At 73.4% G+C, this 54,099-nt stretch carries 58 protein-coding genes; 22 read left to right on the forward strand and 36 right to left on the reverse strand.

What is annotated here, in order from left to right; all coding sequences use genetic code 11:
- Window positions 1-117: 117 nt before the first annotated feature.
- A complete protein-coding gene (locus ACZ6ZR_RS07245; RefSeq protein WP_465640270.1) occupies window positions 118-567 on the reverse strand; it encodes a MarR family winged helix-turn-helix transcriptional regulator in 450 nt (149 codons plus the stop codon).
- Between the two features lie 129 nt (window positions 568-696).
- Here ACZ6ZR_RS07245 and ACZ6ZR_RS07250 point away from each other — a divergent pair, with 129 nt between their 5' ends.
- The 5 genes from ACZ6ZR_RS07250 (at window position 697) to ACZ6ZR_RS07270 (ending at window position 5,493) form a co-directional block, all read left to right on the forward strand.
- Window positions 697-2,160 (forward strand): MFS transporter, encoded by a 1,464-nt coding sequence (locus ACZ6ZR_RS07250; protein WP_465640272.1) that lies wholly within the window; start codon window positions 697-699, stop codon window positions 2,158-2,160.
- Between the two features lie 72 nt (window positions 2,161-2,232).
- A complete protein-coding gene (locus tag ACZ6ZR_RS07255; RefSeq protein WP_465640274.1) occupies window positions 2,233-3,135 on the forward strand; it encodes an NAD(P)-dependent oxidoreductase in 903 nt (300 codons plus the stop codon).
- Window positions 3,136-3,238: 103 nt separating this feature from the next.
- Entirely contained in the window at window positions 3,239-3,652 is a 414-nt protein-coding gene (locus ACZ6ZR_RS07260) for a VOC family protein (protein WP_465640276.1), read from the forward strand.
- A 372-nt stretch (window positions 3,653-4,024) separates the two neighbouring features.
- Complete coding sequence (locus ACZ6ZR_RS07265) at window positions 4,025-4,189, forward strand: hypothetical protein (protein WP_465640278.1); 165 nt, start codon at window positions 4,025-4,027, stop codon at window positions 4,187-4,189.
- Between the two features lie 293 nt (window positions 4,190-4,482).
- Window positions 4,483-5,493 (forward strand): isopenicillin N synthase family dioxygenase, encoded by a 1,011-nt coding sequence (locus tag ACZ6ZR_RS07270; protein WP_465640280.1) that lies wholly within the window; start codon window positions 4,483-4,485, stop codon window positions 5,491-5,493.
- On the opposite strand, the gene ACZ6ZR_RS07275 is transcribed toward ACZ6ZR_RS07270, so the two are convergent.
- The gene (locus ACZ6ZR_RS07275; protein WP_465640281.1) at window positions 5,494-6,477 is read right to left on the reverse strand and encodes a septum formation family protein; all 984 of its coding nucleotides are present in this window, start codon (window positions 6,475-6,477) and stop codon (window positions 5,494-5,496) included. It abuts the gene before it with no gap.
- A gap of 226 nt (window positions 6,478-6,703) precedes the next feature.
- Between ACZ6ZR_RS07275 and ACZ6ZR_RS07280 the strand changes: the two genes are divergently transcribed.
- Window positions 6,704-7,423, forward strand: coding sequence for a MerR family transcriptional regulator (locus ACZ6ZR_RS07280; protein ID WP_465640282.1), 720 nt, complete (start codon window positions 6,704-6,706; stop codon window positions 7,421-7,423).
- 15 nt (window positions 7,424-7,438) lie between these two features.
- Here ACZ6ZR_RS07280 and ACZ6ZR_RS07285 read toward each other — a convergent pair whose 3' ends face one another.
- On the reverse strand, window positions 7,439-8,098 hold the full coding sequence (locus ACZ6ZR_RS07285) for a hypothetical protein (RefSeq protein WP_465640284.1): 660 nt from the start codon (window positions 8,096-8,098) through the stop codon (window positions 7,439-7,441).
- A gap of 87 nt (window positions 8,099-8,185) precedes the next feature.
- Window positions 8,186-8,539, reverse strand: a complete 354-nt coding sequence (locus ACZ6ZR_RS07290) for a zinc-binding dehydrogenase (protein ID WP_465640285.1) — start codon at window positions 8,537-8,539, stop codon at window positions 8,186-8,188.
- Window positions 8,540-8,777: 238 nt separating this feature from the next.
- Between ACZ6ZR_RS07290 and ACZ6ZR_RS07295 the strand changes: the two genes are divergently transcribed.
- Window positions 8,778-9,074, forward strand: coding sequence for a winged helix-turn-helix transcriptional regulator (locus ACZ6ZR_RS07295; protein WP_465640287.1), 297 nt, complete (start codon window positions 8,778-8,780; stop codon window positions 9,072-9,074).
- Between the two features lie 85 nt (window positions 9,075-9,159).
- Window positions 9,160-10,215: an AraC family transcriptional regulator ligand-binding domain-containing protein gene (locus ACZ6ZR_RS07300; protein WP_465640289.1), complete on the forward strand. Its 1,056-nt coding sequence runs from the start codon at window positions 9,160-9,162 to the stop codon at window positions 10,213-10,215.
- 43 nt (window positions 10,216-10,258) lie between these two features.
- On the opposite strand, the gene ACZ6ZR_RS07305 is transcribed toward ACZ6ZR_RS07300, so the two are convergent.
- From ACZ6ZR_RS07305 to ACZ6ZR_RS07320, 4 genes are read right to left on the reverse strand one after another with little or no spacing between them, the layout of a single operon-like run.
- A complete protein-coding gene (locus tag ACZ6ZR_RS07305; RefSeq protein WP_465640290.1) occupies window positions 10,259-12,427 on the reverse strand; it encodes a 3-hydroxyacyl-CoA dehydrogenase NAD-binding domain-containing protein in 2,169 nt (722 codons plus the stop codon).
- Between the two features lie 37 nt (window positions 12,428-12,464).
- The gene (locus ACZ6ZR_RS07310) at window positions 12,465-13,679 is read right to left on the reverse strand and encodes an acetyl-CoA C-acetyltransferase (protein WP_465640292.1); all 1,215 of its coding nucleotides are present in this window, start codon (window positions 13,677-13,679) and stop codon (window positions 12,465-12,467) included.
- 14 nt (window positions 13,680-13,693) lie between these two features.
- Window positions 13,694-14,836, reverse strand: coding sequence for an acyl-CoA dehydrogenase family protein (locus ACZ6ZR_RS07315; RefSeq protein ID WP_465640294.1), 1,143 nt, complete (start codon window positions 14,834-14,836; stop codon window positions 13,694-13,696).
- A gap of 11 nt (window positions 14,837-14,847) precedes the next feature.
- Window positions 14,848-15,978: a CaiB/BaiF CoA transferase family protein gene (locus ACZ6ZR_RS07320; RefSeq protein WP_465640296.1), complete on the reverse strand. Its 1,131-nt coding sequence runs from the start codon at window positions 15,976-15,978 to the stop codon at window positions 14,848-14,850.
- A gap of 188 nt (window positions 15,979-16,166) precedes the next feature.
- On the opposite strand from ACZ6ZR_RS07320, the gene ACZ6ZR_RS07325 reads away from it, so the two are divergent.
- Window positions 16,167-16,430 carry a DUF1876 domain-containing protein gene (locus tag ACZ6ZR_RS07325; RefSeq protein WP_465640298.1) on the forward strand — a complete coding sequence of 88 codons (264 nt, stop codon included), beginning with the start codon at window positions 16,167-16,169 and terminating at the stop codon, window positions 16,428-16,430.
- Between the two features lie 83 nt (window positions 16,431-16,513).
- Here ACZ6ZR_RS07325 and ACZ6ZR_RS07330 read toward each other — a convergent pair whose 3' ends face one another.
- Both ACZ6ZR_RS07330 and ACZ6ZR_RS07335 read right to left on the reverse strand, forming a co-directional pair.
- Window positions 16,514-17,512 (reverse strand): hypothetical protein, encoded by a 999-nt coding sequence (locus ACZ6ZR_RS07330; protein ID WP_465640300.1) that lies wholly within the window; start codon window positions 17,510-17,512, stop codon window positions 16,514-16,516.
- On the reverse strand, window positions 17,509-17,862 hold the full coding sequence (locus tag ACZ6ZR_RS07335; RefSeq protein WP_465640302.1) for a PadR family transcriptional regulator: 354 nt from the start codon (window positions 17,860-17,862) through the stop codon (window positions 17,509-17,511). Before ACZ6ZR_RS07335 ends, ACZ6ZR_RS07330 begins: the two co-directional genes overlap by 4 nt.
- 200 nt (window positions 17,863-18,062) lie before the next feature.
- Between ACZ6ZR_RS07335 and ACZ6ZR_RS07340 the strand changes: the two genes are divergently transcribed.
- The 4 genes from ACZ6ZR_RS07340 to ACZ6ZR_RS07355 all read left to right on the forward strand — a co-directional run bounded on the left by ACZ6ZR_RS07340 (window position 18,063) and on the right by ACZ6ZR_RS07355 (window position 22,408).
- On the forward strand, window positions 18,063-19,439 hold the full coding sequence (locus tag ACZ6ZR_RS07340) for an FAD-dependent oxidoreductase (RefSeq protein ID WP_465640304.1): 1,377 nt from the start codon (window positions 18,063-18,065) through the stop codon (window positions 19,437-19,439).
- A 97-nt stretch (window positions 19,440-19,536) separates the two neighbouring features.
- Complete coding sequence (locus ACZ6ZR_RS07345; RefSeq protein ID WP_465640306.1) at window positions 19,537-20,523, forward strand: hypothetical protein; 987 nt, start codon at window positions 19,537-19,539, stop codon at window positions 20,521-20,523.
- Window positions 20,520-21,728, forward strand: coding sequence for a sensor histidine kinase (locus tag ACZ6ZR_RS07350; protein ID WP_465640307.1), 1,209 nt, complete (start codon window positions 20,520-20,522; stop codon window positions 21,726-21,728). Before ACZ6ZR_RS07345 ends, ACZ6ZR_RS07350 begins: the two co-directional genes overlap by 4 nt.
- Before the next feature lie 20 nt (window positions 21,729-21,748).
- Complete coding sequence (locus tag ACZ6ZR_RS07355) at window positions 21,749-22,408, forward strand: response regulator transcription factor (RefSeq protein ID WP_465640309.1); 660 nt, start codon at window positions 21,749-21,751, stop codon at window positions 22,406-22,408.
- Window positions 22,409-22,415: 7 nt separating this feature from the next.
- Here the strand turns inward: ACZ6ZR_RS07355 and ACZ6ZR_RS07360 are convergent, their stop codons facing one another.
- Window positions 22,416-22,781, reverse strand: a complete 366-nt coding sequence (locus tag ACZ6ZR_RS07360; RefSeq protein ID WP_465640311.1) for a hypothetical protein — start codon at window positions 22,779-22,781, stop codon at window positions 22,416-22,418.
- Window positions 22,782-22,883: 102 nt separating this feature from the next.
- On the opposite strand from ACZ6ZR_RS07360, the gene ACZ6ZR_RS07365 reads away from it, so the two are divergent.
- Window positions 22,884-23,531 carry a Pr6Pr family membrane protein gene (locus ACZ6ZR_RS07365; RefSeq protein ID WP_465640313.1) on the forward strand — a complete coding sequence of 216 codons (648 nt, stop codon included), beginning with the start codon at window positions 22,884-22,886 and terminating at the stop codon, window positions 23,529-23,531.
- A gap of 7 nt (window positions 23,532-23,538) precedes the next feature.
- Here ACZ6ZR_RS07365 and aroA read toward each other — a convergent pair whose 3' ends face one another.
- From aroA to ACZ6ZR_RS07385, 4 genes are all read right to left on the reverse strand, one after another.
- Window positions 23,539-24,783 carry a 3-phosphoshikimate 1-carboxyvinyltransferase gene (gene aroA, locus ACZ6ZR_RS07370; RefSeq protein WP_465640315.1) on the reverse strand — a complete coding sequence of 415 codons (1,245 nt, stop codon included), beginning with the start codon at window positions 24,781-24,783 and terminating at the stop codon, window positions 23,539-23,541.
- A gap of 235 nt (window positions 24,784-25,018) precedes the next feature.
- Window positions 25,019-26,383 carry an MFS transporter gene (locus ACZ6ZR_RS07375; protein WP_465640316.1) on the reverse strand — a complete coding sequence of 455 codons (1,365 nt, stop codon included), beginning with the start codon at window positions 26,381-26,383 and terminating at the stop codon, window positions 25,019-25,021.
- Window positions 26,380-27,522, reverse strand: a complete 1,143-nt coding sequence (locus ACZ6ZR_RS07380) for a PLP-dependent cysteine synthase family protein (protein ID WP_465640318.1) — start codon at window positions 27,520-27,522, stop codon at window positions 26,380-26,382. The genes ACZ6ZR_RS07375 and ACZ6ZR_RS07380 overlap by 4 nt, the downstream gene beginning before the upstream one ends.
- Before the next feature lie 84 nt (window positions 27,523-27,606).
- Window positions 27,607-27,993, reverse strand: coding sequence for a hypothetical protein (locus ACZ6ZR_RS07385; RefSeq protein WP_465640320.1), 387 nt, complete (start codon window positions 27,991-27,993; stop codon window positions 27,607-27,609).
- A 183-nt stretch (window positions 27,994-28,176) separates the two neighbouring features.
- Between ACZ6ZR_RS07385 and ACZ6ZR_RS07390 the strand changes: the two genes are divergently transcribed.
- Window positions 28,177-28,965, forward strand: coding sequence for a heparin lyase I family protein (locus ACZ6ZR_RS07390; protein WP_465640321.1), 789 nt, complete (start codon window positions 28,177-28,179; stop codon window positions 28,963-28,965).
- On the opposite strand, the gene ACZ6ZR_RS07395 is transcribed toward ACZ6ZR_RS07390, so the two are convergent.
- From ACZ6ZR_RS07395 to ACZ6ZR_RS07410, 4 genes are all read right to left on the reverse strand, one after another.
- On the reverse strand, window positions 28,950-30,641 hold the full coding sequence (locus tag ACZ6ZR_RS07395; protein WP_465640323.1) for a SulP family inorganic anion transporter: 1,692 nt from the start codon (window positions 30,639-30,641) through the stop codon (window positions 28,950-28,952). The genes ACZ6ZR_RS07390 and ACZ6ZR_RS07395 overlap by 16 nt on opposite strands.
- Window positions 30,638-31,309 carry a GAP family protein gene (locus tag ACZ6ZR_RS07400; RefSeq protein ID WP_465640325.1) on the reverse strand — a complete coding sequence of 224 codons (672 nt, stop codon included), beginning with the start codon at window positions 31,307-31,309 and terminating at the stop codon, window positions 30,638-30,640. The genes ACZ6ZR_RS07395 and ACZ6ZR_RS07400 overlap by 4 nt, the downstream gene beginning before the upstream one ends.
- Before the next feature lie 42 nt (window positions 31,310-31,351).
- Window positions 31,352-32,743 carry a DUF1254 domain-containing protein gene (locus ACZ6ZR_RS07405; protein WP_465640327.1) on the reverse strand — a complete coding sequence of 464 codons (1,392 nt, stop codon included), beginning with the start codon at window positions 32,741-32,743 and terminating at the stop codon, window positions 31,352-31,354.
- A gap of 138 nt (window positions 32,744-32,881) precedes the next feature.
- Complete coding sequence (locus ACZ6ZR_RS07410; protein WP_465640329.1) at window positions 32,882-33,799, reverse strand: 1-phosphofructokinase family hexose kinase; 918 nt, start codon at window positions 33,797-33,799, stop codon at window positions 32,882-32,884.
- Between the two features lie 134 nt (window positions 33,800-33,933).
- On the opposite strand from ACZ6ZR_RS07410, the gene ACZ6ZR_RS07415 reads away from it, so the two are divergent.
- Window positions 33,934-34,071, forward strand: coding sequence for a hypothetical protein (locus ACZ6ZR_RS07415; protein ID WP_465640331.1), 138 nt, complete (start codon window positions 33,934-33,936; stop codon window positions 34,069-34,071).
- Here ACZ6ZR_RS07415 and ACZ6ZR_RS07420 read toward each other — a convergent pair.
- Both ACZ6ZR_RS07420 and ACZ6ZR_RS07425 read right to left on the reverse strand, forming a co-directional pair.
- Complete coding sequence (locus tag ACZ6ZR_RS07420) at window positions 34,068-34,940, reverse strand: carbon-nitrogen hydrolase family protein (protein ID WP_465640333.1); 873 nt, start codon at window positions 34,938-34,940, stop codon at window positions 34,068-34,070. The genes ACZ6ZR_RS07415 and ACZ6ZR_RS07420 overlap by 4 nt on opposite strands.
- Before the next feature lie 2 nt (window positions 34,941-34,942).
- Window positions 34,943-36,436: an APC family permease gene (locus ACZ6ZR_RS07425; RefSeq protein ID WP_465640334.1), complete on the reverse strand. Its 1,494-nt coding sequence runs from the start codon at window positions 36,434-36,436 to the stop codon at window positions 34,943-34,945.
- Window positions 36,437-36,559: 123 nt separating this feature from the next.
- Here ACZ6ZR_RS07425 and ACZ6ZR_RS07430 point away from each other — a divergent pair, with 123 nt between their 5' ends.
- Window positions 36,560-37,162: a TetR/AcrR family transcriptional regulator gene (locus tag ACZ6ZR_RS07430; protein ID WP_465640337.1), complete on the forward strand. Its 603-nt coding sequence runs from the start codon at window positions 36,560-36,562 to the stop codon at window positions 37,160-37,162.
- A gap of 18 nt (window positions 37,163-37,180) precedes the next feature.
- Here the strand turns inward: ACZ6ZR_RS07430 and ACZ6ZR_RS07435 are convergent, their stop codons facing one another.
- The 9 genes from ACZ6ZR_RS07435 to ACZ6ZR_RS07475 form a co-directional block, all read right to left on the reverse strand.
- Window positions 37,181-37,459 carry a mycoredoxin gene (locus ACZ6ZR_RS07435; RefSeq protein ID WP_465640339.1) on the reverse strand — a complete coding sequence of 93 codons (279 nt, stop codon included), beginning with the start codon at window positions 37,457-37,459 and terminating at the stop codon, window positions 37,181-37,183.
- Between the two features lie 26 nt (window positions 37,460-37,485).
- Window positions 37,486-38,556, reverse strand: coding sequence for a glycerate kinase (locus ACZ6ZR_RS07440; protein WP_465640341.1), 1,071 nt, complete (start codon window positions 38,554-38,556; stop codon window positions 37,486-37,488).
- The gene (locus ACZ6ZR_RS07445) at window positions 38,553-39,377 is read right to left on the reverse strand and encodes a sugar phosphate isomerase/epimerase family protein (RefSeq protein WP_465640343.1); all 825 of its coding nucleotides are present in this window, start codon (window positions 39,375-39,377) and stop codon (window positions 38,553-38,555) included. Before ACZ6ZR_RS07445 ends, ACZ6ZR_RS07440 begins: the two co-directional genes overlap by 4 nt.
- Complete coding sequence (locus ACZ6ZR_RS07450; RefSeq protein WP_465640447.1) at window positions 39,377-40,471, reverse strand: dihydrodipicolinate synthase family protein; 1,095 nt, start codon at window positions 40,469-40,471, stop codon at window positions 39,377-39,379. Before ACZ6ZR_RS07450 ends, ACZ6ZR_RS07445 begins: the two co-directional genes overlap by 1 nt.
- 35 nt (window positions 40,472-40,506) lie before the next feature.
- Window positions 40,507-41,658 carry a Gfo/Idh/MocA family protein gene (locus ACZ6ZR_RS07455; protein ID WP_465640344.1) on the reverse strand — a complete coding sequence of 384 codons (1,152 nt, stop codon included), beginning with the start codon at window positions 41,656-41,658 and terminating at the stop codon, window positions 40,507-40,509.
- 112 nt (window positions 41,659-41,770) lie between these two features.
- On the reverse strand, window positions 41,771-42,751 hold the full coding sequence (locus tag ACZ6ZR_RS07460; protein WP_465640448.1) for a hydroxyacid dehydrogenase: 981 nt from the start codon (window positions 42,749-42,751) through the stop codon (window positions 41,771-41,773).
- Window positions 42,752-42,822: 71 nt separating this feature from the next.
- Window positions 42,823-43,683, reverse strand: a complete 861-nt coding sequence (locus tag ACZ6ZR_RS07465) for a carbohydrate ABC transporter permease (protein WP_465640345.1) — start codon at window positions 43,681-43,683, stop codon at window positions 42,823-42,825.
- Window positions 43,680-44,588, reverse strand: a complete 909-nt coding sequence (locus ACZ6ZR_RS07470; RefSeq protein ID WP_465640347.1) for a carbohydrate ABC transporter permease — start codon at window positions 44,586-44,588, stop codon at window positions 43,680-43,682. Before ACZ6ZR_RS07470 ends, ACZ6ZR_RS07465 begins: the two co-directional genes overlap by 4 nt.
- Window positions 44,585-45,928 carry an ABC transporter substrate-binding protein gene (locus tag ACZ6ZR_RS07475; protein WP_465640349.1) on the reverse strand — a complete coding sequence of 448 codons (1,344 nt, stop codon included), beginning with the start codon at window positions 45,926-45,928 and terminating at the stop codon, window positions 44,585-44,587. Before ACZ6ZR_RS07475 ends, ACZ6ZR_RS07470 begins: the two co-directional genes overlap by 4 nt.
- Before the next feature lie 234 nt (window positions 45,929-46,162).
- Between ACZ6ZR_RS07475 and ACZ6ZR_RS07480 the strand changes: the two genes are divergently transcribed.
- The 3 genes from ACZ6ZR_RS07480 (at window position 46,163) to ACZ6ZR_RS07490 (ending at window position 49,103) form a co-directional block, all read left to right on the forward strand.
- Window positions 46,163-48,007 (forward strand): DUF2264 domain-containing protein, encoded by a 1,845-nt coding sequence (locus ACZ6ZR_RS07480; protein ID WP_465640351.1) that lies wholly within the window; start codon window positions 46,163-46,165, stop codon window positions 48,005-48,007.
- A complete protein-coding gene (locus tag ACZ6ZR_RS07485; RefSeq protein WP_465640353.1) occupies window positions 48,004-48,744 on the forward strand; it encodes a sugar phosphate isomerase/epimerase family protein in 741 nt (246 codons plus the stop codon). The genes ACZ6ZR_RS07480 and ACZ6ZR_RS07485 overlap by 4 nt, the downstream gene beginning before the upstream one ends.
- Window positions 48,745-48,893: 149 nt before the next feature.
- On the forward strand, window positions 48,894-49,103 hold the full coding sequence (locus ACZ6ZR_RS07490) for a hypothetical protein (protein WP_465640355.1): 210 nt from the start codon (window positions 48,894-48,896) through the stop codon (window positions 49,101-49,103).
- 34 nt (window positions 49,104-49,137) lie between these two features.
- Here the strand turns inward: ACZ6ZR_RS07490 and ACZ6ZR_RS07495 are convergent, their stop codons facing one another.
- The 4 genes from ACZ6ZR_RS07495 to ACZ6ZR_RS07510 form a co-directional block, all read right to left on the reverse strand.
- Window positions 49,138-49,713 carry a DinB family protein gene (locus ACZ6ZR_RS07495; protein ID WP_465640356.1) on the reverse strand — a complete coding sequence of 192 codons (576 nt, stop codon included), beginning with the start codon at window positions 49,711-49,713 and terminating at the stop codon, window positions 49,138-49,140.
- Window positions 49,714-49,761: 48 nt separating this feature from the next.
- On the reverse strand, window positions 49,762-50,217 hold the full coding sequence (locus ACZ6ZR_RS07500) for a GNAT family N-acetyltransferase (RefSeq protein ID WP_465640358.1): 456 nt from the start codon (window positions 50,215-50,217) through the stop codon (window positions 49,762-49,764).
- Window positions 50,218-50,809: 592 nt separating this feature from the next.
- On the reverse strand, window positions 50,810-51,196 hold the full coding sequence (locus ACZ6ZR_RS07505) for a hypothetical protein (protein ID WP_465640360.1): 387 nt from the start codon (window positions 51,194-51,196) through the stop codon (window positions 50,810-50,812).
- The gene (locus tag ACZ6ZR_RS07510) at window positions 51,193-51,555 is read right to left on the reverse strand and encodes a hypothetical protein (RefSeq protein WP_465640362.1); all 363 of its coding nucleotides are present in this window, start codon (window positions 51,553-51,555) and stop codon (window positions 51,193-51,195) included. Before ACZ6ZR_RS07510 ends, ACZ6ZR_RS07505 begins: the two co-directional genes overlap by 4 nt.
- Window positions 51,556-52,021: 466 nt before the next feature.
- On the opposite strand from ACZ6ZR_RS07510, the gene ACZ6ZR_RS07515 reads away from it, so the two are divergent.
- A complete protein-coding gene (locus ACZ6ZR_RS07515) occupies window positions 52,022-52,204 on the forward strand; it encodes a superinfection immunity protein (protein ID WP_465640363.1) in 183 nt (60 codons plus the stop codon).
- Window positions 52,205-52,321: 117 nt separating this feature from the next.
- On the opposite strand, the gene ACZ6ZR_RS07520 is transcribed toward ACZ6ZR_RS07515, so the two are convergent.
- Window positions 52,322-52,837 (reverse strand): DUF1877 family protein, encoded by a 516-nt coding sequence (locus ACZ6ZR_RS07520; RefSeq protein WP_465640365.1) that lies wholly within the window; start codon window positions 52,835-52,837, stop codon window positions 52,322-52,324.
- 78 nt (window positions 52,838-52,915) lie between these two features.
- Window positions 52,916-53,578 carry a DUF998 domain-containing protein gene (locus tag ACZ6ZR_RS07525; RefSeq protein WP_465640366.1) on the reverse strand — a complete coding sequence of 221 codons (663 nt, stop codon included), beginning with the start codon at window positions 53,576-53,578 and terminating at the stop codon, window positions 52,916-52,918.
- A gap of 147 nt (window positions 53,579-53,725) precedes the next feature.
- Here ACZ6ZR_RS07525 and ACZ6ZR_RS07530 point away from each other — a divergent pair, with 147 nt between their 5' ends.
- Complete coding sequence (locus ACZ6ZR_RS07530; RefSeq protein ID WP_465640368.1) at window positions 53,726-54,049, forward strand: YciI family protein; 324 nt, start codon at window positions 53,726-53,728, stop codon at window positions 54,047-54,049.
- The last annotated feature ends 50 nt before the right edge of the window (window positions 54,050-54,099 follow it).

Here is a 54,099-nt window from a genome sequence, read left to right on the forward strand (position 1 = left end):
CACTTTTCCCCCCCGCCGCCTCCCACCGCACCCCCGGGGTTCTCGGGGGGGCCGCACCCCCCCCGGGGGGCCCGCCCCGCCGGCGTGCGACGACGCGTGATGACGTGTGACGACTCGTCAGGGCCGGGGCCAGGGCCGCCCGGAGATCCGCTCGATCGAGCCGTTGAACCGCTGGAGGTACCCCGCGAAGGCGGCCACGTCCTCCTCGCTCCAGTCGTCGAGCACCGAATCCAGCCCGGCGACGATCTCCGCCCGCTCCAGCTCCAGCGCCCGGCCGCCCTCCGCCGTGACGCGGAACTTGCGGGCGATGCCGCCGCCCTCGTCGGGGATCCGCTCGACCAGACCGGCGCGGGTCATCGCCGCCGTCTGCCGGTTGAGCGTGGAGACGTCGAGCCCGAAGGCCTCGCTCAGCTGACCGATCGTCATCGGGCCCTCCACGCCGAGGCGGCTGAGCAGGATGTATGCGCTGCGGTCCAGCCCGCCCTCCCGCTTGCCGCGCGGGCTCAGGTGGCTGTGCCGGCCGAGCAGCATGGTCTCGAACTCGACCCGCTGAGTGGGCCTCTCCATCGCGCGCTTCCTTCCCGCCGTCACCTCTCCCACCAGCAGGTATACCACGGCCCGTGCACCGTACATGCATTGTGCATGATGCACATCGGATGTACGGTGCACAGACATCTGCCGCCCTGAGGAGACCCCGTGCCGGACACCCCACCCGCGAACACCCACCCCCGCGCCGTCACCGGCGTGCTCGCCCTCGCCGGCATCGTCGCCGCCGTGATGCAGACCCTGGTGGTCCCGCTGATCGGCGACCTGCCCGCGCTGCTCTCCACCAGCGCCTCGAACGCCTCCTGGGTGATCACCGCCACCCTGCTCTCGGCCGCCGTGGCCACCCCCGTCGCCGGACGGCTGGGCGACATGTACGGCAAGCGCCGGATGCTGCTGGTCTCCACCGCGCCGCTGATCGCCGGTTCGGTGGTCTGCGCGCTCTCCTCCTCGGTGCTCCCGATGATCGTCGGGCGCGGTCTCCAGGGCGTCGGCATGGGCATCGTGCCGCTCGGCATCAGCCTGCTGCGCGACCTGCTGCCGCCGGAGCGGCTCGGCTCGGCGATCGCCGTGATGAGCGCCTCGATGGGCGTCGGCGGCGCGCTCGGCCTGCCGTTCTCGGCCGCCGTCGCGGAGCACGCCAGCTGGCGGGTGCTGTTCTGGGTGGCCGCCGCGCTCAGCCTGCTGGTGGCCGTCCTGGTCGCCCGCACCGTCCCCGCCGGACGCTCCGTCAACTCCGCCGCCGGACACACAGCCGACGCCGGACGCTTCGACCTCCCCGGCGCGCTCGGCCTCGGCGCCGGCCTGGTCGCCCTCCTCCTCGCCGTCTCCAAGGGCTCCGACTGGGGCTGGAGCAGCCCCACCACCCTCGGCCTGTCCGCCGCCGCGCTCGCCCTGCTGCTGCTCTGGGGTGCCTGGGAGCTGCGCACCCCCGACCCGCTGGTCGACCTGCGGGTGACCGCCCGGCCGCAGGTGCTGCTCACCAACGCCGCGTCCGTCCTGGTCGGCTTCGCCATGTACGCCCAGTCCCTGGTGGTCCCTCAGCTGCTCCAGCTGCCCGAGGCCACCGGCTACGGGCTCGGCCAGTCGATGATGGCGATGGGCCTGTGGATGGCCCCGGCCGGGCTGGCCATGATGCTGCTCGCCCCGCTCGGCGCCAAGCTCTCCGCCGCCAAGGGCCCCAAGGTCACGCTGGCCGTCGGCAGCCTGGTGATCGCCCTCGGCTACGGCTCCGCCCAGCTGCTGCTCGGCTCCACCTGGGGCCTGCTGCTGGCCTCCCTGGTCTGCAACACAGGTGTCGGCCTCGCGTACGGCGCGATGCCCTCGCTCATCATGGGCGCCGTCCCGCCGCGGGAGACCGCCTCGGCGAACAGCTTCAACACCCTGATGCGCTCCATCGGCAGCTCCGTCTCCGCCGCCGTCATGGGCGTGGTGCTGGCCCAGCTGACCATCGACTTCCACGGCCGCGCGCTCCCCTCCGAGCACGGCTTCCGGATCGCCCTGCTGATCGGCTCCGTCGTCGCCCTGGCCGCGGCCGCCGTGGCCGCCACCATCCCGGCCGCCCGCCCCGCCGCGGCCGTCGGCGCCCCCGCACCGGCCGAGGCCGCCCGGGCCTGACCCACGCCGATCATGACGCCCCGTCAGACGTATGCTCACGGTCGGGGAACCACCGACCGAGAGGGGAACGTCATGTCCGACCGGCTCACCGTCGGTGTGCTCGGCACCGGGATCATGGGTGCGGCGATGGCCCGCAACCTGGCCCGGGCCGGGCACGCCGTCACCGCCTGGAACCGCACCCGCGCCAAGGCCGAACCGCTGGCCGCCGACGGCGTCGCGATCGCGGACACCGCCGCCGAGGCCGTCGAGGGCGCCGACGTGGTGCTGACGATGCTGCACGACGGCGCGGCCGTACTGGCCGCGATGGCGCAGGCCGCACCCGGTCTGCGCCCCGGGGCGCTCTGGATGCAGTCCACCACCGTGGGCCTGGACGACATCGCCGCGCTGGCCGAACTGGCCGCCGCGCACGGCCTGGTGTTCTTCGACGCCCCCGTGCTCGGCACCCGCGCACCCGCCGAGGCCGGTCAGCTCACCGTGCTGGCCGCCGGGCCCGCCGAGCACCGGGCCGGCCTGGCGCCGGTCTGCGAGGCGGTCGGCGCCCGGACGGTGTGGACCGGTGACGACGGCGCGAGCGGCGCCGCCACCCGCCTCAAGCTGGTCGCCAACAGCTGGGTGCTGGCGGCCACCAACGCGGCCGGCGAGGCGCTCGCGCTCTCCCACGGCCTGGGCGTCGACCCGCAGCACTTCCTCGACCTGATCGCCGGCGGCCCGCTGGACATGGGCTACCTGCACGCCAAGTCCGCCCTGATCCTCGGCGACGGCCTCAGCCCGGCCAGCTTCGCCGTCACCACCGCCGCCAAGGACGCCCGCCTGATCGTCGAGGCCGGCGCCCGGCACGGCGTCCGCCTCGACGTGGCCGCCGCCTCGGCCGAACGCTTCGAGCGGGCCGCCGCCCAGGGGCACGGCGACCAGGACATGGCCGCCGCGTACTACGCCAGCTTCGCGCCCGACGCCGAACCCGACCACTCCTCCTGACGGACCGTCGCCCGGGGCCGGACTCGGCAATCGAACATCCGGCCCCCGTGCGGCACTCCGCCCTACTCTCTCCTCCAGGTATCCCGACCCGAGGAGACGTCAGATGACCAAGCCACCCCCGCCCCAGGTCTGGCCCAGCCTGCGCGCGGCCGACGCACCCGCCCTGATCCGCTTCCTGGTGGAGGCCTTCGGCTTCGAGGAGACCGCCGTCTACGCCGAGGGCGACACCGTCCACCACGCCCAGCTCTCCTGGCCGGCCGGCGGCGGCATCATGCTCGGCTCCGTCCGGGGCGGCGACGACGACCCGTGGCCGCTGCGACCCGGCACCTTCGGCGCCTACGTGGTGGTCACCGGCGACCCGGACGCCCTCTTCGCCCGCGCCGTGAAGGCCGGCGCCGAGGTGGTCACCGCACCGCGCGACGTCGACTACGGCAAGGACGGCTCCCGGGACTTCACCGTCCGCGACCCGGAGGGCAACCTCTGGTCCTTCGGCACCTACCCCGGCGAACCACGCTGACCAGCCGTCAGTTCGCCGTTTTGACCGGCCGGTTGCCGCCGCCCCAGGGTCGCGGCAGCCAGCCGTCCGACCGCACGTACGCGCTCCCGGGCATCGGCCGGTTGCTCGCCGAGACCGGCGAGTTCACCGGGCGGGCGCAGAAGCGGTACGACGACGCCGTGCTGATCCTGGAGGCGGTGGTCGAGCACGGCTTCGACTCCCCGCAGGGCCGCGCCTCGGTCGACTACTACCGCGAGCTCGGCCGCCACATGGGGCCTGAGCGACGTCCCGGAGATCTACCGGAAGTTCGAGACCCTGCTCGACGACCCGCTGCGGGAGGCCTTCGGCTACCCCGCCCCGCCGGCCGCCCTGCGCCGGGCCGTCCGGGCCGGGATGCGGCTGCGTGGCCGCTTCGTCCAACTGCTGCCCGCCCGCCGGACACCGCACTTCGCCCGGGACGGGCGGCAGGTCCGCGGCTACCCGAACGGGTACCGGCTGAGCGAGCTGGGCACCTTCGAAGCCGAGGCCCCGGCGAAGTGCCCCTTCCCCCACTCCTGACGACCGGCCCCGGACAGCGCAGTCCCCGGTACTTCCGTCCGTCGGCCGGATCCGTGGCCGTCGCTCACGGAACCGCGCCCGGATGGAGTTGCCGGGGGCCTGACCGGGGGGGCTTGGACCTGATCGCGCGGGGGGCCGACGTCTCGGCCGGCGGGGCGACCCGTCCGGTGTTCCCGGGGTGTACACACAAGTCTCCTCCGGTTTCCGGACAGGTCAACCCCCTCAGCGGAACAAACCCGCACTAGCCTGGTGCTGTGTCCGGTACCAGCGGCACTCATCACGGACGGCAGGCAATGACAGCGCACCTCACGAGTCTTCCGGTCATCGACCTCTCCCTCGCCGACGGCTCGGCCGAGGACCGGTCCCGGCTGCACGACGCGCTGCGCGCGGCCGCCACCGAGGTCGGCTTCTTCCAGCTCGTCGGCCACGGCGTGACGCCGACCGAGACCACCGAGCTGACCGACGCCATGCACGCCTTCTTCGCCCTCCCCGAGGCCGACCGACTGGCCGTCAGCAACCTCAACTCCCCGCACTACCGCGGCTACACCCGCACCGGCACCGAGCGCACCGGCGGCAGCCAGGACTGGCGCGACCAGCTCGACATCGGCGCCGAGCTGCCCCCGCACGTGCCCGGTCCCGAGGAGCAGCCCTACTGGTGGCTGGAGGGCCCGAACCAGTGGCCGCCCGCCCTCCCCGCGCTCCGCCCCGCCGCGCTCAACTGGATCGACCAGCTCGGCAAGGTCGCCGCCAAGCTGCTGCACGAGCTGCTCGCCTCGATCGGCGCCCGCCCCGACTTCTACGACTACGCCTTCGCCGGCCACCCCCACCTGCGGCTCAAGCTGGTCCGCTACCCCGGCACCGCCCCGGACGGGGCGGGCCAGGGCGTCGGCGCGCACAAGGACTACGGCTTCATCACCCTGCTGCTCCAGGACACCGTCGGCGGGCTGGAGGTCCTGCTCCCCGACGACACCTTCCTCGCCGTCCCGCCGATGCCCGGCGCCTTCGTGGTCAACCTCGGTGAGCTCCTCGAGGTCGCCACCGACGGCTACCTCAAGGCCACCCGCCACCGGGTGGTCAGCCCGCCCGGGGCACGCGAGCGGTTCTCCGTCCCGTTCTTCTACAACCCCCGCCTCGACGCCCACATCGAGCCCCTCGACTTCCCGCACGCCCACCACGCCCCCGGCGCCACCCAGGACCCGGCCAACCCGCTCTTCGCCGAGTTCGGCCGGAACGAACTCAAGGGCTACGCGAGGGCCCACCCCGAGGTGACGAAGCGTCACCACCCGGAGCTGCTCTCCGCCTGATCAGGCCTCGGCCCACTCCTCCTGGACCAGCGGCAGCCCCAGGGCGGAGCGGAACCGGGAGTCGGCCTGGCCGAAGAGCCTCAACTTGTCCATCTCCTTGACCAGTTGGCCGGTCTCCGTGGTGGCGGCCGCCCGGTCGGCCTGCTGGGCCTGCAGCTCCAGCTCCGCCCGCAGCGCACCGAGCCGCTCCTTCGGTGCGTCGCCCCAGTGCACGCCCTGCAGCAGGTCCGACTCCACCCTCAGCGCCTTGGCCACGTCCGCCGCGAGCTCCCGGTACTGGGCCGGGGCCTGGGCGGCGTCCTGGTCCGGCCACTGCGCGAGCGCCCGGTTGACCCCGCGCTCGGCCTCCAGGTAGCCGTACTGGTCGGGCTGGTAGGCGCTCGTCGGCCTGCCGATGGCACCCTGCCGGGGCCCCGGCAGGATGTAGTGGCAGAGCACGCCCCGCGCGCCGAGCTTCCAGCTGGCCGGGGTCGGGTGCAGCACGCCGACCCTGGTCCCGTTCGGGATGGACAGCCGGTCGAGCGTGTAGTCGAACTGCCGGTGGCGGCACTGGGCCAGGGCCATCCGGCCCAGCTCCTCGTTACCCGGGTAGTCGGGGACGTCCAGGTCGAAGAGGGCGAACACCTCGGTCCGGTGCGGCTCGGAGCACGGCACCTCCTCGCCCCGCTGCGGCTTCTCCCGGTCGCCGCGCAGGCACTGACCGGGCTCCCATCGGGGCCCCGCCTCGCGGACCCCCTCCTGGAAGCCCTCGCGGAACCCCCGGAGGAGGCTCGGCCCCACGGTCACCGCCAGCACCGTCGCCCCGAGGACGGCGCCGACCGCCACCACGAGGGCGATCCGCGCGCCCCGGCCGAGCCCCCGCCGGGGCTGCCCGGGCAGCCCCGGCGGCGCGAAGCCCGCCTGCACGGACGGTGCGGCGAAGGGGTTCGGCTCCGCCGTGTCGTGGTCCGAACCGTCCGGACGGGCAAAGCCCGAAGTCTCCACTGCTGTGCTCCCCCTGGATGCGCCGCCGGCGGTCGAACGGCTGCGCGAGCGTACCCGATCGACCGGACGGTGGGTCACTCGGTCCGCAGGGCGGCGGCCGTGGTGGTGCGGGCCGCCCAGGTGGCCGAAACCTGAACCCCACTGCTCGGCACCGGCCCGCCCCGAATGGGACACTACTGCTGTCACAGCGGTACTGCCGCGTCCCGATCCGAGCAGGAGGCCCCCCATGGCAGCGCCGGCACCGTCGCAGATGACCGTCGACGAGTTGGCCGCGCGGGCCGGGGTGACGGTGCGGACGCTGCGGTTCTACAGCACCAAGGGGCTGCTGCCGCCGCCGGAGCTGGGGCCGCGGCGGGTGGGGTGGTACGGGGCGGAGCACCTGGGGCGGCTGGAGCTGATCGAGGAGCTGCAGCGGCAGGGGCTGACGCTGGCCGCGATCGAGCGCTACCTGGCCCAACTTCCGGAGGACATCGGCTCCTTGGACCTCGCGTTCCACCGCGGCCTGGTCGCCTCCTGGACCCCCGAGGCAGCCGAGGAGGCGACCCGCGAGCAGCTGGGCCGCCGGGTCGGCCGGGAGCTCTCCGAGGAGGACGTGGACCGGCTGGCCGCGATGGGTGCGGTGCACCGCACCGAGGACCCGGAGCTCTTCAAGATCGAGCCCGGCATGCTGCCGCTCGGCGTCCGGGTGCTGGACGTCCCCATCCCGCTGGAGACCCTGCTCGCCGCCCGCGCCGTGGTCCGCCTGCACAGCCAGGCCACCGCCCACGACCTGCACCGCCTGTTCCGCGACACGGTCTGGCGCCCGTACCGGGAGAGCGAGCCGAGCGAGCAGGAGCTGGAGCGGATGAAGGGCCTGACCGAACAGATCCAACCCATGGTCGTCCAGGCCCTGGTGACGGCCTTCCAGCGTTCGCTGGCCGAGGAGCTCACCCGCCGCGAACCCTGACCGGCGGGCACCGCCTCAACGGGGCCATTCGACCAGGCAGACGGCCCTCCGCTCCGTGTTGAACGACCAGTTCTTGCTGACGGGCACTTCGGTGCGCAGCTCACCGACCCGATTGCCGTGCTCGGCCCGCCACTGCGCGCACCGCTCGGCCGCCTGGCGGTGCAGCACCGCCCCGCCCGGATAGGTGAAGCTGCCGGGCAGCCGGACGGCGGCGTAGACCTCGCCCTCGTGCGGCTCCGTGCACGGGACCGGCAGTACCTGACGGCTGGTCAGGTGGTCCGGCGCGGTGGTGCGGTCGTAGCACCGGCCGACCCCGAGTCCGGCGAGGTCAGCGGTGGGACTCAGCAACAGCCTCCCGCTGAGCAGCAGGTGGCCGACCCACACCGGGGCGAGGACCAGCGCGGCCCAGGCCAGGAACGTGCCGCGCAGGCTCCTGCGCTCCGGCTCCGACAGGGCGATGACTGCGGACGCCACGGCGCCCACCAGGCCGAGCAGCGGGGCCGGCAGGGTGACCAGGGCGAACGCCCCGGCGACCAGCGCGGGGGTGTTCCACTCCCCCACGGCCGCGGCCGCCCCCACCGCCACGGCCTCCGGCCCACGCCGCGAGCGGTGGAGCCGCTCGTACCTGGCCGCACGGACACGTCGAATGCGCTTGCGGCGCTGCCTGGACGACATGCTGACTCCCCCGAGCCCCCGGTCCGCGCGGCCTTGACCGGCCGTGCGGTAGGCCCGATTATCGCCCCGCTCGGGCCTTCTGAGAAGTCACGGCACCAGCACCACCGCACCTCGCCGTCCCGGGCGGGCCGGCAGACGGTGGGCCTCGGCCGCTTCGGCGAGCGGGAGGACGGTGCCGACCCGGAGGGCGAGGCGGCCGTCGGCGGCCAGGGCGCTCAGCCGGGCCAGGGCCACCGCGTCGGCGGCCACCCAGACCTGGGCCACCCGGATGCCGCGCAGGCCGACCGGGGCGCGGCCGGCCGAGAGCGCGACGAAGGCACCCCGGTTGCGGACCGCCCCGAGCGCCTCCACCCCGAGCAGCGCGGCGTCCAACGCCCCGTCCATCCCACCGGGCACCAACTCCCGTACCTGCTCGGCGAGTTCTCCGCCACCCCGGGGCACGAACCACTCCGCGCCCAGCCCGAGCAGCTGCTCCCGGTCCGCCTCCCCGCCTTGGGCCCGGGTGGCTCCACCTCCTCCGCCCTGAGCCGCTCCGGACCTCCGAACGTACGGATGACGACTGCACGCACTGCCACTCCCCTCCACGGGCCGATCACCAACTGCCGCCGACGCCAAGGCCCGTCACGCTCCCCGGGTAAGGACGCACCCCGAGGTGCGTACCGCGCCGGGAGGAGAGCCAGTGCCCACCATGACCGCCGCCCAGCGCCGCGCCGCCGAACGGGCCCGCTACGACGCCTACCCGGCCGAGTGCCCGGCCCGCCACCTGCTGGAGCGGATCGGCGACAAGTGGGTCAGCCTCACCGTCAACGCCCTCGCGGACGGGCCGCTGCGCTACTCGGAACTCCGCGCCCGGCCGGCCGGCCGGGGTCAGCGAGGCGGAACGAGGAGGGCCCTCCGTCCGGGCCCGGTGGGGGTCGGGGCCGGGAGGAGGGCCTCTCGTGGTGGGCGGCTGGGGGGACGCCCGTCACGACGCTAGGTGATCGCGGCGGCGGAACCGAGGACCGAAGGCGTCAACCACCGGACCCCGCACGCCAACGCCGGGCTGGCTATGCTCGGCTCCCATGCCGTCACAGCCGCACGAAGGGACCACGCCCTCGGCGTTCACCAGGGTGAACGCCGGCTGCGCCGAACTGCTGGGCGTCGACCGGGAGCAGTACGGCCAACTGCTGGGCATGGAGCCGGAGCACCTCACCGACGACCGCTACCGGACCCCGGCCGCCACCAACATCCGGATCTGGCAGCTGATGGTCACTCAGGTCCCGTGGACCGAGGTGGCGCAGGCGATGACGCGGCAGTCGCGGCTCGGGAGCTACGGCGTCTGGGACTACCTGATCACCTCCGCCGCCACCCCGCTCGCAGGACTGCGGGACGCCTCCGCGCACCTGGCCGCCATCGCGGACGCCGGGACGGAGGAGGTCCGGATCACCGAGGCGGACGGTCCGGAGGGCGGGGAGATCGTGATCACCCACGCCAACGAGGCCGACCTGACCGACGAGACCGCCGCCGCCATCCGGGCCTTCGCGATGGGCCTGTTCCGCCGCCGGCTCTCCGAGGCCACCGGGCGGGACCTGGTCCCCCTCCGGGTCGCGCTGGCCGCCCGCGCTCCCCGCCGGCACCGGTCGCTGCGCGAGCTCTACGGCGGGGCGCCGGTGGAGTTCGACGCCCCGATCTCCTCGGTCACCTTCGCCGCCGCCGATCTGACGGCCGCCAACCCCCTTGCCCAGCCGGGGCTTTCGGCCGTGCTGCGGGCACACGCGGAGCAGAGCGTGACCACCGCCGTCCCGCTGCACAGCTGGCTGGACCTGCTCCGGATCGCACTCGCGGCGGCGGAGCGGGAGGAGGGCGGGGCGAACCTGGCCGCGGTGGCGCAGCGGCTGTCGATCGGCCCGCGCACCCTCCAGCGCCGGCTGGACGAGCACGGGACCAGTTGGCGCGAGGAGCTGCAGTCCGCCCGCCGGCTGCGCGTCCTGGAGCTGCTGCGGACCACGGAGTTGAGCACCGAGACGATAGCCGCGCGCACCGGTTACGCCGACGCCCGCGCGCTGCGCCGCGCGGTGCGGCGGTGGTCCGGGCACAGCCCGAGCGCGCTGCGCGAACCCGAGGGGCCCGGCGGGTGACTGCTGGAGTCACCGGCCGGGCCCCGAGCGGGCGTCAGAAGGCTCAGAAGGTGCGGCCCTCCGCCGCCATCCGGTCGAGCAGCGCCGGGGGCTCGAAGCGCGCTCCGTAGGCGGCCGCCAACTCCCGGGCCCGGGCGGCGAATCCGCCGACGCCACCCTGGTAGCCGTTGATGTACTGGAGCACGCCGCCGGTCCAGGCCGGGAAGCCGATGCCGAGGATGGAGCCGACGTTGGCGTCCGGCACCGTGGTGAGGACGTTCTCCTCCAGGCAGCGGACCGAGTCGATCGCCTCGGCGAACAGCATCCGCTCCTGCATGTCCCGGAACGGGATCTCCGCGCCGGGGCGGGTGAAGTGCTCGCGCAGGCCCGGCCAGAGCCGGGTGCGCTTGCCGTCCTGGTAGTCGTAGAAGCCCGCTCCGCCGCTGCGCCCGGGGCGGTCGAACTCGGTGACCATCCGGTCGAAGACCTCGTCGGACGGGTGGCCGGGCCACTCGCCGCCGGCCTCCTCGACGGCGCGGCGGGCCTCGTCGCGGATCTTGCGCGGCAGGGTGAGGGTCAGCTCGTCGAGCAGCGAGAGCACCTTGGCGGGGTAGCCGGCCTGGGCGGCGGCCTGCTCGATCGAGGCGGGCTCCAGACCCTCGCCGACCATCGCCACGCCCTCGCTGATGAACTGTCCGATCACCCGGGAGGTGAAGAAGCCGCGCGAGTCGTTCACCACGATCGGGGTCTTCTTGATCTGCTGGACCAGGTCGAAGGCGGCGGCCAATGCCTCGTCGCCGGTCTGCGGGCCCCGGATGATCTCGACCAGCGGCATCTTGTCGACCGGCGAGAAGAAGTGCAGGCCGATGAAGTCGGCCGGGCGCTCGACGCCCTCCGCGAGCAGGCCGATCGGCAGGGTGGAGGTGTTGGAGCAGAGCAGCGCGTCGGGCGCGACCACGCCCTGGACCTCCTGGAACACCTTGTGCTTGAGCTCGGTGTTCTCGAAGACCGCCTCGATCACGGTGTCGCAGCCGGCCAGGTCGGCGGCCTCGGCGGTGGGGGTGATCCGGGCCAGGAAGGCGTCCCGGTCCTCGGCGGTCATCCGGCCGCGGGCCACCTGCTTCTCCAACAGGGCGGCGGAGTAGGCCTTTCCGCGCTCGGCGGCCTCCACCGTGACGTCCTTGAGGAAGACGGTGAGCCCGGCCTTGGCGCAGGAGAAGGCGATGCCCGCGCCCATCATCCCGGCGCCCAGCACGGCGACCTTCGAGGCCTTCCGCCTCGGCGGCGAAGCCGGGCGGCTGGCACCGGAGTTGACGGCCTGCATGTCGAAGAACAGCGCCTTGATCATGTTCTTCGAGGTCTGCCCGCAGGCCAGCTCGGTGAAGTAGCGGGCCTCGATCACGAAGGCGTTGTCCACGTCCACCTGGGAGCTCTCCACCGCGGCGGCCAGCACGTTGCGCGGGGCCGGGTAGGGGGCGCCGTTGATCTGCTTGCGCAGGTTGGCCGGGAAGGCGGGCAGGTTGGCGGCGAAGGCGGGGGTGGACGGGGTGCCGCCGGGGATCTTGTAGCCCTTGACGTCCCAGGGCTGGACGGCGGTCTCGTGGGCCTCCACCCAGGCGCGCGCCTTGGCGAGCAACTCGTCGGCATCAGCCACCAGTTCGTCCACCAGGCCGATCTCCAGCGCCTGCGCCGGACGGTACTGGCGGCCCTGCAGCAGCACCTTCAGCAGCGCGTCGGTGATGCCGAACATCCGGACGGCGCGGACCACACCGCCACCGCCGGGCAGCAGACCGAGCGTCACCTCGGGCAGGCCGATCTTGCTGCCGGGCGCGTCCAGCGCGATCCGGTGGTGGCAGGCCAGCGCCAGCTCCAGGCCGCCGCCGAGGGCGGCCCCGTTGATCGCCGCGACCACCGGCTTGCCGAGCGTCTCCAGGGTGCGGAGCGAGCGCTTGATCCGCATCGAGTTGTCGAACACCCGCTGGGCGTCCTCTGGTTGAGCAGCGGAAATCAGCCGCAGGTCGCCGCCGGCGAAGAAGGTCTTCTTGGCGGAGGTGATGATCACGCCGCGCAGACCGCCCTGGTCGGCGAGGTCCTTGAGGCGCTGGACGGTCTCCTCGAAGGCGGCCGTGAAGGCGGCATTCATGGTGTTGGCGGACTGGTCCGGGTCGTCGAGCACCAGGGTGACCACACCGGCCTGGTCCTGCTCCCAGCGGATGGGGGTGACGGAAGTCATGAGAGAGGGTCTCCAGAAGTCCAGAAGTGTCGGGTGGTCAGATGCGCTCGATGACGGTGGCGATGCCCATGCCACCGCCGACGCACAGGGTCACCAGGCCGTAGCGCTGGTCGCGGCGCTCCAGCTCGTCCAGCACCGTGCCGATCAGCATCGCGCCGGTGGCGCCCAGCGGGTGGCCGAGCGCGATCGAGCCACCGTTGACGTTCACCTGGTCCGGGCGGAAGCCGAGCTCGCGGACGAAGCGCAGGGCGACGGCGGCGAAGGCCTCGTTGATCTCCACCAGGTCGATGTCGGCCGCGGTCAGCCCGGCCTTGGCGAGGGCCTTGCGGGTGGCCGGGGCGGGGCCGGTGAGCATGATGGTGGGCTCGGAGCCGGAGACGGCGGCCGAGACGATCCGGCCGCGCGGGCGCAGCCCGTACCGCTCGCCGACCTCCTTGGAGCCGATCGCGACCAGGGCCGCGCCGTCCACGATGCCGGAGGAGTTGCCCGCGTGGTGGACGTGGTCGATGGCCTCCACCCAGTGGTACTTCTGCAGCGCGACGGCGTCGAAGCCGCCCATCTCGCCGATCGCGGCGAACGAGGGCTTCAGCCCGGCCAGGGTGTCCACGGTGGTGCCCGGGCGGATGAACTCGTCGCGCTCCAGCACCACCAGGCCGTTGCGGTCGCGGACCGGCACCACCGAGCGGTCGAACAGGCCGTCGGCCTGCGCCTTGGCGGCCCGGGCCTGGGACTCGGCGGCGAAGGCGTCCACGTCGGTGCGGGAGAAGCCCTCGATGGTGGCGATCAGGTCGGCGCCGACGCCCTGCGGGATGAAGGAGGTCTCGTACGCGGTCATCGGGTCGGCGAACCAGGCGCCGCCGTCGGAGCCCATCTTCACCCGGCTCATCGACTCCACGCCGCCGGCCAGGATCAGGTCCTCCCAGCCCGAACGGATCTTGGCGGCGGCCATGTTGACCGCCTCCAGGCCGGAGGCGCAGAAGCGGTTCTCCTGCACACCGGCCACGGTGTCCGGCAGGCCGGCCGCGATGGCGGCGACCCGGGCGATGTCGGAGCCCTGGTCACCGATCGGGCTGACCACGCCGAGCACGATGTCGTCGATCGCGGCCGGGTCCAGGCCGGGGAGGCGGCGCTGGATCTCGTGGATCAGGCCGACCACCAGGTCGATCGGCTTGGTGGCGTGCAGCGAACCGTTGGCCTTGCCCCGGCCGCGCGGGGTGCGGATCGCCTCGTAGACGTACGCTTCGGTGGTCACGATGTGAGTGCCTTTCAGCCGAGGATGGAGCGGCCGATGATCTCTTTCATGATCTCGGTCGTGCCGCCGTAGATGGTCTGGATGCGGCCGTCGGTGAACGCCCTGGCGACCGGGTACTCCGTCATGTAGCCGTAGCCGCCGTGCAGTTGGAGGCAGCGGTCGGCGGTGCGCTTCTGCAGCTCGGTGGCCCACCACTTGGCCATCGAGGCGTCCACCGGGGTGAGCGCCCAGCGGTTGTGCTCGGTGATGCAGCGGTCCACGAAGGTCCGGGTGACGGCGCACTCGGTGGCCAGCTCGGCGATCTCGAAGCGGATGTGCTGGAGCTTGGCCAGCGGGCGCCCGAAGGCGGTGCGCTGCTTGACGTACTCGGTGGTGATCTCCACCAGGTACTCGGCGCCGGCGATCGCGGCCACCGCGATGGCCAGGCGCTCCTGGGCGAGGTTGCGCATCAGGTAGAAGAAGCCCTGGTCCACCTCGCCGAGCAGGTTCTCCTTGGGGACCCGGACGTCCTGGAAGAACAGCTCGGCGGTGTCCTGGGCCTTCTGGCCGATCTTGTCGAGGTTGCGGCCGCGCTCGAAGCCGGGCATCCCGCGCTCGACCACCAGCAGGCTGAGGCCGTGCGCGCCGCCCTCCTCGGTGGTCTTGGCGACCACCACGACCAGGTCGGCCAGGATGCCGTTGGAGATGAAGGTCTTGGCGCCGTTCAGCAGGTAGTGGTCGCCCCTGTCCTCGGCCCGGGTGGTGATGCCCTGGAGGTCGGAGCCGGTGCCGGGCTCGGTCATCGCGATCGCGGTGACCAGCTCGCCGGAGCAGAAGCCGGGCAGCCAGCGGCGCCTCTGCTCCTCGGTGGCCAGCTGGGTGAGGTAGGGGCCGATGATGTCGTTGTGCAGGCCGATCGCCAGGCCGCTGGCCCCGGCCCGGGTGAACTCCTCGGCCAGCACGGCCGGGTAGCGGAAGTCGGGCTCGCCGCCCCCGCCGTACTCCTCCTCGACGGCCAGGCCGAGCAGGCCCTGCCGCCCGGCGGCCAGCCAGGCCGAGCGGTCGACGATGCCGTCCTTCTCCCAGCGGTCGTGGTGCGGCAGCACCTCCTTGGCCAGGAAGGCGCGGACGGTCTCGCGGAACGCCTCGTGCTCCTCGGTGTAGATCTCGCGCTGCACGGCTCCTGCTCTCAACTGGAGGGGATCTGAAGGCTCTTGACGTCCCAGTCGCGCGCCACCTGCTCGGTGTGCGCGCCGGGCCGGGCGGGCGGGCGGTGCACCGAGCCCGGGGTGGCGGAGAACCGGGGTGCCGGGGCCGGCTGGGTGACGCCGCCCTCGGTGAGGTAGGTGCCCCGGGCCACCAGGTGCGGGTGGGCGGCGGACTGACCGAGGGTCAGCACCGGGGAGGTGCAGGCGTCGGTGCCCTCGAAGACCTCGGTCCACTCGGCCTGGGTGCGGGTGGCGAAGCGGGCCGCGACGGCGGCCCGCAGCTCGGGCCAGCGGGGCTGGTCGTACTGGCCGGGGGCGTCGGCCGGGAGCTCCAGCAGCCGGGTGAACTCGGCCCAGAACTGCGGCTCCAACGCGCCGACCGCCATGTACTGGCCGTCCGAGGTGCGGTAGGTGGCGTAGCACGGGGCGCCGCCGTCCAGCAGGTTGACGCCGCGTCCGTCCTGCCAGAGCCCGGCGCCCAGCAGGCCCCAGAGCATGGTGGTCAGGTGCGCCGCGCCGTCCACGATGGCGGCGTCCACCACCTGGCCGGTGCCGGTGAGCTCGGCGTGCCGCAGGCCCGCCAGCAGGCCGACCACCAGGTAGAGCGAGCCGCCCGCGTAGTCGCCCAGCAGGTTGGCCGCCCAGGCGGGCGGGCCGTCGGCCGGGCCCGCCAGGCCGAGCACCCCGGCGGTGGCGGTGTAGCCGAGGTCGTGCCCGGCCCGCTGGGCGAGCGGACCGCCCTGGCCCCAGCCGGTCATCCGGCCGTAGACCAGCGCGGGGTTGCGGGCCAGGCAGGCGTCCGGGCCGACGCCGAGGCGTTCGGCGACGCCCGGGCGGTAGCCCTCGATCAGCAGGTGGGCGCGCTCGACCAGGTCGAGCACCTGGCCGGGCCCCTCGGGGGCCTTGAGGTCCACCAGCACCGACCGCTTGTTCCGGTTGGTCAGGTCGTGCTCCGGGGCGGGGCCCAGCACCGCGGGCCCCGGGCGGTCCACCCGGACCACGTCGGCGCCGAGGTCGGCGAGCAGCATCGCGGCGAACGGGCCCGGCCCGATCCCGGCGAGCTCCACCACCCGTACCCCGGCGAGCGGTCCGCGGTTGGTCGTCCCGTCCACCGGCCGTCCTCTCGTGTTTGACAGTGGGGCTGTCACAGTCGCGATGATAGACAAGTGACCGGGCGGTAACAAGGCTTCCGCGCCCGGGTCGCGCCACCGGTTCGGCCGGCCACCCGCTCGCCTTGAAATCAGCCGCACGCGGGCGGAGGCTGGGCCTTGAACAACTCACCGGAATGAGGTGACCGACCGTGCGAAACCAGTGGAACGTCGCACTCGTCTTCGAGGAGGACGAGAACCGCACCACCTGCACCGCCTCGCTGGAGGGCTTCAGCGCCCCCGGCATCCGAGGCCTCGGCATCGCCCGCCGCAACCCGGACGACGCCCCCGACTCCACCGTCGGAGAGGAGCTGGCCGCCGCCCGGGCCTGCTCCAACCTGGCCCACGAGCTCATCCTCAAGGCGGCCTCCGGCATCGAGTCCCACACCCACCGCGAAGCCCGTCTGCTGTTCTGACGGCTTCTCACCTTTCAGGGAACGCGAAGAGGCCCCGCCAGGAACGGCGGGGCCTCCGGTGTGCGGTCGGTCTGCTGGGCGGTCTACCGGGCGGTGGGCGGGCGTCGGTCGAGGAAGCCCGGGCGCCAGCGGAACAGCGCTACCGCGAGCAGCACGAACGCCACGATCAGCGCGGCGGCCAGCGCGTGGTTCCCCGAGTTCCACAGGTTGCTGGCGGCCGACAGCACCGCCAGGCAGAGCACCGGCGCCCCGGCCAGGGCCGCGGCCGCCGGGCCGGACCGGCCGCGCAGCAGCGCGGGTACGGCCAGGGCGAGCAGCGTCAGCTCCGTCACGCCGAGCACCGCGGCCAGCACCTCGCTCGGGGTCCCGTAGTTGACCTGCCGGAACGGGCCGAGCCCGAGCGCGGTGTTGAGCAGCACGCCGCCGACCAGCAGGCCCGCCAGCGAGGTCAGCAGCCGCCCCTTGGTCGGCGGCCCGAGCAGGTCCCGGGGCGCGGCCATCAGGATCAGCAGCCAGATCACCTGCGGCGCGTACCAGGCCGCCATCCTGGCGAGCAGCCGGAGACCGTCTCCGTAGGCCCAGCTCGTCGACAGCAGCGACTCGACCACGACGTGGCCCACGACCGCCACCAGGCCCACGGGCGCCAGCAGCCGGGCCGTGGACCAGCGGCCGGCGGCGGCCGCGACGGCCACCACCAGCAGGAGGAGCAGACCGACCTGGCTGAGCCAGTAGCCGAAGCCGATCAGGGTGTCCAGGGGCAGCGACAGGCGCCAGCCCATGCCGATGGGCAGGTACTGGTCGCGGACGACCGTCCCCACCTCGTCCGCCAGCGCACCCGACACCGCCGCCACCCCCGCGAACGGCGCTGCCAGGGCAGCCAGTTGGGCCAGTGTCCGGTCGGACCCGAGCCCGAGTCGCATCCGCAGTCCGTGCCCGGCCAGATCTACCAGGTCACGTAGGGCAGACCAACTCCCCTTCCCCGCAGTGGTGTCCGCGAACACCGCCGTCAACTCCTCACCGTGCGCCCGCCGGTAGGCCGCCGGATGGATGCGCATCGCCGCCCGTACCCCGAAGTCGCTCATGAGGCGTACCCCGGGCTCAGCTTGGTGCCACGAGCCGAGGAGAGCCGCCGGTCGGCCTCGGCGACCACCGCGCGCAGCCGCTCGGCCTCGCGCTCCAGCACCCCCCGCCCGTCCTCGGTGAGCCCGAACGTGCGCCGCGCCCTCCCGTCCACCACTTCCTCCCCCTCCACCTGGACCAGCCCCTGCTTGAGCAGGCGCTCCAGGGCCCCGTAGAGCGTCCCGGCGCGGAGCTTCACGCGGCCCCCGGAGATCACGGTGACCTCCTGGAGCAGCGCGTACCCGTGCCGGGGCGCATCGGCCAGTGCGGTGAGCAGGAGCAGCGTCGGCTCCTGCATCGAACGGTCCGTCATGTCTCTACATATACCGGTGAGTTGAATATACCGTCCAGAGGAACGGCGAAATCCGCAGGAGACCACGGCAGAGTGGTCTGCACCACCGCACCTGATGGACATAGATCGTCCCTATGGGGCCATAGATCGAGGAAGGGTAGCCTTACCGTGAACCGTCGGGGACCCTGGCGGTCAACGCTGCCCAGCCGAAGGATGCACGTATGTCCCGCCCCATCCGAGTGGCCATAGTCGGAGCCGGTCCGGCCGGCATCTACGCCGCCGACGCGTTGATGAAGTCCGAGGTCGCCGCCGACCCCGGTGTGTCGATCGACCTGTTCGAGCGCATGCCCGCACCCTTCGGCCTGATCCGCTACGGCGTCGCCCCCGACCACCCCCGGATCAAGGGCATCATCACCGCGCTCCACCAGGTGCTGGAGAAGCCGCAGATCCGCCTGTTCGGGAACGTGGACTACCCCACCGACCTCAGCCTGGACGACCTGCACCGCTTCTACGACGCGGTGGTCTTCTCCACCGGCGCGATGGCCGACCGCGAGTTGAAGGTCCCCGGCATCGAGCTGGACGGCTCCTACGGCGCGGCCGACTTCGTCTCCTGGTACGACGGCCACCCGGACGTGCCGCGCAGCTGGCCGCTGGAGGCCGAGAAGGTCGCGGTGCTCGGCGTCGGCAACGTCGCGCTGGACGTGGCCCGCATCCTGGCCAAGACCGCCGACGAGCTGCTGCCCACCGAGATCCCGGCCAACGTCCACGAGGGCCTCAAGGCCAACAAGGCGCTGGAGGTCCACGTCTTCGGCCGCCGCGGCCCGGCCCAGGCCAAGTTCAGCCCGATGGAGCTGCGCGAGCTGGACCACTCGCCGAACATCGAGGTCATCGTCAACCCCGAGGACATCGACTACGACGAGGGCTCGATCGCCACCCGCCGGGGCAACAAGCAGGCCGACATGGTCGCCGCCACCCTGGAGAACTGGGCGATCCGCGACGTGGGCGAGCGCCCGCACAAGCTCTTCCTGCACTTCTTCGAGTCCCCCGTCGAGGTGCTCGGCGAGGACGGCAAGGTCACCGGCCTGCGCACCGAGCGCACCGAGCTGGACGGCACCGGCAACGTCAAGGGCACCGGCGCGTACACCGACTGGGACCTGGGCGCGGTCTACCGCGCCGTCGGCTACCTCTCCGAGGAGCTGCCCAAGCTGCCCTGGGACGCCGTCTCCGGCACCGTGCCGCACGAGGCCGGCCGGGTCATGGAGGCCGGGCACCACCTGCCCTCCACCTACGTCACCGGCTGGATCAAGCGCGGCCCGGTCGGCCTGATCGGCCACACCAAGGGCGACGCCAACGAGACCGTGGCCTGCCTGATCGAGGACTTCCGCGCCGGCGCGCTGCGCAGCCCGGAGGCCCCGCAGGAGGACGCCGTCATCGAGCACCTGACGGCCAACCAGGTCGCGTACACCACCTGGGACGGCTGGAAGCTGCTGGACGCGTACGAGAAGGCGCTCGGCGAGCCGCAGCAGCGCGAGCGGGTCAAGGTGGTGGAGCGCGAGGAGATGCTCCGCGCCAGCGGGGTGACCCTTCCCCAGGAGTGACCCTCCCTCAGGAGTAGCGCCGCTTCCCCCTGCGGGGGGAGCCGGTTCCTGATCACGGAGGACGTGCCGACGGTGCGCCGGACGGGAGGGTGGGGTCATGGACCTCACCCCGTCCGGCGCCCTGCGCCGGGGCATCTGCGCACTCACCGTCGCGGCCACCGTGCCGTACCTGACCCTCAAGTCGCTCTGGCTGTTCGGCAGTACGGTCGGCTTCGGCCCCGACGCCGAGCTCGCCCACTCCGACGCCCTCTGGATCGCCAACCTGGTCACCTTCGCCATGGACGCGGTGGCCGTCGTGCTGGCGCTGGCCTTCGTCCGCCCCTGGGGACGGCGGATCCCGTCCGGGCTGCTGCTCTTCCCGGCCTGGGTCGGCAGCGGCCTGCTGGGCTCCCTGCTGATCGAACTCCCGCTGATCTTCGGCACCGAACTGCTGCTCGGCACCGAGTCCTCGATCGACGCGCAGAGCTGGCTCCAGCCCTGGGTGTTCGCCGTGGTCTACGGCGGCTTCGCGGTCCAGGGGATCGCCCTGCTGGCCGGGTTCGCCCTGCACGCCCGGGAGCGCTGGGCCCCGCTGCTCGCGGACCGGATCGGCTCGCTGCCCCGCACCGCCACCCTCGGCCTCCAGCGGGTGCTGGTGGTCACCGCCGCCGGACTGGCCGTCCCGCTCGCCGCCGCCCGGCTGTACTGGGCGCTCGGCGGCCGGCTGGCGCTCCCGCTACGGCTGTTGGAGGGCCACCGCCCGGCCAGGATCATCGACGCCGTCACCGCCGCACTGCTGCTGGCCGCCTGCGCCGCGTTCCTCCGGGTGGTCCTGCGCCGCACCCCGGAGCGCCCGTTGGCGCCGGTGCTGGTGGCCGGCTGGCTGGCCAGCGGTGCGGTCTTCGCCTGGGGCACCTGGAACGTCTTCTTCTGGCTGCTCCAGCCCGGTGTCCCGGAGCGGGCCGACATCGTGCCGCCGGCCGGGCAGCTGGCCGAGGCCGTGCAGGCCGGGATCGGCGGGCTGCTGCTGGTGACCGGGGCCCTGATCCTGATCGAACGTGCGCACGCCGCCGCCGCTGCCGCTGCCGTATCGTCAGGCCGATGAGTGCACTGATCGGGCGACGGGCGGCGCTGCGCTGGGTGCACCTGGTGCTCGGCGGAGCCCTGTTGATGCCCTTCTGGCTGCTCAGCCTGGTGCTGGTGTCCACCGCCCGGGGGCTGAACGACTCGCGCGGGGACGTCTGGGCGCAGTTCGAGGCCTTCGCGGTGGCCCTGCCGCTGGCCGCCGCGGTGGCCCTGCTGCTGCCGGCCCTGCGGGTGCTGGAGGCCACCGCCGCGCGGGCCCTCGGACTGGCCGGGGAGCGGGAGTTGGCGGTCACCCCGTCCCGCTCCTGGGCCGCCCGGCGGCGCACCGCCGCCTGGTTCGTCCAGCACCTGTTCTGCGGCGGGGTGGTCTCGGGGATGTCGCTCTCGGTGCCGCCGGCGGTGTGCGTGCTGGTGTTCTTCCCCGACGTGGAGGCGGTGGAGCGGCTGTTCGGCGCGGTGCCGCTGCCGCCGCAGCTGATCGGGCTCGCCCTGGCCGTGCTGCTGGTGCTGGCCAACGCCGGGGCCGGGGCCTGGCTGGCCCGCACCGCACCCGTGCTGCTCGGCCCGACACCCGGCGAGCGGCTCGCCGCGGCCGAGCAGCGCGCCCTGGAGCTGGCCCAACGCAACCGGCTGGCACGGGAGTTGCACGACTCCGTCGGCCACGCGCTGAGCGCCGTCGGCATCCAGGCGGCGGCCGCCGGGCGGGTGCTGCGCAGCGATCCGGGGTTCGCCGCCGAGGCGCTCAAGGCGATCGAGGAGACCGCCCGGGCGGCGGTGGCCGAGCTGGACACCGTGCTCGGCCTGCTCCGCGAGGAGCCGGAGGCCGCCTCGGGCGCCACCACCCCCACCCTGGCCGGGCTGGACGCCCTGCTGCGGCAGGTGGGGCTGGCCGGGGTCACGGTGGCCACCCGGGTCGGCCCCGGGACGGCCGAGGTGCCGGTGGAGGTCTCCCGGGCGGCCTACCGGATCGTCCAGGAGGGGCTGACCAACGTGCTCCGGCACGCCGGGCGGGTGGCCGCCGAGCTCCGGGTCGAACTGTGCGGTGGAGCACTGGAGTTGGAGCTGACCAATCCGGTCGGCGCGGACCGACCGAGCCGCCCGGGCGGTGGCCGGGGGCTGCACGGGATGGCCGAACGGGCCGCCGTGCTGCACGGCTCGTGCACGGCAGGGGTGGCGGAGGACGGCCGCTGGCGGCTCACCGCGCGGCTGCCGCTGAGCAGTTGACCATGGGGAACGGGGGACGTATGAACGGAACACCGGAGCAGCTCCGGGTGGTGATCGCCGACGACGAGCGGCTGGTACGGATGGGCCTGCGGGCCATCCTGAACGCCGAGCCGGACCTGACGGTGGTCGGCGAGGCGGCGACCGGGGCGGAAGTGGTGTCGCTGGTACGGGAGTTGCGGCCGGACGTGGTGCTGATGGACGTCCGGATGCCGCAGCTGGACGGCATCCGCGCCACCGAGCAGCTGGTCTCCACCCTCGACCCGGCGCCCCGGATCCTGGTGGTGACCACCTTCGAGAACGACGACCACGTCTACGACGCCCTGCGGGCCGGCGCCGCCGGCTTCCTGCTCAAGCGGGCCACCGCCGACGAGATGGTCCAAGCCGTCCGCCTGGTCGCCCGCGGCGACTCCCTGCTCTTCCCCGCCGCCATCCGCGACCTCGCCACCGCCCGCCGCCTGGAGCGCACCGACGGCCGCACCCGCCGCCTCACCGACCGCGAGTCCCAGGTGCTGCGCCTGATGGCCGCCGGCCTCAACAATGCCGAGATCGCCACCCACCTGGTCGTCAGCCCCGAAACCGTCAAGACCCACGTCGGCGGCGTCCTCACCAAACTCGGCGCCCGCGACCGCACCCAGGCCGTCATCACCGCCTACCGGGAAGGCTTCGTCCAACCCGGCTGACGGGTCCTCAGAGCCGGGCCGCGGCCTCCTCCAGCAACGACCAGCCGTCGAGGTCCGCGCCCGGACCTCCGGGCTCCCACCCCTGCGCCAGGGCGGTGTCGAGCAGCGCCCGGACCGCCCCCGGCTCATGCAGGTTCAACCCGGCTCCCCGGACGTACCCGACGTCCCCGGAGCCCATCGGCGCCCCGCCGGGGACGTACCGGTCGGGGCCGTCCGCGAAGACGATGCGCAGCGGGCCGCCACGGCCGGCGGGCTGCGGGTACAGGGTCAGCGTCTCCACGCAGCCCGCCCCCGGGTGCCGGTGTCGCAGCGTCCACAGGTAGGCGGTGCCGTCGGCGGTCAGACGGCGCGGGGAGTTCGGGCGGCGGGGCACGGGGTGATCGTACGCCGCCGGCCGGGAACCTTCCGTGGTCCGGCTACCCGCAGGTAGAGTTCGGCGACCCTGCCAACACTCGACCACAAACTGGTGAACAACATGTCGGTCTGGACCCGCCCCTCCCTCTGGTGGCGATCGGCCATCGCGCTCTCGGCCGGGCTCGGGCTGATCCTCAGCAACAGCTCGCTGGTGTACTTCACCATCGAGAGCAACGTGATCGTCCTCGGGTACTTCCTCGGGGCCGTGTACTGGATGGTGAAGCGCTCCACCGTCGAGGCGCCCGCGCCGCGGCTGCGCGGGGCGGTGACGCTGTACATCACCATCACCGGCCTGGTGGCGCACGTCCTGCTGAACAAGGGCGCCAACCCGCTGCCGGGGCTGGTGAACGGCGAGGACCTGGTGCAGGAGTGGTCCAGCTTCTTCCTGCACTACGTCACGCCCGTCCTGGTGCTGGGCGACTGGCTCTGCCTCAAGCCGCGCAACGCCTCCCGCTGGAAGGACCTGCCGCTCTGGCTGGCCTTCCCGCTCGGCTACGCCGCCGTGACCATCGCCCGGGCCCTGCTCTTCCCGCACTTCCCGGTCAAGTACCCGTACTTCTTCCTGGACCCGGGCGAGAAGGGCTACGGCTGGGTGTCGCTCCAGATCGTCCAGCTGACCTTCGAGTTCATCGCGCTGGCCGCCCTGGTGGTCGGCCTCGACCGGCTCGGCACACTCATCGCGCGCAAGCTCAAGCCGGCCGAGGCCTGATCCGCGGTCAGATCCCCCAGGAGGCGCGCAGCTTCGCGAACTCCTCGTGGAAGGCCGGGAAGGTCTTCCGCACGCACCCCGGGTCGTCGAAGGTGACGCCCGGGGTGCGCAGGCCGGCCACCGCGAAGGACATCACGATCCGGTGATCCCCGAAGGTGGCGATCTCCACCGGCTTCGGCGCGCCCGGCTTGATCTCGATCCAGTCCCGCCCGGTCTCCACCTCGATGCCCTGGGCCCGCAGGTTCTGCGCGCAGGCCTCCAGGCGGTCGCACTCCTTTACCCGGGTGTTGTAAACGTCCTCGATCCGCACCGGCCCGTCGGCGAACGGCGCGATGGCCGCCAGCGTCGGCATGGTGTCGGAGATGTCCCGCATGTTGACGGTGATCCCGGACAGCCGCCCGCCGGGCGCGCCCACCACGGTCACCTCCTCGTCCCCGATCCGGACCTCCGCGCCCATCCGCTCCAGCACCTCGACGAACTTCAGGTCGCCCTGGAGCGCGCCCTTCCCGAGGCCGGGCACCGTCACCTCACGGCCCGTCAGGGCGGCGGCGGCGAAGACGTAGCTGGCGGTGGAGGCGTCCGGCTCGACCGGGTACTCGGTGGCGGTGTAGCCGCCCGGCGGCACCACGAAGACCTTGCCGTCGCCCTCGCGCCCGACCTCCACGCCGAAGCTGCGCATCATCGCGAGGGTGATCTCGACGTAGGGCACCGAGACCAGGTCGGTGACGGTGATCCGCAGACCCTGTTCGGTGAGCGGGCCGAGCAGCAGCAGGGCCGTCAGGTACTGCGAGGAGAGCCCGGCGTCCAGGGTGAGTTCGCCGCCCTTGACGCCGCGCGCGCTGATCCGCAGCGGGTGGTGGCCCTCGTTCTCCTCGTGCACCAGCACCACGCCCAGCTCGCGCAGCGCCTCGGTGAGCGGGCCGACGGGGCGGCGGCGCATCTGCGCGGAGGCGTCGAAGCGGAACTCGCCGTGCCCGGCGGCGGCCAGCGCCGGGAGGAAGCGGGCGGTGGTGGCGCCGTCGCGGCAGTAGACGTCGGCGTCGTTGGCGGGGCCCTGCGGGCGGCCCTCGATGATCCAGTCCTGGCCGTCCTCGGTGACCCGGTAGCCGAGCGCGGCGAGGCCGGCCGCGAAGCCCTCGGTGTCGTCGGAGTGCAGCGGGCGGCGCAGCCTGGTGCTGCCGTCGGCGGCGGCGGCCAGGAACAGCGCGCGCGCCGTCACCGACTTCGATCCGGGAATCTCGACTACCGTCACGGCGTCCTCCAGGGCGCTTTTCGTCCAGCGGGGCTCCCGGCCATCCTCTCCCGGCCCCGCACCGGCATGCCGACCGGTCCGAGGTGTGGACCGACCGGCATGCCGGAGGTGACGAGGAACGGGGCGGACACCGTCTGCTCGGGCCGCCCCGTTCTGACGCTGTCTCAGCCGAGCGTGGCCCCCGCACGGTGGGCCGGGGCGGTGGGGGCGAGGCTGTCTCCTTGGTGGGGTCGGATCAGCAGGCGCCGTCGGGGTGCGTGCCTCGGCGCCGCCGAGAAGGGGGTCCCCCCGGCCGGAGGCCGGGGGAGAGTCCATGCGGAGCATCGGCGACTGACGAGAAGGTGGCGAGGTGCGCACCCCGACGGCGCCCGCCCGGCCCCACCAAGGAGACAGCCTCCAGCCGGCCGGTGCGGTGCAGGGCGGTCAGCCCGGCGGCGGCGGCCAGGCCGAGGACGGTCAGGCCGAGCCAGGTCGCGGCGGGCGCGAGGTCCAGCGCCGCGCCGACCGCGAGGTTGCCGAGGGTGATGCCGATCCCGCAGACGGTGTTGTAGAGCCCGTAGTGGGTGGCCACCCGCCGGCCCTCCGCCAGCGAGACGATGGTGTCCATCTCGAACGGGTAGGCCAGCATGGTGCCCAGGGTGAGCAGCGCGGCGGCCAGCAGCGGCGGGCCGAGCGCGAGCGCCAGCCGTCCCGGGCCCGGGGCGGGCAGCGGGACGGCGGCGGCCGCCGCGAGCGGCAGGAAGGCCGCGGACATCGCCAGCAGACCCGCCGTCAGGGAGCGCCCCGGCGGCCAGTGGCGGCGGCACCAGGCCGTCAGCCTGGTCTGGCCGAAGACGGTGGCCAGCCCGGAGACCACGAAGAGCGCGGCCACCGCGGGGGCGGCCGTCCCGCCGCCGAGCCGCCGGACCTCCAGCGGCAGGGCCAGGTACACCTGGAAGGAGAGCACGTAGGAGCCGGTCATCGCGGCGGCGAAGAGCAGGAACCGCCGGTTGCCCAGCAGCCCGCGCCAGCGCACCGGTTCGCCGGCCCCCTCCGCCGCGCGGTGCGGCAGGCTGCGGATCTGCACCGCCCCGAGGACGGCGAAGACCGCCGCCGCGACCAGGCAGGTGAGCCGGAAGTCCAGCCAGGTGAGCGCCAGTCCGGCCAGCGGGCCGAGCAGGATGCCCGCCTGGTAGAAGACGTTGAACAGGGCGAAGGCCTCCACCCTGCGCTCCCCCGCCTCCACCGCCACGTACGCGCGCACCGCCGGGTTGAACAGCGCCCCGGCCAGCCCGGTGGCCGCCGAGGCGGCGAGCAGTGCGGGTACCGACTCGACCAGGCCGAGCACCGCGAAGCCGACCGTGCGCAGCGCCAGGCCGGTGACGATCAGCGGCTTGTAGCCGAAGCGGTCGGCCAGCACGCCGCCCACCAGGAACATGCCCTGCTGGCTGAGGTTGCGCACGCCGAGCACCAGGCCGACCGTCCAGCCGGCCAGGCCGAGGGTGCCGGAGAGGTGCTGGGCCAGGTACGGCATCAGCATGTAGAAGCCGAGGTTGATGGTGAACTGGTTGACCATCAACAGCCGGACGCTGCGCTCGAACGAGCTGTACCCGGCGGTCATCGCCCCTCCCCCAGCGGGTCGGTGACGGTGCGGCAGCGGGTCCAGCGGGTGACCTCGCGCTCGCCGGGGTGGGCGATCTCGTCGGGGTGGGCGGCCGTCTCCCCTCCGAGCAGGCCGTGCGGGCGGCAGTAGTCGTCGTTGTAGACGGTGGAGAGGTAGCGGTGCGGGCCGTCCGGGAAGATCGCGGCGATCCGGGTGCCGGGCGGTTCGGTCCGCGCGGCCCAGGCCGCGACCTGGGCGACGGCGCCGACGCTCCAGCCGCCGGAGGCGTACGCGGAGCGGGCCAGCGCCCGGCAGGCCCGGACGGCCTCGGGGGCTGCCACCCAGTGCACCTCGGCGAACTGCTCGTAGGCGACGTTGCGTGGGTGGATGGAGCTGCCGAGGCCGCGCATCAGCCGGGTGCGGGCGGGCTGGCCGAAGATGGTGGAGCCGGTGGTGTCCACCCCGATCACCTTGAGCTCGGGGTAGTACTCGCGCAGCACCCGGCTCACCCCGGCGGAGTGGCCGCCGGTGCCGACGCTGGCCACCAGCACGTCCACCCGGCCGAGTTGGGCCACCAGCTCCTCGGCCAGCGGCTCGTAGGCGGCGACGTTGTCGGGGTTGGCGTACTGGTCGGGGCACCAGGCGGTGGGGTCGGTGGCGAGCAGCTCGGCCACCCGCAGGCGGCGGGCCTCCTGCCAGCCGCCGGTGGGGTGCGGCTCGGTGACCAGGTCCACGGTGGCGCCCTGGGCGGTGAGCAGCCGGTGCACGTCGGGCTCCAGTCCCGGGTCGGTGACCACGGTGACGGGGTGGCCGTGGATCTGCCCGGCCAGCGCCAGGCCGAGGCCGAGGGTGCCGCTGGTGGACTCCACGATCCGGGCGCCGGGCCGCAGTTCGCCGCGCTCGCGGGCCCGGGCCACCATGTGCAGCGCGGGGCGGTCCTTGATGCCACCGGGGTTGAAGCCCTCCAGCTTGGCCCAGAAGCCCTGGGCGGCGCCGGTGAAGGGCTCGCCGATCCAGACCACCGGCGTGTGGCCGACGGCGGCGGCGAGCGAACGCCCGGTCCCGGCGGCCGTGCCGGGCGTGCCGTTGGCGCCGGGCGTGCGGGAAAGGGTGGCGGGGGTGAGCACCGCCGTGTCGAGGGAACGCGTGATCGTCACTGCTCTGCTTCCTGCTGACGGATGGTCGGTCGGCGGGCACGCCCGTCTCCCCCACTGGTCGGCGGGGCGGGGCGTGGGGTTCCGTCAGATCCGGTGCAGGCAGAGCGTGTTGAGCAGGGTGCGGCCGTGTCTGGCCCTGGCCCGGCGGGTGCGGGAGCGGGCCCGGACGGCCGGCGGCGTGGCCACCCCCAGCAGCGTGACGGCCAGCAGGGCGACCAGTGTGAGGGCCGGGAGCGGCGGGGCCTGGGAGGCCACCCACTGGGCGGACTCCTCCGCGCAGTGGTCGGAGACCGGCTGTGCGGGGGCCGTGTTGCCCGGGCAGGGGTCCTGCGGGCCCAGTTCGAAGACCCTCAACACCCCTGCGGGGGAAGCCAGATGGGTGTGCGTGGCGGGGCCGGACGCCGAACAGGTCAGCGCGGCCAGCACCAGGGCGACCAGCGCCAGCAGCGCTCGGTACGGGGATGCACGCACGGAGTGACCATAACCCGGGCAGCGACGCCCCGGTCAACCGACACCCGCCCAACTGGCAGGAACCGTACACGCGTTCGTCACGGCATCCCAACACTCTGGGACCAACAGGAACCTTTACTGTCCATCATCGGAAGGGCAGGATGTCTGCTGTCCGCCCGGCCCGATCCCAGGAGTTGGCAGCTGATGCGCGCCCGTGTGCTCCCCACCGTCCTGACCGCCCTCGCCCTGACCCTCCCGACCCTGCTCGCCCCGGCGAACTCCGCCTCTGCCGCGCCCAGTTGGACACTTCGCTGGTCACCCAGCCCCACCACCGACGGCCTGCGCGCCTTCGAGACGGTCGAGGACGACCGCGCCGACTCCCACCCGGCCGGCGGGCCGCACATCAAGGTCGCGGGCGACGCCTACCGCTTCGACATGCACAAGGTGGACCGCGACTCCTACGACGACCGCCAGCGCCACGAGGTCACCGGCAACCGCACCTCCTCCGACGACTTCCTGGAGTGGAAGTCCGGCCAGACCTGGCGGGTCACCTACTCGATGTACATCCCGAGTTCGCTGATGGCGACCACCACCTTCACCCACATCATGCAGACCAAGCAGCCCGGCAACGGCACCTCCCCGATCACCGTCACCTCGCTGCGCCGGGTGGACGGCAAGCAGACCATCGAGCACAAGGTGTTCGACGGGGACGTGCTGGTCGGCCGGACCGACCTCGAACCGCTGCAGAACAAGTGGATCGACGTCGAGTACGAGATCAAGATCGGCGACAAGAAGGCCGGCTCGGTCCGCTGGGTACTCAAGAGCGGCGGCAAGACCGTGGTCGACGCCACCAAGACCGGGGTGGACACCTTCCTGGCCGACCGGGTCCGCCCCAAGTGGGGCATCTACCGCTCGCTCGGCGACACTTCGGGCTCGCTGCGCGACACCTACCTGCTGCTCAAGAACATGAAGGCCTATCAGCTCAAGGCCTGACCACCCGCGGCGATCCACTCCGACGCCTCCCGGTGGGCCCGGTCCAGCGGCTCCAGCAGGGCGCCCTCGGCCGGGACCACCGCGTCCACGCCGAGGTGGCCCGCGACGCCCGTCCGGCGCAGCACGGCCAGCTGCCGCGGGCCGACGCCGGCCAGCACCAGCCGCCCGCCCTCGGCGTGCAGCGCGTCGGAGTAGCGGCGGAGCGCCTTGAGGATGGCGGAGGAGGGCACGTCCGGTGCCCCGCGCACCGCGAGGACCAGGACCGCGCCCCGGGCGCCGGCCACCTCGGGGAGGTGGCCGCGCAGGTGCGGGAGTTCGGCGAACAGGCTGACGCCCTGGTAGTCGAGCACCGTCACCTCGCCGGGCGGCAGCCGCTCCGGCACCACCGCGGTGTACCAGCTCCCGTCCGGGGCGCGGACCAGGGCGGTCAGGTGCGCCTGCCGGGCGGCCTGCACGCAGTAGAGCAGCAGGGAGAGCACCGCGCCGATCACGATCGCCTGCTGGAGCGGGAGTTGGGTGGTGGCCAGGAAGGTGACCAGCATCGCGGCGGCGGAGAGCCTGGAGGTGCGCAGCACCAGCAGGACGTCGGCCCGCTTGCCCCAGATCAGTTCGCCGCCGACCACCAGGATCAGACCGCCGATCACCGGCATCGGGATCCGCTCGGCCAGGCCGCCGAGCAGCAGCACCACCAGGGCGAGGAACACCCCCGAGACCACACCGGCCCAGCGGGTGCGGGCGCCGGCCGAGGCGGCCACGCCGGTGCGGGAGAGCGAGCCGCCGGAGGGTAGGGCCTGGAACAGGCCGCCGCCGAGGTTGGCCACGCCCTGGGAGAGGAAGTCCCCGTTCACCCCGGAGCGGCTGCCGTCGGGGTTGGGCATCGAGGGTGCGATGCCCGCCGCCTGGGCGAGGGCGACCAGGGCGACCGAGACCGCCCCGCCCACCAGGTGCGGCACCGCGTCCAGGTCCGGTGCGCTGAAGCCGGGCAGCGCGGCCGGGATCTCCGCGATGTCGCGGACCAGTTCGACGCCGGTGCCGAGCACCGCCACCGCCACGCTGACCACCACCATCGCCACCAGCAGGGCCACCGGCTCCAGCCGGTGCACGGCCCGGGCCAGCGCCCAGACCACCACCGTGGCGAGTGCGACCAGGGTGGCGGAGAGCTGCCAGCTGGTCAGGTGTAAGACCCAGTCGGCGAGTTGGGTCAGCTTGTTGTGCCCCTTCGGCTTGTAGCCGGTGGCGTCCTTGAGCACGCCGGTGACGATCTGCAGCGCGATGCCGGTGGAGAAGCCGACCATCACCGCGTTGGAGACGAAGCTGAGCACCACCCCGAGCCGCAGCAGCCCCATCAGCAGCATCACCACGCCGACCATGACGGTGAGCGCGGCGACGTTCCCGGTGTCGTGCGGGTCCAGGCCGGCGTCGGAGAGCACGCTCTGCCCGGTCAGCGCGATGGCGCTGGTGAGGGTGGTGACCATCAGCACGGTCGGCGCGGTGAGCGAGCCGAGGATCGGCGGCACCACGCCCGCGTACAGCCCGGCCACCGGGTTGAACCCGGCGATCGAGGCGTACGCCATCCCCTCCGGGATCGAGAACAGGCCGGTGACCATCCCTGACGTGACGTCAGCGGGCGTCGGCTGCCCGAGCCGCGCCCGCAGAACGCCGCCCCAGCGCTTCATCCGGCCAGCCCGGTGATCGCGTCACCGACGTACTTGGCGCCGAGCACCGCCAGGACGACCAGCATGACGGCCGCGTTGTGGGCGGCCATCCACGCCTTCCACTCCCCGAGCACCGTGGCGGTACGCGCGCCGCCGACCAGGTGGACACCGAGCGGGAGCAGGGTGCAGAGCGAGCCGATCAGCACCATCAGCACCGCCGCGACGGCCTTGCCGCCACCGTCGGCGGTGCTGGTGGCGATGGAGACCGCACCGCCGACCGCGAGCACCAGGTTCTTCGGGTTGGCCACCACCAGGGCTGCCGCGAGCCCGGCCGCCTTGCCGGGGCCGAAGCGGTCGACGGCCTGCATCCACTTCGGTGGCGCGGCCACGTGCCCTTCGCGCGGGCGGTCCCGCCACTGCCGGGCGGCCAGCAGCAGGAACAGCGCGCCGAGCGCGAGTTCGAGCCAGTACGCCCAGGTCGGCTTCTCCCCACCCGTGCTCAGCCCGCTGCCGGCCACCACCACCGCGGCCACCACGGCGCCCAGACCCACCAGCCAACCCGCCGTGAAGGCCAGGCCGTTGGTCCGCCCCTGCGGGGTGGCCAGCATCAGGATCACCGCGATCAGCGGCACCGGACTGATCGCGATGCCCACCGCCGAGGCCAGCATCCCGCCGATCGCCTCACCCACCGGCACTCTCCTCCCTGGTTGGTGCCCCGTCGGACGGTCCGCTCAGTCCTGGAGTTCGAGGTCGCCGGGCTTCCAGGTGCCGTCGAAGGCGGCCTGCTCGGGACCGTAGATCCGGAAGTAGGTGAACCATCCCCGGCCGGGCGCGGTCCGGATCCACCGCCCCTCGGCGCCGGCCGGCTCGTCCGGGCCGAACCACAGGTCGACGTGGTCCGCGCCGTCCGGCTCCAGCTTCTCGAACAGCGAGCGCAGCGCGGCCCGGCCCTGCTCGGTCACCACCTCGGAACGGGTCCGCGCGTCGTAGAGGGTCACTGACCAGAACAGCGAGTACGGCACCGGCAGCGGCACCCGCAGGCGGTAGGTCCGGCCGCCGTCGAGGTAGGCGCCGTCCGCGTCGCGGTGGCCCAGCCAGTACAGCGAGCCCGCGCCCGGGCCGCGGCGGAACATCGCCGGCGAGGCGACGATCGCCTGGGCGAACCAGCGGTCCCGGGCCTCCACGTCCAGTGAGCCCTCCCGCTCGAACGTCCCGTTCTCGGGACGGAGGCCGACCCACTCCCACCGGCGGTCCGGCCAGGCGATCCGGTCCGGGCGGCGGGAGGCGAAGGCCGAGACCAGCAGCTCGTCCCGCCCCTGCCGGGCCGCCTCGGTCAGGATCCCCGTCATCCGCTCGTCCGGCGCGAACGGCCGCCCCGCCTCGATGCCCAGCTCGGCCAGCAGCCCGAGCATCGGGCGCAGCTCCTCCACGGCCGGCTCGGCGTCGACCACCGCGTGCAGCACCCGCCAGTACTCCAGGTTGTCCTCCCACGCCAACGGCGTGGAGTCCATCGGCTGCTCGTCACGGTCCAGGAACGTGAAGGCCGGCGGGGCCGACCGCTTCTCCCACGGGTAGACCTTCACCTGCCGGATCAGCTGGTCGGCCTTCTCCAGATCACCGCCCAGCGGCAGCACGCGCAGCGCGAACAGCACCTGCCAGGTGTCGCTGCGCACCACCTCGTACCCGTCGGCGTCCAGGTCGCCCCGGTGGCCGGGAGGCAGCAGCAGGACCTTGCCGCCGCGCGGGCCGTTCCGGCCGGGCAGCCCTAGGTCGACCAGCCAGCGGTGGTGGTGGTCGTCCAGCATCCCGACCAGCGGGCCCGGCGGCAGCTCGACCACCAGCGGCCCGGCCCGCAGGTCCAGGCCCCCGCCCAGGTAGGGGGTGTCGGAGTTGAGCGTGTACCCGACGTGGATCGGCCGGGCCACCACCAGCGGCGCCGCCTCGTTGTCCACCCCGCCCGCCGCCCGGGTCCCGCGCAGGATCGCCTCCAGGGACACCGTCGGGTAGAAGAACCGGTAGGCCTCCACCGCCCGGTACCGGTCACTGCGTTCGTAGGAGACCGCCGCGCTCTCCGCCGTCGGATAGCCGCCCGCGAACTCCACCCGCTCCGCCCGCTCCGCCATCGCCCGCTCCTCCGCTCCGAGCGGCCGCGGTCAGCGGCGGCCACTCCCGCCACCCTGGCCGCCACACCCTCGGAGAGCGACTCCGGTCCACCGAACAGGTGACGCACCAGGGGCTCGTGCCACGACGCCGACGGACCGTCAGGCGCAGGGCTCGACCCGCACCCGGTCCAGCCAGCGGCGGTAGGCCGGCTCGTCGAACTCGCCCGCGCGGGGCGCCAGGACGGTCGCGGCGGACAGGGCCACCGCGTGGCGGAGCCGGTCCGGCCAGGGGTCGTCCCGGACCAGGCCGAGGGTGAGGGCGGCCACCGCCGCGTCGCCCGCGCCGGTGGGGTTGCCGGGGACCGGCTCGGGCGGGGTGGCGAGCCAGCCGCCGTGCCCGGTGACGGCCAGCAGCCCGTCGGGGCCGAGCGAGGCGGCCACCGCGCCGGCCCCGGCGGAGCGCAGCAGGGCGGCCCCCGACGACGGGTCGTCAGACCCCGCGGCGGCGGCCAGTTCCTTGCGGTTGGGCTTCACCAGGGCCGGGCCCGCCGCCAGCCCGTGGGCCAGCGCGGGCCCGTCCGCGTCCAGCACGGCCGGCACGCCCTGCTCCCGCGCGAGCCCGACCAGCGTCCCGTAGGCCTCGGGCGGCAGCCCGCGCGGCAGGCTCCCCGAGAGCACCACCGCCGCGGCCCCGGCCAGCAACTCCGCGTACCGCTCCTGGAAGGCCCGCCACTCCTCCTCGGTGACCACCGGGCCCGGTTCCAGGTACATGGTGGCGTCACCGTCTTCCTGCTCCACCACCGCGATGGTCCGGCGGCTCTCCCCGGCCACCGGCACGAACGCGTCCGCCAGCCCGGCCCGCCCCAGCTCCTGACGGATCGTCAGCCCCGCCGCCCCGCCGGCCAGCCCGGTGAGCACCACCTCCGCCCCGAGGGCCCGCAGCACCCGGGCGACGTTCACCCCCTTGCCGCCCGCCTGCTCGGCGACCTCCCGCACCCGGTTGCTCCCGAACCGGGCCACCCGGGGCAGGTGGTAGGTCACGTCGAGGGCGGCGTTGAGGGTGACGGTCAGGATCACGGGGCACTCCGATGCTCGTTCATGCTTGATTTATAGCTGCTTCGAGCATCTTCGAGCAATGCCGTGGGGCGCGGCCCCGCGGTTGAGTACCGGTACTCAGGCGGACGCCAGGGCGCCTGCCGGAGACTGGCGCGGTGAACCAGACCCCGGTCCGCCACCGGTCCACCGGACATGCACTGGCCGAACTGGGCTGCCTGCTCGCCTCCTTGGCCTTTCTGACCCTGCCGATCCTGCTGCTGCTGGTCGCGGCCGAGCTCTTCCCCGGGCCTTAGACTGCCGGTCGGCCTTGGGGGCGGGGCCGGAAGGTGCCGCCGTACGCGGGCAGCTCGACGGTGTGCCCGTAGCGCTCCAGCTGGGCCCAGGGGCGGTTCAGCCCCGAACTGCCGTACTGCCGGACCCGGGTGACGGCGTCCAGGTCGAGCACGTCGACCAGGATCTCCTCCCCGCCGCCCGCCTGCTGACGCACCGTGCCCTCCGGGTCGACGATCGCGCTCTGGCCCACCCCGGCCGGGTCGGCGGCGTTGAGGTTCACCACGTAGACCTGGTTGGTCCAGGCGTTGGCCCGGGCGCAGACCAGCTCCATCTCCCGGTCCCGGGTGGTGGTCAGGGTCGGCTGGATCACCACCTCGGCTCCCAGCCAGGCCAGTTGACGGACCGTCTCCGGGAAGGAGCCGTCGTAGCAGATGGCCAGCCCGGCCCGGCCGATGCCCGGGAGGTCGAAGACCACGAACTCGTGGCCGGGCTCGGTGGTCTCGTACGGCTGCCAGGGGAAGACCTTGCGGTAGCGGGCCGCGATCTCCCCCTCCGGCGAGACGGCGATCGCGGTGTTGAAGATCCGCCCCTCGCCGTCCCGTTCGTACAGGCTGCCCGGCACCAGCCAGAGCCCGGTCTCCCGGGCCAGCTCGCCGATCCGGTCGGTGAGCGGGCCGGGGATGCCCTCCGCCACCTGCTCCATCCAGCCGGCCCGGGCCTGGAGCAGCGGGGGCTCGGCCGCCAGCAGCAGTTCGGGCACCACCACCAGCTGCACCTGCGGGAAGGTCGAGCGGACGGCCCGGACCTGGGCGGCGAACCGCTCCCAGGTGGCCTCCTGGTCGAACGGGACGGGCGTGGTCTGGAGGGCGGCGATGGCCAGCGTGCGCACGGTCAGTGCTCCTTGACGGTGAGTCCGGCCACGCTCTCGCGGCCGGTGCGGAAGAACGGGCGGAACCGGGCCCGGACGAGCAGCGTCAGCACGGCGCCGAGCAGGATCGAGCCGGCGCCCAGCAGGAAGACCCCGCCGATCCCGCCGACCGAGGTGGAACCGTAGGAGGGGTCGACCATGTCGTAGGCGGTCCGGGCGAAGGCGGCGATCATCATCAGACCGCCGGCCAGCGGCAGCAGGCCCTTGAACAGCAGGTCCCGGGCGGAGTCGCGGAGACTGCGGCGGAAGTACCAGACACAGGCCAGTCCCGTGACCCCGTAGTAGAGGGCGATCAGCAACCCGACGGACAGGATCGCGTCCCCGAGGAAGTCGGCCGAGAGCAGGGTGAGCAGCACCAGCACCACGGCGGCCGCCGCACCGAAGAAGGCGGTGCCGAACGCCGGAGTGCCGTGCCGGGGGTGGACCCGGGCGAAGCGCTCGGGCAGCGCCCCGTGGGAGGCCATCGACAGCGTGGCCCGGGAGCTGCCGACCAGACAGGTGAGCAGCGCCGAGACGGCCGAGACGCAGACCGCCAGCTGCACCACCGTGGCGAGTCCGCCGCCGAGCACGGCCGGGGCGAGGGCGGCCAGGACGTCGGCGGCGTTGTCCGCGCTGCCCAGCCCGGAGCCCTCGGTGCCGGTCCCGGCGAAGGAGATCGCGGCGAAGGCGGTGAAGAGGTAGGTGGCGAGCAGCACCACGGTGGAGATCACGGCGGCCCGGCCGGGCGTCCGGGTGCTGTCGACGGTCTCCTCGTTGGCCGTGATCAGGGCGTCCCAGCCCCAGTAGATGTAGAGGCAGAGGATCACCGCCTCGGCGAAGGGGCCGAACCCGTGGAAGCCGAAGGGGTTGAGCCAGCCGAGCGAGGGAGCGGTGGCGCCGTCGGCGGCGAAGGCGGCCACCCCGAAGGCGAGCAGCGCCAGCAGCTGGAGGGCGAGCAGCGCGTACTGCACCACCGCGGCGAGTTGCAGCCCCCTGCGGGCCAGCACCGTGGCACCGCCGAGCAGCAGCACGGCCGTGGCGGCCACGGCCACGGGGTTCCCCTCCAGGCCGTCGAGCCCCAGCAGCCCGAGCAGGTAGGAGGCGCCGACCCGGGCCAGCGCGGTCATCGCGATGAGGGTCGCGCACTGCACCACCCAGCCGCCGGAGAGCCACCCGGCGAACGGCCCGAACGCCCGGGTGGTCCAGACGAACGTCGTTCCGCAGTCCGGCAGTTCACGGTTGAGTTCGCGGAAGGCGAAGGCGGTGAGCAGGATCGGCACGAAGCCGAGCAGCAGCGCGGCGGGCGCCGCGTTCCCGGCCACCACCGTGACGAAGCCGAGCGTGACGGCGATCGAGTAGGCGGGGGCGACCGAGGAGAGACCGAGCGCGACGGAGGCCAGCAGGCCCACCGAGCCGGGCTGTAGCCCCTTGCCCGAAGCGGTGACGGGTGGGTCGTCGGATCTGGTGACGGCGGACATGGAGGCACTCCCGAGGAATCGGAGCTTTCGTTAAACAGAGATTTAAGGAAAGCGGCCCCAAGACGTCAAGAGCTGGTCGGGTATCGTTACGCTCACCTTCAGCAACGATCGGGAGACGGGTCAGTGGCACGGCGCAAGGACCAGGACGCACGGCGGGCCGAACTCGGCGAGGCGGCCCAGCGGGCGCTGCTCAGCCGGGGCCTGGAGGGGTTGCGCCTCAAGGACGTCGCGGCAGAGGCCGGGGTCACCCCGGCCGCCGTCCTGTACTACTACGGCGATCTCGACGAGCTGATGTACGAGACCTTCCAGCAGGCCATCGAGCGCTTCTGCCGCGCCCGCGAACGAGCGGCCGAACAGGAGCCCGACGCCCGCCTGCGGCTGCGCGACTGCATCGCCTCGGGCGTCGCCACGGGGCCGGAGGACCGGCTGCCCAGGCTGCTCTTCGAGTACTGGCCCAGGAGCCTGCGCGACCCGCGCGCGGCGGCCCTGGACTCGGCCCTGACCGAGCGTCAGGTCGCGGTCTACTACGGCATCCTGGTGCTCGGCGAGGCCCAGGGGCACTTCCGGCTCACCGAATCGCCGAGGCTGCTGGCCAGCAGCCTTCTGGCGATGGAGGACGGCTACCAGATGGAGGTGCTGGCGGGGCGCCGCACCCGGGCGGAGGTGATCGGCGCCCTGCACGCGTACGCCCGCGTCGTCACCGGGTACGACCCGGGCGCGGCCTGAGCGCGGACTGACCGGTGGTCAGGCGCGCTTGCGGGCCTGCGGGGCGTGGGTGTCGACGGCGGCGAGCAGTTCGCGCCGGGACGGGTTGACCAGGGCGTGGCCGGCCACCGAGACGGTGGGGACGGTCTCGTTGCCGTCGGCCACGGAGCGGACGTAGGCGGCGGCCTCGGGGTCCTTCCAGATGTTCACGGTGGTGTACTCCAGCTCCGTGAAGCGCAGCTGGGTCATCAGCTTCACGCAGTACGGGCACATCGGCCGCCAGTAGACGACCACACCGCTGTCCTGACCCTCGGTCATGTGCTCCCCCTCGTTCGCACCGGCCCCTACCCGGCGGGGCGGGCCGGCTCACCTGCCGCAAGCTTCGCACCGGCCTGCGCCAGCCAGTGCAGCGGGTCGGTCAACGCGGCACGGGCGGAGCCGGCCAGTGCGGTGAGGGTGAGGACGGGGAGCTCGGAGGCGCCGGCCACCACCGCGGTTCGGGTGCGGGCGGCGCGGTGCAGCACCTCGCCGACGGCCTTGCCCTGGTGGGAAGTCGCGTCGTAGCGGCCCTCGCCGGTGATCACCAGGTCGGCGTCGGCCACCGCCGCCGTGAGGCCGAGCAGGTCGGCGACGGCCGCCGCGCCCGGGACGATCTCGGCGGACCAGGCGGCGTGCAGGCCGTAGGCGGTGCCGCCGGCCGCGCCGCCACCGGGCACGGACGGATCCGCGCCGAGCAGGGTGGCGAGGCGGGCCAGGCCACGGTCGAGGAGCGTGATGTCGGCGGGGGTGGCGCCCTTCTGCGGGCCGTAGACGGCGGCGGCGCCGTGCGGGCCGAGCAGCGGGTTGGTGACGTCGGTGAGGAGGCGGACCCCACCAGGTGGAGGTGGTCTGAGGTCGCTACGGTCGACACTGGCCAGCTCGATCAAGGAGCCTCCGCCGTCCGGTAGTTGACGGCCGTGCTGGTCGAGCAGGCGCAGACCGAGGGCGGCCAGCAGACCGGCCCCGCCGTCGGTGGAGGCGGAGCCGCCGAGGCCGAGCAGCAGGCGGGTGGCGCCGTGGTCGAGGGCGGCGGCGATCGTCTCGCCCGTCCCCCGGGTGGTGGCGGTGAGCGGGGTAGGGCGGGCCATCAGCGGGAGGCCGCCGGCGGTGGCGAGTTCGACCACGGCGGTGCCGTCCGGGAGCAGGGCGAACAGCCCGGTGACGGGGCGTCCGTCCGGGCCGGTGCAGCCGGGGACCCGGTGGAGCGCGGCCGCGCCCACGACGGCGGCGAGGGTGCCCTCGCCGCCGTCGGCCATCGGCAGCAGGACCAGCCGGTCGTCCGGCCGGACCGAGCGCCAGCCGGCCGCCAGCGCCTCGGCGGCCTCGGTCGCGGTGGCCGTCCCCTTGAACGAGTCCGGCGCGATCACGACCTTCACGGACGGTCCGTCACATGTGTCCGGTGACGCTCGGTCAGGGTGCGCAGGGTCTCGGCGCCCGGGGTGTCCCAGATCTGCTGGTTGAAGATCTCCACCTCCACCCAGCCGGTGTACCCGGCGGCCGTCACCATCGCGTCCAGCGCCCGGAAGTCGATGCAGCCGTCGCCGACGTGGCCGCGTCCGAGCAGGGCGTCCGCGGGCAGCGGGAGGGTCCAGTCGCAGAGCTGGTAGGCCGCGATGCGGTCACCCGCCCGTGCGATCTGCTCCGCCAACTGCGGGTCCCACCAGACGTGGTAGCTGTCCACCACCACGCCCACCTGGGAAGCGGGGAAGGGCTCGGCCAGGTCGAGGGCCTGCCCGAGGGTGGAGACCACGGCACGGTCGGCGCAGAACATCGGGTGCAGCGGCTCGATCGCCAGGCGGACGCCGAAGTCACCGGCGTGCGGGGCGAGTTCGGCGAGCAGGTCGGCGACCCGGGCCCGGGCACCGGGCAGGTCGCGGGAGCCCTCGGGCAGGCCGCCGACCACCAGGACGAGGGTGTCGGTGCCGAGTTCGGCGGCCTCCTCGATGGCCTGAAGGTTGTCGGCCAGCGCGGCCCGCCGCCCATCGGGGGTGGCGGCGGTCAGGAAGCCACCGCGGCAGAGGGAGCTGACGGTGAGCCCGGCGTCGCGGCAGAGCTTGGCGGAGCGGGCGAGGCCGGTCTCGGCGACCTTGTCGCGCCAGAGTCCGATCCCCTCGACACCGGCGTCGACGCAGCCCTGGACGGCTTCGGGGAGGGTCCAGCCCTTGGTGGTGATCTGGTTGAGCGAGAGCCCGCGCATCACAGGGACACCGCCAGGTACTGCCGCATGCGATGGGCGGCGAGCTCGGGGTCGGGCAGGATGCCCGCCTGGTCGGCGAGTTGGAAGAGGGTGACCAGGTGGGGGACGGAGCGGCCGCTCTGCGCGCCCGCGACCATGGTGAAGTGCGACTGGTGCCCGGCCAGCCAGGCCAGGAAGACGATGCCGGTCTTGTAGTGGAAGGTCGGCGCCGCGAACAGGTGCCGGGCCAGCGGCAGGGTCGGCGCGAACAGCGCGTCGTAGGCGGCCAGGTCACCCGCGTCCAGCGCCCGCAGGGCAGCCGCCGCCACGCCGGCGATCGGGTCGAAGACCCCCAACAGGGCGTCGCTGTGGCCGAGTTCGTCGCCCCGGATCAGCTCGGGATAGTGGAAGTCGTCCCCGGTGTAGAGCCGGACCCCCTCCGGCAGGGCTCGGCGCAGGGCGACCTCCCGGCCGGCGTCCAGCAGCGAGACCTTGATGCCGTCGATCCCGTCGGCGTGCTCGCGGATCAACGTCAGCACGGTCTCGGTGGCGGCGTCCAGACCGGCCGAGCCCCAGTACCCGGCGAGCGCCGGGTCGAACATCTCACCCAGCCAGTGCAGGATCACCGGCCGCCCGGCCTGCTTGATCAGCGAGCCGTACACCTCCAGGTAGTCCTCCGGGCCGCGCGCCACCGCCGCCAGCGCCCGGCTGGCCATCAGGATCGGCTGCGCACCCGCCTCTTCTACGACCTGGAGCTGCTCGGTGTAGGCGGCCCGGACCTGGTCCAGCGTGGCGGGTCCGGCGAGCTGGTCGGTCCCGGCCCCGCAGGCCAGCCGCCCGCCGACGGCCCGCGCCTCCGCGCCCGATCGGCGGATCAACTCGGCGGTGGCGGCCCAGTCCAGGCCCATCCCGCGCTGCGCGGTGTCCATCGCGTCGGCCACCCCGAGGCCCAGCGACCAGAGGTGGTGCCGGAAGGCCAGCGTGCTCTCCCAGTCCACCGCCGCCGGCGCGCCCGGGGCGTTCTCCCCCAGGGGGTCTGCGACGACGTGGGCGGCGGCGAAGACCGTCCGGCCGACCGGCGCCGGCCCGGCGGGGAGGGCGAGCGGCTCGCGCATCCGGTGGGCGCCGCCGGGGAGTTCGAGGGTGACGGTCACAGCGACAGCTCCGGGACGTCGAGGCGGCGGCCCTCGCGGGCGGACTTCAGGCCCAGCTCGGCGAGTTGGACGCCCTTGGCGCCCTCCAGCAGGTCCCAGTGGTAGGCGGAACCGGTGGCGACGTGGCGCAGGAACAGCTCCCACTGGATCTTGAAGCCGTTGTCGAACTCGCCGTTGTCCGGCACCTGCTGCCACTGGTCGCGGAAGGACTCGGTGGCGGGCAGGTCCGGGTTCCAGACCGGCTTGGGGGTCGAAGCCCGGTGCTGGATCCGGCAGTTGCGCAGCCCGGCGACGGCGCTGCCCTCGGTGCCGTCCACCTGGAACTCCACCAGCTCGTCCCGGTCCACCCGCACCGCCCAGGAGGAGTTGATCTGGGCGGTGATGCCGCCCTCCAACTCGAAGACCCCGTAAGCCGCGTCGTCCGCCGTGGCGGGGTAGGCGCGGCCCTGCTCGTCGAAGCGCTCCGGGATGTGGGTGACGGTGTGCGCGTAGACGGAGCGCACCGGGGCGATGATGTTGTCCAGCACGTACCGCCAGTGCGGGAACATGTCCAGCACCATCCCGCCGCCGTCCTCGGCCCGGTAGTTCCACGACGGGCGCTGGGCGCTCTGCCAGTCCCCCTCGAAGACCCAGTAGCCGAACTCGCCGCGCACCGACAGGATCCGGCCGAAGAAGCCGCTGTCCACCAGCCGCTTGAGCTTGAGCAGACCGGGGAGGAAGAGCTTGTCCTGCACCGCCCCGTTGCACACCCCGGCCGCCGTCGCCAGCCGGGCCAACTCCAGTGCGGCGTCCAGGGATTCGGCGGTGGGCTTCTCGGTGTAGACGTGCTTTCCGGCCGCGATGGCGGCGCGCAGCGCGGGCTCCCTGGCCGGGGTGACCTGGGCGTCGAAGTAGACCTCGGCCAGCGGGTGGGCCAGCGCCTCCTCCAGCGAGGTGGTCCAGTGCGTGAGGCCGTGACGGTCCGCCAGCTCCTTGAGCTTGAGCTCGCTGCGGCCGACCAGGATCGGCTCCGGCCACAGCACCTCGCCGCCCTCCAGGGCGAGACCGCCTTGCTCACGGATGGCGAGGATGGAGCGGACCAGGTGCTGGCGGTAGCCCATCCGGCCGGTGACACCGTTCATCACGATGCCGATCACCCTGCGGGGCATGGGAAGTCTCCTTCGGAAAATTGCAGAAACCAGGGGCGCGAGGAACTGCGCGCTACGGAAGGCGCCGAGCCGACTGCCGGGCACGAACGCTCACTTGCAGGTGCTGCTCCCGTCACGCGCTGCGGGCGATGTCCTGCGGCAGCACGGGGTGCGCGAACGGCAACCCGGCCGCGAAGCGCGCCAGTTCGTCGGCGGCGGCCGCCGCCATCCGGTGCAGTTCGCCCCCCAGCGAGCCCGCCACGTGCGGGGTGAGCACCACGTTGGGCAGCTCGTACAGCACGGAGTCGGCCGGCAGCACCTCCGGGACGGTCACGTCCAGCACCGCGTTCAGACGACCCGTCACCAGCTCCGCGACCAGCGCGTCCTGGTCGAGCAGCGAGCCGCGCGAGGTGTTGACCAGGGTGGCGCCGTCCGGCATCAGGGCCAGCCGCCGGGCGTCGATCAGGTGATGGGTGGCCGGCAGCTCCGGAGCGTGCACCGTCAGCACGTCCGAGGCGGCGCAGAGCTCGTCCAACTCCACTGACCGCGCCCCGAGTTCCAGCGCCTCCTCGGCCGAGACGTACGGGTCGTGCAGCAGCAGCTCCAGGTCGTACGGGCGGAGCAGCTCCAGCACCCGCCGCCCGATCCGGGAGGCGCCGACCACGCCGACGGTGCGGCGGTAGTTGCCGGTGGCGGCGTAGGCGGCCTGCCAGTCGTGCCGGGTGCGGCGGGCCCGGTACTCCTCGCGGATGCGCAGCAGCTGCTTGTTGGCCAGCAGGACGGCGGCCACGGTGTACTCGGCCACCGGGAGCGCGTTGGCCCAGGCGGCGGAGGTGACCTCCAGGCCGCGGCTCCAACAGGCCTCGGTGATGTGGTGCTTGACCGAGCCGGCCGCGTGGATCACGGCGCGCAGCCGGGGGGCGGCGGCCAGCACGCTCTCGTCCAGCGGCGGGCAGCCCCAGCTGCTGACAATCACCTCGGCCTCGGCGAGGGCGGCCCGGGCGGCCGGCGTGGTGAAATCGTCCACCACCAACTGCGGGTCGAGTTCGGCGAGTTCGGCGAGCCGGGCGAGGGTGCCCGGGTCGATCAGCCGCTCGGCGAGGCCGGGCTCCATGGCCAGCAGGGCACGCGGTCGGCGCGGCACAGGCGGGGCGGGGTCGGTCACGGTGGTCTCCTGATAGAGGGTCACTTGACGCTCCCTGCGGTCAGTCCGGCCTTCCAGTGGCGCTGGAGCACGACGAAGGCGATCACCAGGGGGAGCACGGCGAGCAGCGAACCGATGACCACCAGGGGGTAGTACTCGGGGAAGGCGCGGGTCTGCGCGTTCCAGCTGTACAGGCCGAGGCTGACCGGGAAGAGCCGGCTGTCGGAGAGCATCACCAGCGGGAGGAAGAAGTTGTTCCAGATGGCGGTGAACTGGAACAGGAACACGGTCACGAAGCCGGGCATCACCATCTTCAGGCCGATCGACCAGAAGGTGCGCAGCTCGCCGGCGCCGTCCATCCGGGCGGCCTCCAGCACCTCGCCGGGCACGTAGCCGGCCACGAACACCCGGGCCAGGTAGACCCCGAAGGGGTTGACCAGGGAGGGGATGAAGACCGACCAGAAGGTGTTCACCACGCCCAGTTCGGAGGCGAGCAGGTACATCGGCAGGGCGAGCGCGGTGGTCGGCACCAGCACGCCGAGCAGCACCAGCCCGAAGACCTTCTCCTTGCCGGGGAAGTCGTAGACCTGGAAGGCGTATCCGGCGCAGACGCAGACCAGGGCGCAGAGCACGGCCCCGATCCCGGCGTAGAGCAGGGAGTTGAGGTACCAGCGGAAGTAGATGCCGTCGCCGGCGGCGGCCAGCGCCTGGAGGTTGGCGCCCAGGTGCCAGGTGTCGGCGGTGAGGGCGCGGCCGCCGATCAGGTCGCCGGTGTCCTTGGCGGCGGCGGTGACCAGCCAGCCGAGCGGGAGCAGGGTGTAGGCGGTGGCCAGCAGCAGGGCACCGTTGACGGCTGTCTTCGACAGCGACCAGGGGCGGCGGGCGCGGGTCGTGGTGCTCATCCGGTGCCCGCCTCCTTCCGGCCCCGGCCGAAGCGGGTGACCAGGAAGGAGAGGGCGGCGGCGGTCAGGGCCAGCAGCACCGAGGCGGCGGCGGCCAGGCCGTAGTCGCCCTTCTCGAAGGCGGCGGTGTAGGCGTACATGTTGGGGGTCCAGGTGGAGCTGACGCCGGGTGAGGCGCCGTGCAGGATCATCGGTTCGGTGAAGAGCTGGAGCGAGCCGATCACGGTGAACAGGCCGACCATCGTGATCGAGGCCCGGATCAGCGGGATCTTCACGCTCAGCGCGGTGCGCAGCGGGCCCGCGCCGTCGACCACGGCGGCCTCCAGCACCTCGCGCGGGATGGCCTGGAGCGCGGCGTAGAAGATCACCATGTTGTAGCCGGTCCACTCCCAGAGCGCGATGTTCACCACGGCGGGGAGCGGGTGGCCGAGCAGGTCGGGCTGGGAGCCGAGGCCCTCCAGGGCGCCGATCACCGGGCTGATGCCGGGGGTGTACAGGTACATCCAGACCAGCGCGGCGATGATGCCGGGCACCGCGTGCGGGAGGAAGAGCGCGAGTTGGAAGAAGCGGCGGGCCCGGGCCAGCGCGGAGTCCAGCAGCAGGGCCAGCCCGAGCGCCAGGCCGGTCATCAGCGGGATGTAGAGCAGGCAGTACTGGGCCGTCGTCAGGAAGCCCTCGCGGAACGCCTGGTCGGTCAGCGCCCGGGTGTAGTTGCCGATCCCGGTGAAGACCGTCTCCGAGCCGCCGAAGCCGAGGCCGGAGCCGCGCTCGCTGTGCAGGCTGAGCCAGAGCGCGTAGCCGATCGGGACCAGGGTGCAGGCGGTGAAGAGCAGCAGGAACGGGGCCAGCAGGGTGGCGGCGGCCCCGTTCCCGCCCCTCCTCCGCCGGGTGACGGAGGTGGTCACTCGGCGACCTTGAGGCCGCGGTTCTTCAGCTCGGCCACGGTGGACTTCTGGGCTCCGTCCACGGCCTGGCCGAGGGTGGTGCCGCCGGTCAGCTTGCCGAAGGAGTCCTTCAGCGAGGTGTTGGTGGCGCCCATCGCGGGGCCCCAACTCCACTTCGGCTTGATGGACTTGGCGGCATCCTGGTAGATCGCGTAGATGTCCTGGCCGCCGTAGAAGGAGGTGTCGAAGGCGGCCTTGGCGACCGGCACCAGCTCGGGCGCGGCCGGGTAGGCGGAGGAGGTGCCGGAGGCGATCCGGGCCTTGATGCCCTCGGGGGTGGTGGTGGCCCAGGTGGCGAACTCGACGGCGGCCCTGGCCTTCTTGCTGTCCTTGGAGACGGCGAAGGTGGTGCCGCCGAGCATGCCGCTGGCGGGGCTGCCGTCCCAGGTCGGGATCGGGGCCACGGCCCACTTGCCGGAGCCGTCCGGCACCGAGGACTTGAGCACCCCGCCGCCCCAGGAGGCGCCCAGGTAGCCGGCCGTCTCGCCCTTCTGGAGCGAGGCGGTCCACTGCTGGCTGAAGGACGGCATCGAGCGGACCAGGTCCTCGCCGATCAGCTGCTGCCAGTAGTCGGCGACCTTGGCGGTCTGAGGGGAGGTCAGCGCGACCTGCCAGGCGTCGCCCTTGGTGCCGAACCAGGTGGCCCCGGCCTGCCAGGCGAGCGCCTCGAAGGTACTCGGGTCGTCGGGGAAGAAGGTGGCGATCCGGGTGTTGGGGTCGGCCTGCTTGAGCTTCTGGGCGGCGGTGCGGAACTCGTCCCAGGTCTTGGGCGGCGCGGTGACGCCGGCCTTCTCGAAGAGGTCCTTGCGGTAGTAGAAGGACTGCGGGGCGGCGTCCAGCGGCAGCGCCCAGTTCTTGCCGCCCAGGGTGGTGAGCTCGACGGCCTGCGGGAGGTACTTGCCCTTGAGCTCGGCGGTGACCAGCTTGGAGATGTCCTGCACCGCGCCCTGGCTGACGAAGTCGGGCAGTTGGGGGTACTCGACGTTGAAGACGTCGGGGGCGTTGCCGGCCTTCACCGCGTTGGCGATCTTGGCGTAGCCGCCCGCGTTGCCGGAGGGGATCTCCTCGAAGGTGATCTGGACGTTCGGGTGCGAGGCGTTGAACGCGGCCACCACGTCCTTGGTGCCCTTGGCCCAGCCCCAGAAGGTGAGCGTGACCGGCTTGCCGTCGGCGGCCTGCTCCCCCGCGGCCGCCTCGGTGGAGCCGGAGCCGCTGCTGCCGCAGGCGGTGAGCAGGCTGAGCGAGAGCGCGCAGGCGCCGAGCAGGAGGGCTCTGCGGGGGCGGGCGGGGGAAGAGGACATGGCTCGGCTCCTGGCAGTGAGGGGGGATTGCACCGCTTTGGCGTCGGATCGCCGCTCTTACGACGATCTGACGAGGTGTGACCGCCATCTTGGGCCGCCCTCCGATCGGAGTCAAGAGATCTGGATCGAATGATCCGATCTGATCCATTGATCGATCATTCGATCGCCCGACCTTGACGGGTGATCAACCGCCTCCTAGATTCGGCCCGGTAAGCCCCGGACGGAGGACGCCCCATGCCCGCTCCCTTCTCTCTGCCTGACGAGGACCGCGTCCTCAGCCCGCACACCGGCTGGACCAGGGCCCACTGGGAGGCCGCCGCCGACGGGATGCTGGCCGCCGTCCGCCCGTACGCCTCCCCCGGCCTGGCCCGGATCGACCTGCCCGGGGCCCGCCCCAGCTGGTCCGGCCCCGCCTCGGACGGGCTGGAGGGCTACGCCCGCACCTTCCTGCTCGCCGCCTTCCGCACCGCCGGCGCCCGGGGCGAGGACCCGGCCGGCCTGCTGGAGCGCTACGCCGCCGGCCTGGCCACCGGCACCGACCCGGCGGCGGACGAGGCCTGGCCCGAGATCACCGACCGGGGCCAGCCGATGGTGGAGGCCGCCTCCATCGCCCTCGCCCTGCGCCTCACCCGCCCCTGGCTCTGGGAGCAACTGGACCGGCCCGTCCGGCGCCGCGCCGTCCGCTGGCTGGCCGCCGCCCTCCACCGCGAACCGGTGGACAACAACTGGCACCTCTTCCCGCTCACCGTGGCCGGCTTCCTCGCCGAGCTCGACACCGCCGACCCCGGTCTACTGGAGGAGGCGGGCACCGACGCCGCCTCCTGCCGGGGGGCCGTCGACCGGGGCCTGGCCAAGCTGGACGGCTGGTACCTCGGCCAGGGCTGGTACACCGACGGCCGCCCGCGCGCCGTCGACCACTACAACGGCTGGGCCCTCCACCTCTACCCGGTGCTGCACGCGCACCTGGCCGGCGACACCGGCCTGCTCGCCCGCCACGGCGCCCGCCTCGCCGCCCACCTGGACGGCTACGCCCGCACCTTCGGCGGCGACGGCGCCCCGCTCCACCAGGGCCGATCGCTGATCTACCGTCACGCCGCGGCCGCCCCGCTCTGGCTCGGCGCCCTCACCGGCCACACCCCGCTCGCCCCCGGCACCACCCGCCGGCTCGCCTCCGGCACCCTGCGCCACTTCCTCGACCGGGGCGCCACCGACCCCCGGGGCCTGCTCACCCTCGGCTGGTACGGCGCCCACCCGCCGATGGTCCAGCCCTACTCCGGCCCGGCCTCGCCGTACTGGTCGAGCAAGGGCTTCCTCGGCTTGCTCCTCCCCGCCGGCCACCCCGTCTGGACCGCCACCGAGCAGCCCGCCCCTGCCGAACTGGCCGACGCCGTCCGCCCGTTGGCCGCCCCCGGATGGCTGGTGCAGTCCACCGCCACCGACGGGCTGGTGCGGGTGCACAACCACGGCAGCGACGACCAGCCGGCCACCGGCGACCCGCTGCCCGACGACCCGCTGTACGCCCGCTGCGCCCACTCCACCGCCACCGGGCCCACCTTCTCCGCCGAACTCCCGGACAACCACTTCGCGTTGACCCTCGACGGCACCCCCACCGACCGCGGCCGGATCACCCCGATCGGCGCCGGGCCCGGCTGGGCCGCCTCCCACTCCACCCCGGCCGAAGGCATCCGCACCACCTCGCTCACCCTGGCCCACGGCCCCGACGAGGTCCGCGCCCACCTGGTCACCGGCGCCGCCCCGGGCACTCCGGCCCGCCAGACCGGCTGGGCGATCACCACGCCCCGGCTGCACTCCTCACTCCAACCGGTGCACGGCTACCGCGACCTGACCGTCCACCACCTCCCCGAGGGCACCGCCTACGGGCCGGACGCCACCCTCCCCGCCCTCACCGGCACGGTCACCGACGGACTCTTCGTCTGCACGGCCCGCCTCAGCGGCACGGCCCCCGACGGCCCCGCCCCCTCCGTCACGGTCACCGGCACCACGTTCCACGTCCGCTGGCCCGACGGCTCCTCCACCACGGCCACGCTCGGCGACACCACCGTGGAGGTACGGCCGTGAACTGGGCCTTCTCCACCCTCGGACTGCCCGGCCTCCCGCTCCCCGAGGTCCTCCGCCTGGCCACCGACCACGGCTGGGACGGCGTCGAACTGCGCTGCACCCCCGGCGAACCGGTCCACCTAGGCCTCAGCACCACCGAACGCGTCGCCCTCGCACGGCAGTTCACCACCGCCGGGGTCCTCCCCCTCGCCGTCTGCTCCTACCTCGGCATCGCCGAACCGGGCGAGGACCACCCCGTCCTCGCCGACCTCACCGCCCACCTCCGGCTGGCCGCCGACCTCGGCGCCCCGTACGTCCGGGTCTTCCCCCGGGGCACCGACGCCACCGCCGTCCGCCGCCTGACCGCCATCGCCCCGACCGCCACCGCCCTAGGCGTCCGCGTCCTGGTCGAGACCCACGACACCCACCGCTCCGCCCGCGCCGTCGCCCGCCTCGCCGCCGCCGCCGACTCCCCCGCCGTCGGCGGCCTCTGGGACCTGATGCACACTCACCTGGCCGGTGAGACCCCCGCCGAGTCCCACACCGCCCTCGCCCCCTGGCTCGGCTACACCCAGGTCAAGGACATCGCCTCCCCCGAGGACCTCACCCCCCTCCCCCTCGGCACCGGCATCCTCCCCCTCACCGCCTGCCTCTCCCTCCTCCCCCCGACCGCCTGGGTCTCCTGGGAGTACGAGGCCCCCTGGCACCCCAGCGCCGCCCCCTTCGCCCCGCTGCTCGGTCGCCCCCGGCCGCGGTAGGGGCTGCCCCCTCGGTGCGGCCGCCCGGCCCCACCGAAGAGACAGCCCCTGGCTGCCCGCAAGGGCAGTTCACCCCTCCGGGGCTCCCCACACCGCCCCCGACGTGCGATGATCCCCCTCACGTCACCGACCGCCACGGGGTAGAGAACATGATCGGTCTACTGCTCGTCGCCCTCCTGGCATTCGTCGCCTTCGGCTGCGTCTGCACCCTCTGGGCCGACCGCGGCGGCCCCCGCTGGACCCGGGGCTTCGCCGCCGCCACCCACGCCCTTGCTGCCGCCGCCCACGCCTTCGGCAATGCCGACCGCCGCCGCGACGCCCCGAACACTGGTGGCGACGGCGGTGGCGACAGCTCCTGAGCTCCGGTCACACCCGTACGACGGGGCGTCAGACTCACGGCGCGGCCGACCTGGCCAGCCGCTCGAGCTTCGCCCAGTGGGCCGCACGGGCCTCCCCGTCCGCCGGCCGCTCGTGCTCGGGGCGCAGCCCGGTCCGGCCGTCGAGGCCCTCGCGCAGGATGTCGGCGTGCCCGGCGTGCCGGACGGACTCGCCGAGGACGTGGACCAGGACGGCGAACAGGTTGGTGTCGGCATGGGGCTCCGGCCACCACGGCACGTGACCGGGGGCGTCCAGCGGAAGCCCTTCGATCGTCGCGTCCGCGTGGTCCCAGGTGCGCCGGTAGAAGTCGGTGATCTGTTCGCGGGTCTCGTCCGCGGCCGCCCACAGGTCACTGCCGTCGGAGTCCTGCCACCGGGGCAGCGGTTCCGGGGACGGTCGGCCGAAGACCTCACCGAAGTACCTGGCCTCGACGGTGGCGACGTGCTTGACCAGGCCGAGGAGGTTGGTCCCGGTCGCCGTCAGCGGTCGGCGGGCGTCGTAGTCCGACAGGCCGTCGAGCTTCCAGAGCAGCGCCTCGCGGTCCCGCCGCAGCCGCCCGTGCAGGGTGTCCTTCGCGTACTTGTCGATCATGCATCAGGAGCCTGCCACGGTCCGGCCCGTGGAGTCGACATCCCCTGGTCAGATCAGCTCCAGTACCCCGACGATCTCGCCGTCGCTCAGCTCGCCGGTCGGGCGGAAGCCGAGGCCCAGGTAGAACCTCTCCGGACTGGCCGGGCCCTGGTGCCAGGTGACGAAGAGCCGGCGGCCGCCGCGACGGCGGATCTCGGCCGCCACCTCTCGCACGGCGAAGCGCCCGTACCCCCGCCCCTGGGAGTCGGCGGAGATGTTCAGCCGCCACAGCCCCGAGCGGACGTCGCCGCTGCCGTCGCCGAACCAGTCGATGTCCAGGAAGGCCATCAGGAAGCCGACCGCGCGCTCGCCGTCCATGATGAGCCGCGGCCAGGCCACGCCGGGGTGGACGTACGCCTCGGCGAGCGACTTCACCACCGACGAGACCACGTGCTCCTGCTCCGGGTGCACGCGGACGGCGATCGCGGCGTCGAGGTTCCCGGGCGTGATCTCGGCAAGGCTCATTCTGCTCGGCATACCCGCAGCTTAAGGACCCTCCGGCCGGAACCGTGGCACCAGGGTCCCCGGCGGCGGATCAGACCTACGCCGGTTCCAGGATCGGTGCGCGAGTACGAGCCTGCGCACGGGGTGACGCGAGGTCAGCCGGGGGCCTGGAAAGAGGAGAAGCGTCGCCCGGCCCGGCCCGGCCGAGCAGTGGCCGGGCCGGGACCGACAGGGGTTCTGGGGGGACGTCGGCACGGGGCCGGGCGACGAAGCCCGGCAGACGGGCTGCACCCAGCCTCCGTGGCACCTGACCAGGCGTCAACCTCCCCGGGGCAACCCTGCCCGCAGGCCCACCGACTGCTGCCTCCCCGGACATCGCGACCGCCACCGGGCGGGCAATCCGCGCATGTCACCACCGGTGAGGCGGCGGACGCACGGAACCACCGCGCGGCCCCGAACCGGGCGGTGCCACCGTCCGATGGCGGTCGGCGGCGCTCCGGGACGGGCCGGCCCGGACGCGGGGGCAAGGGGTGCCGTCCGGAGGGGCAGACCGTGGAACGGGCTGGTACCTACCGTCTGCTCCGGCTCAAGGCGACGGTAGCCCCGGCCGCAGTCACGGGCGGAGTTGGAACGCCGCCGTGAGGGTGTAGCCGACCAGGGCGCTGAAGAAGGCGACGGCGGTGACGTGACGGGGCGTCACCGGCAGCCCCGCGAGTGCCGGGTAGAGCAGCACCGCGACGCCCGCGCAGACGTCGGCCGCGTACAGCCCGAGCGGCGGCAGCACGTGGGTGGTGCGGGCGGCCCAGCCGGTGGCCACCAGGAAGCCGGTGAGCAGCACGAAGCCGGAGAGGATGCCGGAACCGATGGTCAGCAGCACGGAGTGCGGCTCCGGCTCGGGCTCGCCCTCGGCCCACACCGGGCGGAAGCGGTGCCCGACGGCCAGGCCGATCATCGCGACGGTGACGGCGGCGAGGGCGCCGAGCAGGGAGAGCAGGTTCACGATCGGCTCCGGTGATTGCGCAGGACGGGTTGCAGCAGGGCCGCCACGGCGGACGGCAGGAGGACCACCAGCAGCAGCACGGTGGACCACACCATCGGGTCCAACTCCCCTGCGGACGGCGGCAGTACGGGCGGGGCCGGGGGCGCCGCCAGGACGACGGCCTGGGTCCCGGACGGCGACGGGAGTGTCAGGGTCGGGCTCGGGTTCGGGCTCGGCGGCGGGGGTGGCTGCTCCGGCTGTGACGGGGTGGAGGTGGGGGTGGGGCGGACGGCGGACGGCCGGGGAGCTGCCGCCTTGGGCGCGACCGTCGGGACCGCCACCACCGCCGTGGGCGTGGCCTTCGCGGTCGGCGAAGGCATCGGGGTGGGTGTCGGAGTCGGGGCCGTGGTCGGGGCCGGCGAAACCGTCGGGCCGGGCGTCGGGGTGGGCGTCGGTGAAGGCGCGTGGCAGGACCACAGCCAGTGCGGCGGCCAGTGCCGCGGCGCCCCTGGCGGTGGTGGGCAGGGCGGCGGAGGCGGGAGCGGGAGGGGAGACGGCGGGCAGTCGGGGACGTCATCCATCCGGCCGATTCTGCGGCCGACCCTGTCACCGTCTGCCAGTTTCGCCGGATGCGACACCCACACGGGTGACGGCGCATCAGCGCACGGCCCGGAGAACGGTCGTGCGCCCCCTGGCCACGGGGTACTCGACGAACAGTCACCGTGCCCACGCCGAGGCCGAGTCGTCCACGCACGTCCGTGGGCCGGTGCGGTCTGGACAGCGGCCATCGGGCGGCGTACAAGGATGCCAAGGGCCCTTCGGCCCACGGTATTTCAGGGGGAAATCATGAGTGTCGGCGTCATCTTGATCATCGCACTGCTGTACTTCCTGCCGACGGTCGTCGCCTTGGCGCGGGCCATCCCGAACCGGGGGTCGGTGATCGTGATCAACATCTTCCTCGGGTGGTCACTGATCGGCTGGGTAGTCGCCCTCGCCATGTCGGCGCGGAGCACGGCACCCCGCCACTGAGCCGTCCCGGACCACCGATCTCGCGGCAGTCCGCCACGAGTTGACGGATGCGGCGTCGGGGCGGATCGGGACCGCACCACCGGTCCACTCCGCCACCGACGCTGACCCGCCCTGAGCTCAGTCCACCCAGACCACCACGGCCAACCCCCGCTCGGCGGCGCCCCGGTAGAACTCCCGCAGGGCCGCGAAGTGCCCGGCGATCCACTCTTGCGGGTGGCCGCCACTCGACCCCAACCCGCACACCTCGTCCGCCAGTTCGCGCTCCTTCGGGAACCGGGCGAACAGTGCGTCGACCTCCACCGCCCCAAGGCCTGCCGCGAGTTCGGCGACCGCCGCCGGTGAGAGCAGGGAGGGCGGATCGCCGAAGCGGTCGTAGACCTCCAAGTGGTCCAGGTACGGGATCTCCGCCGGGCCGTCACCCTCGATGCCGCGCTCCAGCGTACGGAGCAGCTCCGACTCCCCCTCGGCCCACCGCACGTAGGTGACCAACCCCCAGACGGCCCAGTCGAGATCGACCGTGTCCCCGACCGGCGGGTTCCACTCGGGATCGCCGTCGGCCGAGGCCGCCGCCGCGCGGCGGCAGCCGTCGAGGTACTCGGTGCTCACGCGCGCGAGCTGCTGGGTCAGGGCCATCCCGGGAGTATCGCCGAACGCCACCGGCCCGGCACCCAAGTTGTCGCGGGGGCCGGGCCGGAGGGTGCTGACGGCAGGTCAGGCGGTGCGGCGCAGACGGGCGGAGACCAGGGAGATCCAGGCCATCGCGGTCACCACGCCGACCGCCAGGGTCAGCGAGCCGGCCGTACCGCCGGTCATCGCCCAGCCGTTGCCGAGCAGCAGGGTGGTGCCGGCGGTGCGGGAGAGGACGGCCGAGGCGCGGTCGCCGGCCAGGCGGTAGTGGCGGGCCAGGAGGTAGCAGGCGGCGATGAAGGAGAGGAAGGTGACCGAGCCGGCGGCCATGTGCGCGTAGCCGTGCCAGCTCAGCGCGGTGGGTGCTCCGGCCGGGGTGCCGACCGGGAAACCGTCGGCCGGGTCCATCACGAAGACGCCGGCCGCCATCATGCCGAGGCCGCCGAGGCGGACCAGCCGGGGCACCCAGGTACCACCGCTCTGACCCCGCATCACCCGGCGCAGCCCGGCCGCACCGGCGGTCATCAGCAGACCGACGACCAGGAAGTTGGTGATCTGCACCCAGCCCAGCGGGCCGTTGCTCAGGATGCTGAGCGGGTGCCGGAGGAGGGAGAAGCCCTCCCTGGTGAGGGCCTGGGCCGCCGCCACCACCGTCCAGACCGGCGTGGCGGCAGCACCGAGGGCGAGCAGCGTGCGGGTACCGGCGGAGGTCCGGGCGGTGGGGGCGGTGAAGGTGGCGGTGGTCATGGCGGGTGTGTCCTTCCGGGGTGGTGAGCGGTTCCTCGCTGACACGTCGTCCGGGCGATGTGACAGGGAACGGATCGCATTCCCTGTCACATCGCCCCGTTCGACGTACCGGTGGAAGGACAAGCACCAGCACCCCGGAGGAACCCCATGCGCTACCTGATGACCACCAATGCCAACGGCTCCACCCCCGACGAGAAGCTCTTCGCCGAGATGGGCGCGTTCATCGAGGAGCTGACCGCCTCCGGTGTCCTGCTGGCCACCGGAGGGCTGGACCCGGCGTCGATCCTGGTCTCTTCCGCGGGCGAGGAGATCACCGTGACCGACGGCCCGTTCGCCGAGGCCAAGGAGGCGGTGGCCGGCTTCGCCCTGGTCGAGGTCCGCTCGCAGGAGGAGGCGGTCGAGCTGGCCCGCCGCTTCCGACGGATCGTCGGTGACGGCCAGAGCCGCCTCCAGCAGGTGTTCACCGGCTGATCCGCCGTCAGTCCGCCGTCAGTCGGACTCGGTCAGCCGGCCCCGGTGCG

This window comes from Kitasatospora sp. NPDC088742 (genome assembly GCF_055584905.1).

Bases quoted from the DNA above. Each gene is read 5' to 3' on its own strand.
- ACZ6ZR_RS07390 (WP_465640321.1), top strand. From the start codon at position 28,177: ATGCGCGCCCGTGTGCTCCCCACCGTCCTGACCGCCCTCGCCCTGACC.
- ACZ6ZR_RS07350 (WP_465640307.1), top strand. From the start codon at position 20,520: ATGAGTGCACTGATCGGGCGACGGGCGGCGCTGCGCTGGGTGCACCTG.
- ACZ6ZR_RS07455 (WP_465640344.1), bottom strand. From the start codon at position 41,658: ATGCCCCGCAGGGTGATCGGCATCGTGATGAACGGTGTCACCGGCCGG.
- ACZ6ZR_RS07530 (WP_465640368.1), top strand. From the start codon at position 53,726: ATGCGCTACCTGATGACCACCAATGCCAACGGCTCCACCCCCGACGAG.
- ACZ6ZR_RS07465 (WP_465640345.1), bottom strand. From the start codon at position 43,683: ATGAGCACCACGACCCGCGCCCGCCGCCCCTGGTCGCTGTCGAAGACA.
- ACZ6ZR_RS07450 (WP_465640447.1), bottom strand. From the start codon at position 40,471: ATGCGCGAGCCGCTCGCCCTCCCCGCCGGGCCGGCGCCGGTCGGCCGG.
- ACZ6ZR_RS07355 (WP_465640309.1), top strand. From the start codon at position 21,749: ATGAACGGAACACCGGAGCAGCTCCGGGTGGTGATCGCCGACGACGAG.
- ACZ6ZR_RS07460 (WP_465640448.1), bottom strand. From the start codon at position 42,751: ATGGAGCCCGGCCTCGCCGAGCGGCTGATCGACCCGGGCACCCTCGCC.
- ACZ6ZR_RS07375 (WP_465640316.1), bottom strand. From the start codon at position 26,383: ATGACCGCCGGGTACAGCTCGTTCGAGCGCAGCGTCCGGCTGTTGATG.
- ACZ6ZR_RS07260 (WP_465640276.1), top strand. From the start codon at position 3,239: ATGACCAAGCCACCCCCGCCCCAGGTCTGGCCCAGCCTGCGCGCGGCC.
- ACZ6ZR_RS07500 (WP_465640358.1), bottom strand. From the start codon at position 50,217: ATGAGCCTTGCCGAGATCACGCCCGGGAACCTCGACGCCGCGATCGCC.
- ACZ6ZR_RS07280 (WP_465640282.1), top strand. From the start codon at position 6,704: ATGGCAGCGCCGGCACCGTCGCAGATGACCGTCGACGAGTTGGCCGCG.
- ACZ6ZR_RS07520 (WP_465640365.1), bottom strand. From the start codon at position 52,837: ATGGCCCTGACCCAGCAGCTCGCGCGCGTGAGCACCGAGTACCTCGAC.
- ACZ6ZR_RS07490 (WP_465640355.1), top strand. From the start codon at position 48,894: ATGATCGGTCTACTGCTCGTCGCCCTCCTGGCATTCGTCGCCTTCGGC.
- ACZ6ZR_RS07335 (WP_465640302.1), bottom strand. From the start codon at position 17,862: ATGACGGACCGTTCGATGCAGGAGCCGACGCTGCTCCTGCTCACCGCA.
- ACZ6ZR_RS07445 (WP_465640343.1), bottom strand. From the start codon at position 39,377: ATGCGCGGGCTCTCGCTCAACCAGATCACCACCAAGGGCTGGACCCTC.
- ACZ6ZR_RS07345 (WP_465640306.1), top strand. From the start codon at position 19,537: ATGGACCTCACCCCGTCCGGCGCCCTGCGCCGGGGCATCTGCGCACTC.
- ACZ6ZR_RS07245 (WP_465640270.1), bottom strand. From the start codon at position 567: ATGGAGAGGCCCACTCAGCGGGTCGAGTTCGAGACCATGCTGCTCGGC.
- ACZ6ZR_RS07495 (WP_465640356.1), bottom strand. From the start codon at position 49,713: ATGATCGACAAGTACGCGAAGGACACCCTGCACGGGCGGCTGCGGCGG.
- ACZ6ZR_RS07435 (WP_465640339.1), bottom strand. From the start codon at position 37,459: ATGACCGAGGGTCAGGACAGCGGTGTGGTCGTCTACTGGCGGCCGATG.
- ACZ6ZR_RS07425 (WP_465640334.1), bottom strand. From the start codon at position 36,436: ATGTCCGCCGTCACCAGATCCGACGACCCACCCGTCACCGCTTCGGGC.
- ACZ6ZR_RS07405 (WP_465640327.1), bottom strand. From the start codon at position 32,743: ATGGCGGAGCGGGCGGAGCGGGTGGAGTTCGCGGGCGGCTATCCGACG.
- ACZ6ZR_RS07395 (WP_465640323.1), bottom strand. From the start codon at position 30,641: ATGAAGCGCTGGGGCGGCGTTCTGCGGGCGCGGCTCGGGCAGCCGACG.
- ACZ6ZR_RS07255 (WP_465640274.1), top strand. From the start codon at position 2,233: ATGTCCGACCGGCTCACCGTCGGTGTGCTCGGCACCGGGATCATGGGT.
- ACZ6ZR_RS07365 (WP_465640313.1), top strand. From the start codon at position 22,884: ATGTCGGTCTGGACCCGCCCCTCCCTCTGGTGGCGATCGGCCATCGCG.
- ACZ6ZR_RS07525 (WP_465640366.1), bottom strand. From the start codon at position 53,578: ATGACCACCGCCACCTTCACCGCCCCCACCGCCCGGACCTCCGCCGGT.
- ACZ6ZR_RS07285 (WP_465640284.1), bottom strand. From the start codon at position 8,098: ATGTCGTCCAGGCAGCGCCGCAAGCGCATTCGACGTGTCCGTGCGGCC.
- ACZ6ZR_RS07515 (WP_465640363.1), top strand. From the start codon at position 52,022: ATGAGTGTCGGCGTCATCTTGATCATCGCACTGCTGTACTTCCTGCCG.
- ACZ6ZR_RS07480 (WP_465640351.1), top strand. From the start codon at position 46,163: ATGCCCGCTCCCTTCTCTCTGCCTGACGAGGACCGCGTCCTCAGCCCG.
- ACZ6ZR_RS07475 (WP_465640349.1), bottom strand. From the start codon at position 45,928: ATGTCCTCTTCCCCCGCCCGCCCCCGCAGAGCCCTCCTGCTCGGCGCC.
- ACZ6ZR_RS07330 (WP_465640300.1), bottom strand. From the start codon at position 17,512: ATGAGCGACTTCGGGGTACGGGCGGCGATGCGCATCCATCCGGCGGCC.
- ACZ6ZR_RS07510 (WP_465640362.1), bottom strand. From the start codon at position 51,555: ATGCCTTCGCCGACCGCGAAGGCCACGCCCACGGCGGTGGTGGCGGTC.
- ACZ6ZR_RS07340 (WP_465640304.1), top strand. From the start codon at position 18,063: ATGTCCCGCCCCATCCGAGTGGCCATAGTCGGAGCCGGTCCGGCCGGC.
- ACZ6ZR_RS07305 (WP_465640290.1), bottom strand. From the start codon at position 12,427: ATGACTTCCGTCACCCCCATCCGCTGGGAGCAGGACCAGGCCGGTGTG.
- ACZ6ZR_RS07265 (WP_465640278.1), top strand. From the start codon at position 4,025: ATGCGGCTGCGTGGCCGCTTCGTCCAACTGCTGCCCGCCCGCCGGACA.
- ACZ6ZR_RS07300 (WP_465640289.1), top strand. From the start codon at position 9,160: ATGCCGTCACAGCCGCACGAAGGGACCACGCCCTCGGCGTTCACCAGG.
- ACZ6ZR_RS07270 (WP_465640280.1), top strand. From the start codon at position 4,483: ATGACAGCGCACCTCACGAGTCTTCCGGTCATCGACCTCTCCCTCGCC.